Annotated in this window: 53 protein-coding genes, 1 tRNA gene, 1 pseudogene and 1 riboswitch (1 of these 56 running past the window's edge); of the genes and pseudogenes, 11 read left to right on the forward strand and 44 right to left on the reverse strand. The window is 65.4% G+C overall.

All coding sequences use genetic code 11. From position 1 onward, the window contains the following. Positions 1-543 precede the first annotated feature (543 nt). On the forward strand, positions 544-747 hold the full coding sequence (locus tag C7411_RS33745) for a cold-shock protein (protein ID WP_027797379.1): 204 nt from the start codon (positions 544-546) through the stop codon (positions 745-747). A gap of 158 nt (positions 748-905) precedes the next feature. On the opposite strand, the gene C7411_RS33750 is transcribed toward C7411_RS33745, so the two are convergent. The 3 genes from C7411_RS33750 to C7411_RS33760 all read right to left on the reverse strand — a co-directional run bounded on the left by C7411_RS33750 (position 906) and on the right by C7411_RS33760 (position 4406). Beyond that, positions 906-2165: an Hsp70 family protein gene (locus C7411_RS33750; protein ID WP_110388501.1), complete on the reverse strand. Its 1260-nt coding sequence runs from the start codon at positions 2163-2165 to the stop codon at positions 906-908. A gap of 190 nt (positions 2166-2355) precedes the next feature. Further along, positions 2356-2958 carry a nitroreductase family protein gene (locus C7411_RS33755; RefSeq protein WP_042272172.1) on the reverse strand — a complete coding sequence of 201 codons (603 nt, stop codon included), beginning with the start codon at positions 2956-2958 and terminating at the stop codon, positions 2356-2358. A 164-nt stretch (positions 2959-3122) separates the two neighbouring features. Beyond that, positions 3123-4406: an MFS transporter gene (locus C7411_RS33760; protein ID WP_110388446.1), complete on the reverse strand. Its 1284-nt coding sequence runs from the start codon at positions 4404-4406 to the stop codon at positions 3123-3125. Positions 4407-4580: 174 nt separating this feature from the next. On the opposite strand from C7411_RS33760, the gene C7411_RS33765 reads away from it, so the two are divergent. Further along, on the forward strand, positions 4581-5222 hold the full coding sequence (locus C7411_RS33765; RefSeq protein WP_110388447.1) for a TetR/AcrR family transcriptional regulator: 642 nt from the start codon (positions 4581-4583) through the stop codon (positions 5220-5222). A 19-nt stretch (positions 5223-5241) separates the two neighbouring features. Next, positions 5242-5811, forward strand: coding sequence for a DUF1415 domain-containing protein (locus C7411_RS33770; protein ID WP_110388448.1), 570 nt, complete (start codon positions 5242-5244; stop codon positions 5809-5811). Positions 5812-5830: 19 nt separating this feature from the next. Here C7411_RS33770 and C7411_RS33775 read toward each other — a convergent pair whose 3' ends face one another. After that, positions 5831-6694 carry a class I SAM-dependent methyltransferase gene (locus C7411_RS33775; RefSeq protein ID WP_110388449.1) on the reverse strand — a complete coding sequence of 288 codons (864 nt, stop codon included), beginning with the start codon at positions 6692-6694 and terminating at the stop codon, positions 5831-5833. Between the two features lie 373 nt (positions 6695-7067). Between C7411_RS33775 and C7411_RS33780 the strand changes: the two genes are divergently transcribed. Beyond that, a complete protein-coding gene (locus tag C7411_RS33780; RefSeq protein ID WP_028206633.1) occupies positions 7068-7388 on the forward strand; it encodes a type II toxin-antitoxin system HicA family toxin in 321 nt (106 codons plus the stop codon). Between the two features lie 135 nt (positions 7389-7523). Here C7411_RS33780 and C7411_RS33785 read toward each other — a convergent pair whose 3' ends face one another. Then, positions 7524-8672 carry a methyltransferase gene (locus C7411_RS33785; protein WP_110388450.1) on the reverse strand — a complete coding sequence of 383 codons (1149 nt, stop codon included), beginning with the start codon at positions 8670-8672 and terminating at the stop codon, positions 7524-7526. 244 nt (positions 8673-8916) lie between these two features. Between C7411_RS33785 and C7411_RS33795 the strand changes: the two genes are divergently transcribed. After that, positions 8917-11790, forward strand: a complete 2874-nt coding sequence (locus C7411_RS33795) for a type IIG restriction enzyme/methyltransferase (RefSeq protein WP_165822951.1) — start codon at positions 8917-8919, stop codon at positions 11788-11790. Between the two features lie 30 nt (positions 11791-11820). Beyond that, a complete protein-coding gene (locus tag C7411_RS33800; protein WP_110388453.1) occupies positions 11821-12771 on the forward strand; it encodes a cation diffusion facilitator family transporter in 951 nt (316 codons plus the stop codon). A gap of 81 nt (positions 12772-12852) precedes the next feature. Here C7411_RS33800 and C7411_RS33805 read toward each other — a convergent pair. From C7411_RS33805 to C7411_RS33835, 7 genes are all read right to left on the reverse strand, one after another. After that, positions 12853-12928: transfer RNA gene (locus tag C7411_RS33805), tRNA-Thr, on the reverse strand. An 18-nt stretch (positions 12929-12946) separates the two neighbouring features. Next, complete coding sequence (locus tag C7411_RS33810) at positions 12947-13462, reverse strand: ClpXP protease specificity-enhancing factor (protein WP_110388454.1); 516 nt, start codon at positions 13460-13462, stop codon at positions 12947-12949. Positions 13463-13565: 103 nt separating this feature from the next. Beyond that, the gene (locus C7411_RS33815; RefSeq protein ID WP_027797364.1) at positions 13566-14177 is read right to left on the reverse strand and encodes a glutathione S-transferase N-terminal domain-containing protein; all 612 of its coding nucleotides are present in this window, start codon (positions 14175-14177) and stop codon (positions 13566-13568) included. Positions 14178-14291: 114 nt separating this feature from the next. Further along, positions 14292-15092 (reverse strand): cytochrome c1, encoded by an 801-nt coding sequence (locus C7411_RS33820; protein ID WP_110388455.1) that lies wholly within the window; start codon positions 15090-15092, stop codon positions 14292-14294. Positions 15093-15110: 18 nt separating this feature from the next. Next, positions 15111-16499, reverse strand: coding sequence for a cytochrome b (locus C7411_RS33825; RefSeq protein WP_110388456.1), 1389 nt, complete (start codon positions 16497-16499; stop codon positions 15111-15113). After that, positions 16499-17119: a ubiquinol-cytochrome c reductase iron-sulfur subunit gene (gene petA, locus C7411_RS33830; protein WP_110388457.1), complete on the reverse strand. Its 621-nt coding sequence runs from the start codon at positions 17117-17119 to the stop codon at positions 16499-16501. Before petA ends, C7411_RS33825 begins: the two co-directional genes overlap by 1 nt. Before the next feature lie 237 nt (positions 17120-17356). Then, positions 17357-18103, reverse strand: coding sequence for a Nif3-like dinuclear metal center hexameric protein (locus C7411_RS33835; protein ID WP_110388458.1), 747 nt, complete (start codon positions 18101-18103; stop codon positions 17357-17359). Positions 18104-18122: 19 nt separating this feature from the next. On the opposite strand from C7411_RS33835, the gene C7411_RS33840 reads away from it, so the two are divergent. After that, entirely contained in the window at positions 18123-19340 is a 1218-nt protein-coding gene (locus C7411_RS33840) for a Do family serine endopeptidase (RefSeq protein ID WP_110388459.1), read from the forward strand. Between the two features lie 107 nt (positions 19341-19447). On the opposite strand, the gene tatC is transcribed toward C7411_RS33840, so the two are convergent. The 28 genes from tatC to C7411_RS33980 form a co-directional block, all read right to left on the reverse strand. Then, positions 19448-20230: a twin-arginine translocase subunit TatC gene (tatC, locus tag C7411_RS33845; protein ID WP_110388460.1), complete on the reverse strand. Its 783-nt coding sequence runs from the start codon at positions 20228-20230 to the stop codon at positions 19448-19450. A 45-nt stretch (positions 20231-20275) separates the two neighbouring features. After that, entirely contained in the window at positions 20276-20836 is a 561-nt protein-coding gene (gene tatB / locus C7411_RS33850) for a Sec-independent protein translocase protein TatB (protein WP_110388461.1), read from the reverse strand. Between the two features lie 97 nt (positions 20837-20933). Then, positions 20934-21176 (reverse strand): Sec-independent protein translocase subunit TatA, encoded by a 243-nt coding sequence (gene tatA, locus C7411_RS33855; RefSeq protein ID WP_110388462.1) that lies wholly within the window; start codon positions 21174-21176, stop codon positions 20934-20936. A 160-nt stretch (positions 21177-21336) separates the two neighbouring features. Further along, positions 21337-21705, reverse strand: a complete 369-nt coding sequence (locus tag C7411_RS33860) for a histidine triad nucleotide-binding protein (RefSeq protein WP_110388463.1) — start codon at positions 21703-21705, stop codon at positions 21337-21339. Between the two features lie 40 nt (positions 21706-21745). After that, the gene (locus C7411_RS33865; protein ID WP_042269760.1) at positions 21746-22138 is read right to left on the reverse strand and encodes a DUF4870 family protein; all 393 of its coding nucleotides are present in this window, start codon (positions 22136-22138) and stop codon (positions 21746-21748) included. Between the two features lie 44 nt (positions 22139-22182). Further along, positions 22183-22551, reverse strand: coding sequence for a phosphoribosyl-ATP diphosphatase (locus C7411_RS33870; protein ID WP_110388464.1), 369 nt, complete (start codon positions 22549-22551; stop codon positions 22183-22185). Beyond that, positions 22548-22973, reverse strand: coding sequence for a phosphoribosyl-AMP cyclohydrolase (gene hisI, locus C7411_RS33875; RefSeq protein ID WP_110388465.1), 426 nt, complete (start codon positions 22971-22973; stop codon positions 22548-22550). Before hisI ends, C7411_RS33870 begins: the two co-directional genes overlap by 4 nt. Positions 22974-22977: 4 nt before the next feature. Next, positions 22978-23751 carry an imidazole glycerol phosphate synthase subunit HisF gene (gene hisF / locus C7411_RS33880; RefSeq protein WP_110388502.1) on the reverse strand — a complete coding sequence of 258 codons (774 nt, stop codon included), beginning with the start codon at positions 23749-23751 and terminating at the stop codon, positions 22978-22980. Positions 23752-23974: 223 nt separating this feature from the next. Next, on the reverse strand, positions 23975-24727 hold the full coding sequence (hisA, locus tag C7411_RS33885) for a 1-(5-phosphoribosyl)-5-[(5-phosphoribosylamino)methylideneamino]imidazole-4-carboxamide isomerase (protein ID WP_042269654.1): 753 nt from the start codon (positions 24725-24727) through the stop codon (positions 23975-23977). Positions 24728-24901: 174 nt separating this feature from the next. Continuing rightward, complete coding sequence (gene hisH, locus C7411_RS33890; RefSeq protein ID WP_110388466.1) at positions 24902-25543, reverse strand: imidazole glycerol phosphate synthase subunit HisH; 642 nt, start codon at positions 25541-25543, stop codon at positions 24902-24904. Positions 25544-25800: 257 nt separating this feature from the next. Beyond that, a complete protein-coding gene (hisB, locus tag C7411_RS33895) occupies positions 25801-26388 on the reverse strand; it encodes an imidazoleglycerol-phosphate dehydratase HisB (RefSeq protein ID WP_028218451.1) in 588 nt (195 codons plus the stop codon). Between the two features lie 58 nt (positions 26389-26446). Next, a complete protein-coding gene (gene hisC / locus C7411_RS33900) occupies positions 26447-27523 on the reverse strand; it encodes a histidinol-phosphate transaminase (RefSeq protein WP_110388503.1) in 1077 nt (358 codons plus the stop codon). A 224-nt stretch (positions 27524-27747) separates the two neighbouring features. Continuing rightward, positions 27748-29067, reverse strand: coding sequence for a histidinol dehydrogenase (hisD, locus tag C7411_RS33905; protein ID WP_110388467.1), 1320 nt, complete (start codon positions 29065-29067; stop codon positions 27748-27750). A gap of 97 nt (positions 29068-29164) precedes the next feature. Continuing rightward, positions 29165-29863, reverse strand: a complete 699-nt coding sequence (gene hisG / locus C7411_RS33910) for an ATP phosphoribosyltransferase (protein ID WP_110388468.1) — start codon at positions 29861-29863, stop codon at positions 29165-29167. Next, positions 29860-31122, reverse strand: coding sequence for a UDP-N-acetylglucosamine 1-carboxyvinyltransferase (murA, locus tag C7411_RS33915; protein ID WP_110388469.1), 1263 nt, complete (start codon positions 31120-31122; stop codon positions 29860-29862). Before murA ends, hisG begins: the two co-directional genes overlap by 4 nt. A 108-nt stretch (positions 31123-31230) precedes the next feature. Next, positions 31231-31470, reverse strand: coding sequence for a BolA family protein (locus C7411_RS33920; RefSeq protein WP_028206568.1), 240 nt, complete (start codon positions 31468-31470; stop codon positions 31231-31233). 27 nt (positions 31471-31497) lie between these two features. Continuing rightward, positions 31498-32253 carry an ABC transporter permease gene (locus tag C7411_RS33925; protein WP_042269663.1) on the reverse strand — a complete coding sequence of 252 codons (756 nt, stop codon included), beginning with the start codon at positions 32251-32253 and terminating at the stop codon, positions 31498-31500. Beyond that, positions 32250-33176: an ABC transporter ATP-binding protein gene (locus C7411_RS33930; protein ID WP_110388470.1), complete on the reverse strand. Its 927-nt coding sequence runs from the start codon at positions 33174-33176 to the stop codon at positions 32250-32252. The genes C7411_RS33925 and C7411_RS33930 overlap by 4 nt, the downstream gene beginning before the upstream one ends. 278 nt (positions 33177-33454) lie before the next feature. Further along, positions 33455-33727 (reverse strand): STAS domain-containing protein, encoded by a 273-nt coding sequence (locus tag C7411_RS33935; RefSeq protein WP_110388471.1) that lies wholly within the window; start codon positions 33725-33727, stop codon positions 33455-33457. Beyond that, a complete protein-coding gene (locus tag C7411_RS33940; protein ID WP_110388472.1) occupies positions 33724-34356 on the reverse strand; it encodes an MlaC/ttg2D family ABC transporter substrate-binding protein in 633 nt (210 codons plus the stop codon). The genes C7411_RS33935 and C7411_RS33940 overlap by 4 nt, the downstream gene beginning before the upstream one ends. 176 nt (positions 34357-34532) lie before the next feature. Further along, entirely contained in the window at positions 34533-35540 is a 1008-nt protein-coding gene (locus C7411_RS33945; protein WP_110388473.1) for an MlaA family lipoprotein, read from the reverse strand. Between the two features lie 14 nt (positions 35541-35554). After that, positions 35555-36100: an outer membrane lipid asymmetry maintenance protein MlaD gene (gene mlaD / locus C7411_RS33950; RefSeq protein ID WP_042269766.1), complete on the reverse strand. Its 546-nt coding sequence runs from the start codon at positions 36098-36100 to the stop codon at positions 35555-35557. Between the two features lie 86 nt (positions 36101-36186). Beyond that, positions 36187-36963 carry a lipid asymmetry maintenance ABC transporter permease subunit MlaE gene (gene mlaE / locus C7411_RS33955; RefSeq protein WP_110388474.1) on the reverse strand — a complete coding sequence of 259 codons (777 nt, stop codon included), beginning with the start codon at positions 36961-36963 and terminating at the stop codon, positions 36187-36189. Next, positions 36960-37781 carry an ABC transporter ATP-binding protein gene (locus C7411_RS33960; RefSeq protein ID WP_110388475.1) on the reverse strand — a complete coding sequence of 274 codons (822 nt, stop codon included), beginning with the start codon at positions 37779-37781 and terminating at the stop codon, positions 36960-36962. Before C7411_RS33960 ends, mlaE begins: the two co-directional genes overlap by 4 nt. Before the next feature lie 169 nt (positions 37782-37950). After that, entirely contained in the window at positions 37951-39063 is a 1113-nt protein-coding gene (gene thiE, locus C7411_RS33965; protein WP_110388476.1) for a thiamine phosphate synthase, read from the reverse strand. Then, the gene (locus C7411_RS33970; RefSeq protein WP_110388477.1) at positions 39060-39875 is read right to left on the reverse strand and encodes a thiazole synthase; all 816 of its coding nucleotides are present in this window, start codon (positions 39873-39875) and stop codon (positions 39060-39062) included. The genes thiE and C7411_RS33970 overlap by 4 nt, the downstream gene beginning before the upstream one ends. An 80-nt stretch (positions 39876-39955) precedes the next feature. Further along, positions 39956-40153, reverse strand: a complete 198-nt coding sequence (gene thiS / locus C7411_RS33975; RefSeq protein WP_028206558.1) for a sulfur carrier protein ThiS — start codon at positions 40151-40153, stop codon at positions 39956-39958. 42 nt (positions 40154-40195) lie between these two features. After that, the gene (locus tag C7411_RS33980) at positions 40196-41344 is read right to left on the reverse strand and encodes an FAD-dependent oxidoreductase (RefSeq protein ID WP_110388478.1); all 1149 of its coding nucleotides are present in this window, start codon (positions 41342-41344) and stop codon (positions 40196-40198) included. 259 nt (positions 41345-41603) lie between these two features. Then, a riboswitch (TPP riboswitch) is annotated at positions 41604-41718 on the reverse strand. 299 nt (positions 41719-42017) lie between these two features. On the opposite strand from C7411_RS33980, the gene C7411_RS33985 reads away from it, so the two are divergent. From C7411_RS33985 to C7411_RS34000, 4 genes are all read left to right on the forward strand, one after another. Then, complete coding sequence (locus C7411_RS33985) at positions 42018-43775, forward strand: ABC transporter ATP-binding protein/permease (RefSeq protein ID WP_110388479.1); 1758 nt, start codon at positions 42018-42020, stop codon at positions 43773-43775. Then, positions 43772-44539 carry an SDR family NAD(P)-dependent oxidoreductase gene (locus tag C7411_RS33990; RefSeq protein ID WP_110388480.1) on the forward strand — a complete coding sequence of 256 codons (768 nt, stop codon included), beginning with the start codon at positions 43772-43774 and terminating at the stop codon, positions 44537-44539. The genes C7411_RS33985 and C7411_RS33990 overlap by 4 nt, the downstream gene beginning before the upstream one ends. A 281-nt stretch (positions 44540-44820) precedes the next feature. Then, a complete protein-coding gene (locus C7411_RS33995) occupies positions 44821-46116 on the forward strand; it encodes an MFS transporter (protein ID WP_110388481.1) in 1296 nt (431 codons plus the stop codon). A 49-nt stretch (positions 46117-46165) separates the two neighbouring features. Beyond that, a complete protein-coding gene (locus C7411_RS34000; RefSeq protein WP_110388482.1) occupies positions 46166-47530 on the forward strand; it encodes a D-amino acid dehydrogenase in 1365 nt (454 codons plus the stop codon). Between the two features lie 33 nt (positions 47531-47563). Here the strand turns inward: C7411_RS34000 and thpR are convergent, their stop codons facing one another. The 4 genes and pseudogenes from thpR to C7411_RS34020 form a co-directional block, all read right to left on the reverse strand. Then, entirely contained in the window at positions 47564-48124 is a 561-nt protein-coding gene (gene thpR, locus C7411_RS34005) for an RNA 2',3'-cyclic phosphodiesterase (protein ID WP_110388483.1), read from the reverse strand. Between the two features lie 405 nt (positions 48125-48529). Next, on the reverse strand, positions 48530-49996 hold the full coding sequence (locus C7411_RS34010) for a glutamate synthase subunit beta (RefSeq protein WP_110388484.1): 1467 nt from the start codon (positions 49994-49996) through the stop codon (positions 48530-48532). Between the two features lie 119 nt (positions 49997-50115). After that, a complete protein-coding gene (locus C7411_RS34015; protein ID WP_110388485.1) occupies positions 50116-54816 on the reverse strand; it encodes a glutamate synthase-related protein in 4701 nt (1566 codons plus the stop codon). Between the two features lie 646 nt (positions 54817-55462). Then, positions 55463-55820 (reverse strand): annotated as a pseudogene (locus C7411_RS34020) (transposase); its annotated part runs 332 nt beyond the window's last position; the annotation flags it as partial.

A 55820-nucleotide genomic window follows, 5' to 3' on the forward strand; every position in this document is an offset into this window, starting at 1 on the left:
ATTTTCGCCGCCTTCCACGCGCCGAACAGCCAGCCCGAACCGATGATCGACCCGAGGCCGGTGAACATCAGCGCGAACGGGCCGATGTTCCGTTGAATAGAACTTTTCACGTCTTCTCCTGTTTCGAGAGCAGCTCGACACCGCGTTTATCCCGTCTGTTGTGCGGGCGGGTTTCCCGCGGTTGTCGTACCTCCACACGAACGATTGCGCCTGCAGGCGCAACTTCCGCGCGGCGCGTAGTTTAACCGGTTGCACCACGGAAGGGCGGCGAAAACGACCGCCTAATACAAAAAAGTCATTTGCTTATCAAGCTTTGTAAGGGTTGGTTTCGACCCTGTAGCAAAAAAATACGAACTTTCCCGGGGACCGGGTTGACCTTCCGGGCATTTAGCCGTATAAAGTTCGGGCAGGATTTCAAGCGGCGAGTGTGAATTGGTCTTTCGTAGTTCGCCCATCAACGGTACTCCGGCTGGTCCCATACCCCTTCCTTGATTTTCGTGCACCTCTCGGGCTTCGGCCTTCATTCATTTTTAGGAAAGTAATATGGAAACCGGTACCGTCAAGTGGTTCAATGACGCTAAGGGCTTTGGCTTTATCACTCCGGACGGCGGCGGCGAAGATCTGTTCGCGCACTTCTCGGAAATCAAGGTTGACGGCTTCAAGACGCTGCAAGAGAACCAAAAGGTTCAATTCGAAGTCCGCACGGGCCCGAAGGGCAAGCAAGCTGCCAACATCAAGCCGGTCTAAGTACTGCGCTCATTGGTCTGCTACGGCTTTCAGGATCTGAATGCAGCTTCTGCGCAGTCCCTGACTAGCAAGCTTACCGAAAAACCCCACTCTTCTTCTCGAAGGTGGGGTTTTTTATCGTCTGGCGATTTTCAACGGGGCTGGGGCGCCCCGCGCGTTCAGCCGAACAGGCGCTGCGCGTGAATGCCAAGGCCCGTCGCCACACTGGCAAGGCGGTCGCCGAATACGGCCTGCGACTGCGGAAACGCCTCCGCCAGCGCCTGCGTCAAGAACAAAAGGCCGGTCGAGCCGCCCGTGAAGTACAGCGCGCTCACCTGAGCCGGCGCGATACCCGCCGCCTGCACCGTTTCACGCGCGGCCTGCACGATGCGGCGCGTCTCCTCGCGGCCCGCCTCGACGAGCTGTGCGTCGCCGAACGCGAGACGCAGGTCCGCTTCGACCGCTTCGAGGTCGATCATCGTCTCCCCGCCCGCCGAAACGCCGATCTTCGCCTCCTCGGCGCGCGCCGTGAGCGCGTGCCCCAGGCGCTCGTCGACCACGCGCATCAGCCGGTCGTGATGGCGCGTGTTGGGGTACAGATGGCGCATGAGCTTCAGCTCGGTCGCGCGCTTGGGCGTGTAGATCGTGTTGATGAGGTGCCAGGTCGCCAGATCGAAATAAATGCGGTTCGGCACCTCGCGGCCTTCGGGGTCGAGCGACTGGTAGCCCAGTTCGCGCAGGATGGTCGCGAGTTCGACGCGGCGGTCGAAGTCGGTGCCCGCCACGTGCACGCCGTGATGCGCGAGCACGTCTTCCTTGCGATCGAGCCGCGTCATGCGATCGGGCCCCACGCGCACGAGCGAGAAGTCCGACGTACCGCCGCCAATGTCGGCGACGAGCACGAGCCCTTCTTCCGCCAGGCGCGACTCGTAGTCGAACGCCGCCGCGATCGGCTCGTACTGGAACTCGATCTCGCGAAAGCCCACCCGGCGCGCCGCGGCTTCGAGCTGGTCCTGGGCGAGCTGGTCGGCGCGCGGGTCGTCATCGACGAAGAACACCGGACGGCCCAGCACCGCGCGCGTGATCGGCGTACCCGAGCAACGCTCGGCGCTGCGCTTCAGGTGCTCCAGAAAGATCGCGATGATCTCGGTATAGGGCATCGCGCTGCCGTCGCCGAGGTCGGTCGTGCTCTCGGCGAGCGGCGAGCCGAGGATGCTCTTCATCGAGCGCATCAGCCGGCCGTCGAAGCCGTCGATATAGGACGCCAGCGCCGCACGGCCGAATTCGCGGGTGTGTTCGTCGACGTTGAAGAACACCGCCGTGGGCAAGGTCGTGTGAGCACCCTCCACCGGCGCGAGGCGCATCGCACCGCCGGCCGCTGCCGGGAGCGCCACCGCCGAATTGGAGGTTCCGAAGTCAATCGCGCAGAAGCTGGTCATGGCAAGAGCGCGCCGCAGCGAATGCGCGCGCAGGAGAGGAAAGGTCGGGGGATCGGCTTTGTAGCACGAAAGCGCGGCGCGGGGCAACCGCAGGCCCATGATGCGGCCCCGCAAGAAAAAAACGCGCGGGCCGTGCCGCGCGTTTTCGCTGAAGTTCGCGCACCCTCACGGGCGCGGGACATCTCTTGAATCAGCCCTTGAACGGCTGCTTCCAGGCGTTCGCGTAAGCGATCTCGCCCACCGCCGAACGCGTGCGCTCCGCCTTTTCGCGGTCGCGCAGCACCGGTTCCAGCTTCTCGGCTTCCCCGTAGTGGCCGATCGAGATGATCGACAACGGCTCCACGTCGTTCGGCAGCGCGAATTCCTTGCGGAACGCCTGCACGTCGAAACCGCTCATCTGGTGCGCGGCGAGACCCAGTGCATGCGCCTGGAGCACGAGCGACATGGCCGCGGCGCCCGCATCGTACTGCGCCGTGCGATTCACTTCTCCCTTTGCATTGAGCGTGTGTGCCGTCACCGCGATCAGCACCGACGCCGGCGCGTTCCATTGCTGGTTGAACGGCACGAGCGTGGCGAACGCGCGCTTGAACGCGATTTCGTCTGCGCTGCGGTCGAACACGATAAAGCGCCACGGCTGCAGGTTGTAGCCCGACGGCGCCCAGCGCGCCGCCTCGATCACCGCGTGCAGCGCCTCGCGGCTCACCGGCTCGCTCGAATAGGCGCGCGGGCTCCAGCGGCCGGCGATGAGTTCGTGTATGGGCACGGCTGTCGGTGCGGGTTTGTGCTTCGTCATGCCTTGTGTGTCCTTGGGGTGGCGGGCGGCTTGCCCGGGGGTCACTAGAATAACCGCAGCGCGTGAAATACGCTCAAACGCAACGGGCGACGCTCATGCGTCGCCCATCGGGACGTGCCGAAGCACGAATCGGCGCTTTGAAGTTGCGGTGCGCGAACGCCGTGTCAGGCCGTTTGCACACCCACGGCGCGCGGCCCGCGGTTGATGCGCAGCACGAGGAACGATGCCACGAGACACAGGCCGCCCGAAATCATCGACGCCACCGTGTAGGTGCCGAGGCTCGCGCGCAACAGGCCCGCGCCGAACGCCGCAAACGCCGCACCGAGCTGATGGCCCGCCACGACCCAGCCGAACACGATCGGCGCGCGCTCCTTGCCGAAGACGTCGGTGGCGAGACGCACGGTCGGCGGCACCGTCGCGATCCAGTCGAGCCCGTAGAACACCGCGAAAATCGGCAGCCCGAAAAAGTCGATGCCGAACGCGTGCGGCAGATAGATCAACGAAAGTCCGCGCAGCCCGTAGTACCAGAACAGCAGCACGCGGCTGTTGAAGCGGTCCGAGAGCCAGCCCGAGAGCGTCGTGCCAAACAGGTCGAAAATGCCCATCGTGGCGAGCAGCGAGGCGCCCTGCACCTCGGTCATGCCGTAGTCGCCGCACATCGCGATGAGGTGCGTGCCCACATAGCCGTTCGTGCTCGCGCCACAAATGAAGAAGCTAAAGAAGAGCAGCCAGAAGTCGCGCGTGCGGCTCGCCATGAAGAGCGCGTCGAACGCGATCTTCAGCGGATTCTGATGCGGCGCGGGCGGGGCGACCGGGGTGCTCTCGTCCTCGCCGAACGGACGCAGGTTCACGCTCGCGGGCCGCTCGGGCAGCAGGAACAGCACGAGCGGCAGCACCGCGGCAGCCGCCACCGCGACCACGAGCACCACCGACTGCCAGCCGTGCTTCTCCACGATCGCCGCGAGGAGCGGCAGAAACACGAGCTGGCCCGTGGCCGAACTCGCGGTGAGAATGCCCATGGCAAGCCCGCGGTGCGAGTGGAACCAGCGCGTAACGACGGTGGCCGAGAGCGAGAGCGCCGCGACGCCGGTGGCGCCGCCCACCATCACGCCCCAGATCAGGATCATCTGCCACGGATGCGTCATCAGCGCGGAAAGCGCCACGCCCGCCGCCATCGTGCCGAGCGCCGCGAGCAGCGTGGGCCGCACGCCGAATCGCTGCATGGCCGCCGCCGCAAACGGCCCCATCAGCCCATAGAGCGCGATGTTCACCGAGATGGCGAGCGAGATCGTCGCCCGGCTCCAGCCGAACTGCTGCTCGAGCGGCACCATCATCACGCTGGGCGTGGCGCGCGTGCCGGCCGCCGCCAGCAGTACCAGAAACACCACCGCCACGACGAGCCATCCGTAGTGGAAACGCCCGCCTATTCGTCTTGCTGCCCAGTTCATCGGTGCTCCTGTCACGGCGCGCCGGTTTCGACACGCCGATGTTTTCATTGGTATGACCGCTCGCTGCGACGATTCGTCATCGCTCGATTGTTACCGATCGGTCACAAGTGTGTTGCGATAGTAGTTACCGCTCGGTAACATGTCAAGCAATCACCCTGATCGCGAGATGCCCTCATGAAACACGAAGGCCACGACGAAACCGCTACCGCCGCTGCCCGCACGCCCCGCCCCCGCGCGCAAACGGCTGGGGCGCGCGCGCACGAGCACCTGCTGCGCGCCGCTGACGAGCTGTTCTATCGCGAAGGCGTGCGCGCGGTCGGCATCGAGGCCGTGGTCGAGCGCGCCGGCGTCAACAAGATGAGCCTTTACCGGCAGTTTTCGTCGAAGGACGATCTCGTCGTCGCCTACCTGCAGCGCTGCGACGTGCGCTTTTTCGAGCGCTTCGACGAAAGTCTCGCGAAGCACCCCGGCGAGCCGGCAAAGCAGTTGGTGCAGTATTTCGAGGATCTCGTGCGCCGCGCCTCGGTGGCGGACTATCGCGGCTGTCCGTTCGTCAACGTCGCGACCGAATTTCCCGACGCCACCCACCCCGCACGGCGCAGCGTCGACAACAACAAGACGCGCCTCATGGCACGGCTCACCGCGCTCGCGCAGGAAGCAGGCGCCAACGATCCAGTCGCGCTTGCGGAGGAACTCGCGCTGCTGGTCGAAGGCATCTATGCCGCAAGCCAGACTTACGGCCCCGGCTGCGGCCCGATTCTCGCGGCGCCGCGCATGGCAAAGCTGTTGATCGAGGCGGCATGCCCCCGGCGCTAGCCGCCCGTAAAATGGCACGATGAACGAAACCGTTGCTCTGTCCCCCGAACACGCCGCCATTCTCGAAGCGACGCGCCACTGGCTCACGCGCGCCGTGATTGGCCTGAACCTCTGCCCGTTCGCGAAAAGCGTGCACGTGAAGAACCAGATTCGCTACGTGATCAGCGAGGCGACCGACCTGGAAGGTGTCCTCACTGATCTCGAACGCGAGTTGCAAACACTGGCAGAGGCCGATGCCGCGGACATCGACACGACGCTCCTGATCCTGCCCCGCGCGCTGGCCGACTTCGCCGATTTCAACGACGCGGCCTGGTTTGCCGAGCGCCTCGTACAGCAGTTGCGCCTCGAAGGCACGCTCCAGGTCGCGAGCTTTCACCCGCAATTCCAGTTCGAGGGCACCGAGCCCGACGACATCGAGAACTACACGAACCGCGCGCCGTATCCGATCCTGCATCTGCTGCGGGAGGCCAGCATCGAGCGCGCGGTCGAGGCATTCCCCGACGCCGCCGACATCTACGAACGCAACCAGGAAACGCTGCGCAGGCTCGGCTTCGAAGGTTGGCAAGACTGGATGAGCAAGCGCGCCTGACACCGCGCCGCCCACGAGTTCAGCCTTCGGTTGCCGCTTCGGAAGCCGCCTCGCCCTCGTCGGCGAAAAAGCGCTCGCGCAGGTCCGCCAGCCCGAAAGTCTCGAGAATCTCGGCCAGCCGCGCCGCCGGACGGCGTCGCGGCAAATCCTTGTACTGGGCGATGATGAGTTCGTTCTTCATCGAGTGCTCCCAGCCCACCAGTTCCGTCACGCTCACCTGATAGCCGTGCGCCTCGAGTTGCAGACAGCGCAGCACGTTGGTGATCTGGCTGCCGAATTCGCGCGTATGCAGCGGATGACGCCAGATCTCCGTGAGCGCCTGGCCGAGCGACTTGCCCTTGTTGCGTCGCAGCACACCCGCCACCTCGGCCTGGCAGCACGGCACGACCACGATGTAGCGCGCGTGCTTCTTGAGTCCGAAACGCAGGGCGTCGTCGGTGGCGGTGTCGCAGGCATGCAGCGCGGTCACGATATCGACGGTCGGCGGGAGTTGCGGCGAGGTGATCGAATCGGCTACCGACAGGTTCAGGAACGACATCCCGCCAAAGCCCAGCCGTTTGGCCAGCGCCTGCGAATGCTGCACAAGCTCGTCGCGCGTCTCGATGCCATAAATATGTGACCTGTCGCGCTGATCCTTGAAGAACAGGTCGTAGAGAATAAAGCCCAGATAGGACTTGCCCGCACCGTGATCGACGAGGGTCACGTCGCGGCCATCCTGCTTGAGGTCCTTGAGCAGCGGCTCGATGAACTGGAACAGGTGATAGACCTGCTTCAGCTTGCGGCGGCTGTCCTGGTTCATCTTGCCGTCGCGCGTCAGGATGTGGAGTTCCTTGAGGAGTTCGACAGACTGGTTCGGACGGACTTCGTAAGTCTTGCTGGACATCGGCGTGGTCAGATGAAAGGCGTGGTATGTCGCGAAACGTGCGACAGGCGACAGAAGGGTCGCCGTATTTCTGTCATTTTACGGAAAAAGCTGATCAAGGCTGCCGAACCCATAAGAGCAGCGAGTGTCGGAATAGCGTCCAGGCACGCTGACCCACGTGCGGACAGGAGGGAAGGGGTTGAATAGAAGAGACACGAGGATTTTGTCCCCGATGCCCAAAAAGGACCAAAACGCAGCGCGACCGGACGGCAACGAATCGACAGGCGCGCATTGGGAGGTCGCACCGGGAGTGCCGGTTGCGATGAATCAGGCTGGCGCAGTCCTCGCTGCGCGAAGAGCGCGCGACGCTGTACGGCCTTGCATGGGGCATGCAATGAATACGATACCTGACGGAAACGCAGAGCAAAAATTCCAGGAACTGCTTACGAAACTCGTCACGGTTCCCGACTGGACGGAAAAGCAGCAACTGGAGCTGGAAATGGCGCGCGACATCTCGGTGGAGATGCTGCGGGTCGCCGAGAGCATGCGCGACGGCCCTTCGGATCTCGAGACCTGCCTGATTCTGCTGAAGTACGCGAAGGTGCTCGATTTCGTGATGTCGGCGCTGGCGTCGCGCCGCGATATCAAGCCACAAACGCTGCGCGTGATTTTCAAGCTGGCAGGCCTGAAGGTCGACGAAGCCTATCCGGGGTGAAGCCGATGTCAGTCTGACGCGCACCCGGCGCGGCAGCCAGGCCGCCGACGCCGATACTCGACACCCCCACGGGCCGCATGGATTGTTCACGGCCCGGCTTTTTCTTTATTGACAACGCTTTTTCCCGCCGCCGGCTCACTCTGCGCGCACCTTGAGGCGCCATAGCGACGTCAGCTCGGCCGCTCGCGCACGATAGAGCGGATCGTCAGGATCCGAAGCTTTCGGGTGGCGCGGGCGAATGTCCTCGCGCCCGGCTACTTCGAGTCCCGCCTGCACGATCATCTCGATGAGCGATTCGCGCGTGCGCAGCCCGAGATGCTCCGCGAAGTCCGACAGAATCAACCACCCCTCGCCGCCCGGCTCGAGATGATCCTTGAGGCCGCCGAGAAAGCCGCGCAGCATGCGGCTCTCGGGATCGAACACGGCGTACTCGATGGGCGACGCGGGACGCGCCGGCACCCACGGTGGATTGCAGACAATGAGCGGCGCGCGCCCCGGCGGGAACAGATCCGCCTCGACGACCTCGACCTGCGCGGCGTAGCCGAGGCGAGCCAGGTTCTCGTTCGCGCAAGCCAGCGCGCGGGCGTCCTGATCGGTTGCGACCACGCGCTTCATGCCGCGCGAGGCGAGCACGGCTGCGAGCACGCCCGTGCCCGTGCCGATGTCGAAGGCCTTTTCGAGCGACGGCAGCGCGGTGCGCGCAACGAGATCGACGTATTCGCCGCGCACCGGCGAGAACACGCCGTAGTACGGATGAATCCGCGCCCCGTTCAGCGCGGCGATCTCGACGCCCTTCTTGCGCCATTCGTGCGCGCCGACCAGACCGAGGATTTCACGCAGCGACACCGCAGACGCTTCGCCATCGGGCGCACCCCACGCCTCTTCGCACGCGAGCCGGACGTCGGGCGCGCGGCGCAGGTTGATGCCGTAATCGCCTTCGAGCGGAATCAGCACCATGCCGAGCGTGCGGGCGCGCTGTGCCTGCGCCTGACGATGCAGATGAAACGCCTCGAGCGGCGAAGCGGGCGCCTTGGGCGGCGCAGCCTTGCGCGGCTTGCGCTCGGCACGGCGCCCCATGGCCTGCAGCAGTTGACGCGCGTTCTGATAGTCGCCGCGCCACAGCAGCGCGGTGCCTTCGCTGGCAAGGCGGTAAGCGGCGTCCGCAGTCGTGCGGTCGTCGGCGATGACCACGCGTTTGGGCGCCGGCACGCCAGCCTCGGAGCGCCAGCGCACCGTGCGCGGGCCTTCGGTGTCGGGCCAGGTGAGAGTGGGATATTCGGTCATAGGTCGGATATTCGGTGCGGCGGGCCAGTTCGTCGATTCGTTCCTGGCCCGCAGGTGAGCGCCGCGGGGCGCCATCATATAGCAGAGCGATGCGGCACGTTCCGCCGCATCGCCATCGCAACGATGATCGCTCAGACGGGCGGACGCGTCGACTCGGCCAGACGGCGTAGGACGAAACGCGCGCGCCCGGCAGTAAAATGTGCGCCGACCGCGCCCCGCCAGGCCACGCCCACCCGCCGAGACCATGCCAGAAACCGCCCAGCAGACACGCCGCGCGCGCAAACCGCGCAAGCGCCGCGCCGGCGCCGCTGGTGGGCTCGACGAAGGCTTTTACGCCGAACTGCTGCATATCGTGGGGTTGCGGGAGAGCGTTTCCGGAGCAAGGCGCACCGTCGCGCGACTCGCGCCGCAAGAGCGTCTGCCCGGTGCCCTGATCGAACTCGCGCTGTCGCGCCTCGCCGCCGGCAATGGCAATGGCAATGGCAATGGCAATGGCAATGGCAAGGGCAAGGGCAAGGGCAAGGGCGAGAGCCAGAGCGAGCGGCCGGCTGCCGACTCCTTCGAACTCGCGCTTCGGCTTTGCATCGTATGGATCAGCCGCCTCGTTTTTCTCAAGGTGCTCGAAACGCGTTTGCTGACGCTTCATGACGGCGATTCGACCTACGCGTTCCTGAACACACAGCGCATCGGCTCGTTCAGCGATCTCGATGCGTTGTGCGACGCCGTATTCGGCACCGGTGACGACACGCCGCCGGCTCGCTTCGCTCACCTTCCCCGCTTCGACGGTTCGCTTTTCGAGCCGCAAGACCTGGACCGAAGCCAGCTCGACATGAGCGCGCTCGACGATCGCGCCACAATTGCGCTTTTCCCGGCGACCGTACTGCCTCATGCGAGCGGCGAGCGGCACGTGCTTGCGTATCTGCTCGATTTTCTCGCCGCGTTCGACTTCTGCGCCGGTCTGGTCGCGCGAGAGCCAACCGCGGCAAACAGGCGTTGCCTCGACGCCTCGGCGCTCGGGCTCGTCTTCGAAAAGCTCAACGGTTACCGCGACGGCGCCTGGTACACGCCGGGTAGCGTCGCGATGCAGCTCGCCCGTCCCGCCATCACGCAAGCGGCGCTGAATCGCTTGCATCGAGCCAAAGGTTGGCGCTGCGCAAACATCGATCAGCTATCCGAAGTGATCGGCAAATCGAGCGAAAACCGCGATGCAGCTCGCGCGATTCTGGACTCGCTGCGCATCTGCGATCCCGCCGTGGGCTCGGGGCATCTGCTCGTTTCGGCACTCAACGAGTTGCTGGCGCTGAAAGTGCGCCTCGGCTTGCTGGACACGCGCGAGCGCGAAGCGCTTGGCGCTTGCCGCATCGACGTGACAGCGGACCGGCTTTGCGTCACGCACGCGAATGGCGAGCCGCTCACCCGCGAGCGCGATGGCACGGCCATCCGCAAGATCGAAGCCGCGCTCTTTCGCGTCAAGCGGGACATCGTCGAGCACTCGCTTTTCGGAGTGGATATCAATGCGGATTCGGTCGGCATGGCGCGCCTGCGGCTGTGGATCGAACTGCTCGAACACGCGGATTTCACCGCTGCGCTGCCGAACCTCGAGACCAACCTCAAGGCAGGCAACGCGACGCTCAGCCGTTTCGACTTCGATACGCCGCTGCGCGGCCACGTTGAACCCGTGGCGAACTATCGCGCGAGCGCGGCAAGACTGCGGGCGACAGCCACGCCCGCCGCACGGCGCGCCGAAATCGTCCGGTTCGCACAACTGCGCGACGCGTTGCGCCACACCCTCTCGACCAACCTGGCCGAAACGCCGCCCGAGGAAACCACGGCGTTCGAATGGCGCATCGAATTCGCAGACCTGCTCACTGACCACGGCGACTTCGAGCGCTTCGACGCCGTCATCGCGAACCCGCCCTATATCGACTCCGAGCGCATGATCAACCAGGGCCAGCGTGCGCTGCGCGAGCGGCTGGCGCGACGCTGGCCGAGCGCGAGGGGCAACTGGGATCTCTACATCGTGTTCATGGAGCTGGGCCTCGCGCTCCTGAGACCGGGCGGCGCGATGGCGTATCTCACGCCAGACAAGTGGCTCTCGAAGCCCTTCGGCAACGCGTTGCGCGCACGGCATATCGGCAAGATCGAACGCATCGTCAGGCTCGGGCGCGACGTGTTCGAGCAGGCGCGCGTGGATTCGATCATCACGTTCTTTCGCGAGTCCGGCACGCCCGCCATCGCGACCGCGCGCATCGACGGCGAAACGTTCACCGAGCTTGCGCAAACCGACAAAGGCACGCTCGAGTCGCCATGGCCGCTCGACGCGTTGTTCTCGCCGCACGTCGCGTTCGTGCAGCGATTCGCCCGCGCGCACGCCACACTCGGTTCGCTGTTGCCCTGCGAGAATGCATGCGCGACGTCGGACGCCTACCGGCTCGCGCCTCTCGTCGAAGCGGGCGACGGCCGCTTCCGGCCGGACCATCACTACCGCGTGGTGAACACTGGCACGCTCGGGCGCTACGTCTCGCGCTGGGCCAGCAAACCGATGACCTATCTCGGGCGACGCTACGCGGCGCCCGTGGTCGAGCGCGAGCGCTTCGCGTCGACGTTCGCGAACGGCTACGGCGCGAAAGCCAGGGCGAAAAAGGTGATCGTGAAAGGCCTCACACGACTCGACGCGACACTCGATCTCGCAGGCGACACGATCCCTGGCAAGACCACGTTGATCCTGCGCTCGGACGACGAGAACCTGCTGAAGTTCGCGGCGGCGTTGCTCAATTGCCCGCTCTCGGTGTTCCTGATCCGCGCGAAGTATGGCGCGTCGAGCTACAACGGCGGCGTGGCGTTCACGACAGCGATGATCGACGCCTTGCCCGTGCCGGGCGGCGCTGCGGTGCGCAGCGAGATCGCCGACTGCGTGACCCGGTTGCTGCACGCCGGGCAGTCCGGATGCGGCTCGCCGGCAGTGGACGACATCGCGCGCGAGATCGATCGGCGCCTCTACGCGGCATTTGGCCTGTCACCACAGGAGATCGACCTCGTGGAAGGCCGCGCCGGCTCGACGGCACGCGAGGCAAGCCGACCGCGCAGCGCGGCGACGGCGTCCCGGCGAGTCGGCTAGTCTTGCTCATCCTCGCGCAGGGCAGACATCATGGAACGGCTTCGCTTCTTCAGTGCTTCCGACGAGAGCAGCGTGCTGACGCTATCGATCGCCACGACGTTGGTGATCGCCCTCATCGGCATTCTGTTCGGGCTGATCTCCGGCTCGTTTTCCATCGTGTTCGACGGCGTTTATTCGCTCGTCGACGCGAGCATGAGCGCGCTCGCCCTCGCCGTCGTGCGCCTGATCACCTCCTACGCGGTCAATGTCGACCTGCCGCGCAAATGGCGCGATCGCTTCACCATGGGCTTCTGGCATCTCGAACCCATGGTGCTCGGCCTGAACGGCACGCTGCTCGTGGGCGTGGCCGTCTACGCGCTGATCAACGGCGTCAGCAACCTGCTCTCCGGAGGCCACGAGCTGCACTTCGGTCCTGCGCTCGTCTATGCCGTGCTCACCGTAAGCGCCTGCGTGGCGATGGCGGTATTCGAATCGCGCGCGAACCGCCGGATCCACTCGGATTTCGTGCGCCTCGACATCAAGTCGTGGATCATGTCCGCGGGGATCACCGCAGCGCTGCTGATCGCCTTCAGCGTCGGCTATGCGATTCACGGAACGGCGTGGGAGCGCCTCACGCCCTACGTCGACCCGGCGGCGCTCGTCGCGGTGTGCGCCGTGATCATTCCGATTCCGCTCGCGGAAATTCGCCAGGCCTTGCTGGACGTGTTACTCGTGGCACCCGCGGATCTCAAGCAGCATGTCGATGCCGTCGCGAAACGCTTCGTCGAGCGCTACGCCTTCGAGTACTACCGCGCTTATGTCGCGAAAGTGGGCCGCTCCCGCGAAATCGAGCTGTATTTCGTCGTGCCGCCCGACATGCCGGCGAAGCGCATCGCCGAATGGGATGCGATCCGCGACGAGATTGGCCGTGCCATAGGCGGGGACGAATCGCATCGCTGGCTCACGATCATGTTCACGAGCGATCCGGATTGGGCGGAGTGAGGGTTTTGGCGGTTTTGGCGAGTAGGGGCGCAGAAGGCACAAAGGGTTACGTGAATATCACGTAACCCTTTGTCTTGAATGTGGTGCCGGCTGCAGGACTCGAACCCGCCACCTGATGATTACAAATCAACTGCTCTACCAGATGAGCTAAGCCGGCGTAGCCCGCCATTCTACTTCATTTCACGATCTTGAGGTGGCTCTTGCCGCCCTTGTTGCCGCCTTCGTCATCTTTGTCGGCGGCACGCGTCGCAACCGGGGCAAGAGGCGCGAGCGGCGCAGCAGGTTCCTCGGCAGGCTCGTCGCGCACTGCGTGCGCCTCATGCGCTTCGGCTTCTTCGTGATCCTCGGAGGACAGCACGTCGTCGGCGTCGCCGGCCGGCGACTCGACCGGGAACGCCATTCCCTGGCCGTTCTCGCGCGCGTAGATCGCGAGCACGTTCGACACCGGTACCTCGATCTTGTGCGACTTGCCCGAGAAGCGCGCGTGGAACTCGATCATCTCGTTGCCCATCTGCAGCTGGCTCGTCGCCTCGAAGCTGATGTTCAGCACGATCTCGCCGTCACGCACGAACTGGCGCGGCACGCGCGTGCGGTTATCGACCCGCACCGCGATATGCGGCGTGAAGCCGTTGTCGGTGCACCACTCGTACAGCGCGCGCAGCAAATACGGCTTGGTGGAAATCTCTTGCATCAACAATCCTTTCACGAGGCGGCATCCACACCCACGCCGTGCACGCCGCCTCTGTTACCTGCAACCGCCAGGATACTGCCCAACTGCGTGCCCAACTGCGTGCTTAACGACGCATGACCTTTTCAGACGGCGTCAGCGCTTCGATGTACGCGGGACGGCTGAAAATGCGCTCGGCATACTTCATGAGCGGCGCGGCATTCTTCGACAGTTCGATGCCGTAGTGGTCGAGGCGCCACAAGAGCGGCGCAATGGCGACGTCGAGCATCGAGAACTCTTCGCCCAGCATGTACTTGTTCTTCAGGAAGATCGGCGCGAGCTGCGTAAGGCGGTCGCGGATCGCGAGGCGCGCCTTCTCGTGGTTCTTCTCGGCGGCCTTGCCCTTCTCGTTTTCGAGCGTGCTCACATGCACGAACAGTTCCTTCTCGAAGTTGAGCAGGAACAGACGTGCGCGGGCGCGCTGGACCGGGTCGGCCGGCATCAGCTGCGGATGCGGGAAGCGCTCGTCGATGTACTCGTTGATGATGTTCGACTCGTACAGAATCAGGTCGCGCTCGACCAGAATCGGCACCTGACCGTACGGATTCATCACGGCGATGTCTTCCGGTTTGTTGAACAGGTCGACGTCGCGGATTTCGAAGTCCATGCCCTTTTCGAACAACACCAGCCGGCAGCGCTGGGAGAACGGGCAGGTAGTGCCGGAGTACAGAACCATCATGATTTACATTTCCTCAATAAACCCAAAAGGCCAGCGGGCGAAAAAACCGTCCGACGGTCCCTGAACCGTCAGACGGCATCTCGTCGCACCGGCCCCACGTCGGTCAGGACGTGCCTATTTGATATCTTTCCAGTACGCGGCGTTCAATCGCCACGCGAAAAAGCTCAACACGCCGAGGAACAGGAGCACCCACACGCCAAGCTGCCTGCGAGTTTTCTGCTCGGGTTCGGCCATCCAGCCGAGGTAGGCCACCAGGTCGGCCACGTCGGCATCATAATCCACCGGCGAGAGCGTTCCGGGCGTGACCTGCTGGAACCCGGCAAAACGACGGACCTTTTCCCCGGTTTCCTCGTCCGTCGTGTCCTCGAACTTCGCCGTGCGGATGCCCTGCAACTGCCACAACACGTGCGGCATGCTCACGTTTTCGAACACCAGATTGTTCCAGCCGGTCGGCCGCGTGTCGTCGCGGTAGAAGCTGCGCAGATACGTGTACAGCCAGTCGCGCCCTTTCGCCCGCGCTTCCACGGAGAGGTCCGGCGGCGCCACGCCGAACCACGCCTTCGCGTCGTCCGGACGCATCGCGATGGACATCGTGTTGCCGACCTTGTCGGTCGTAAACAACAGATTATCTTCGATTTGCTTCTGCGGAATGCCGAGATCCTGCAACCGGCTGTAGCGCATCAAATTCGCACTATGGCAATTCAGACAATAGTTTACAAACAATTTGGCGCCGTGTTGCAGCGAAGCAAGATTTTCGCCGTTATCGGGTGCGCGGTCGAGCGGAATGTTTTCCTGCGCCGCGACAGACCCGACCCCAAATACGCATGAGAGCGCCAGCGCGGTCAAGCCGGCCCGGACGCCGGCAGCCCGTATGCCCACCTTCGCGAGCGTCGAAAAAAGAGATCTTTTCGTCATATCTTCCTCGCTCGTCAATTAATGGGGCTTGAACCGCACGCGCTCGGGTGGCTGCTTGAAGGTGCCAAGCGGCGTCCAGAACGGCATGCCGAGGAAGAAAGCGAAATAGACGAGCGCGCAGATCTGGGCGATCAGCGTGGCCGCCGGCGATGGCGGTTTCGTGCCGAGGAACGCGAGCGTCAGGAACGCCAGCACGAAGATGCCAAGAAACACCTTATGGAAGAACGGCCGGTAGCGGATCGACTTCACCGGCGAGCGGTCGAGCCACGGCAGGAAGAACAGCGAGATCACCGCCGTGCCCATCACCACCACGCCCCAGAACTTCGACTCGGTGAAATACATGGCGAGGATCACGAGCACCGCCAGCACCGGCAGACCGGCGCGCCATTTGCCGCGGGCGCGCACGAGCGCGAGCAGGCCGAGCAGCGCGATCACGATCATCAGCACGATCTTGAACGGGTCGGTGGTGGCGCGCAACATCGCGTAGAACGCCGTGAAGTACCAGACCGGCGCGATTTCGGGCGGCGTCTGCAGCGGGTTGGCCGGCACGAAGTTGTTCGCCTCCAGGAAGTAGCCGCCCATTTCCGGCGCGAAGAACACGATCGCCGCGAAGATCATCAGGAAGATGCACACGCCCATGAAGTCGTGCACCGAGTAGTACGGATGGAACGGAATGCCGTCGAGCGGCACGCCGTTCGCGTCCTTCTTCTCCTTGATCTCGATGCCGTCCGGGTTGTTCGAGCCCACTTCGTGCAGCGCGATGATGTGACAGATCACGAGTCCGACCAGCACGAGCGGAATGGCGATCACGTGGAACGCGAAGAAGCGATTCAGCGTGACGTCCGACACCACGTAGTCGCCGCGAATCCACAGCGAGAGGTCCGGGCCGATGAAGGGAATCGCCGAGAACAGGTTCACGATCACCTGCGCCCCCCAGAACGACATCTGCCCCCAGGGCAACAGGTAGCCGAAAAACGCCTCGGCCATCAGGCACAGGAAGATCGCGCAGCCGAAGATCCACACGAGCTCGCGCGGCTTGCGATACGAGCCGTACAGCAGCCCGCGGAACATGTGCAGATACACGACCACGAAGAACATCGACGCGCCCGTGGAGTGCATGTAGCGAATCAGCCAGCCCCACGGCACCTCGCGCATGATGTACTCGACCGATGCGAACGCGAGCGTCGCATCGGGTTTGTAGTTCATGGTGAGGAAAATGCCGGTGACGATCTGGTTCACCAGCACGAGCAGCGCGAGCGAGCCGAAGAAGTACCAAAAGTTGAAGTTCTTCGGCGCGTAGTATTCGGAAGCATGAGCGCGCCAGCTCGCCGTCATCGGGAAACGCTTGTCGATCCAGCCTTGCAGCCCGGTCGTTTCCCCCACATCCTTTTCGGTTCCCGTCGCCATCACGCTTCTCCTTTTTCGTCCCGGCCGATCACGATCTGCGTCGGGGACGCGAACATGTAGCGGGGAATGTCGAGGTTTTGCGGCGCCGGCTTGTTCTTGAACACGCGGCCGGAGAGATCGTAGGTGGAGCCGTGGCACGGGCACAGGAAGCCGCCCGGCCAGCTGTCGGGCAAATTCGGCTGCGGGCCTTCCTGGAAGCGCGGCGTCGGCGTGCAGCCCAGATGGGTGCAGACGGCCACCGCCACGAGAATGTTCTGATGCTCGGTGCGCGAGCGGAATTCGTTCATGCAGTACTCCGGCATCGGCATCGAGAACGGGTGCTCGGAGTTCGGGTCGGCCAGATCGGGATCGGCTTTCTTCACGTCGGCCATCATGCGATCCGTGCGGTTCAGGATCCACACGGGCTTGCCGCGCCAGGCCACGGTCATGAGCGAGCCGGGCTGCAGATTCGTGATGTCGACTTCGACAGGCGCGCCGGCGGCGCGGGCTTTTTCGGATGGTGCAAAGGAACCTACGAAGGGTACGACAGTGGCCACGCCTCCAATGCCACCTGCTACGGACGTCGCAATCAGCCAGGTTCGGCGGCTGCCATCGACGCGGTCATTCTCGTTGTCTCGCATCACATCGCCCCACTTCTGAGTTGGATTTTTCCGTCACGCCAGCTTACCCGCGGTGCTGCCGAACGCTAGTTTGCTCGAATGGAGTTGGCATTTACAAGGGGCGCCCTCCAAAAAGCTTCGGAAGTCCTTGATATCTCGGGGTTTTCCCGCAGAAAAGAGGGCCACTTTCTTTTCGGTTTGTAAATGCCTGATGAATAAAACGATGTTGCATCACGACAATTTGCGCCGAATGCCCAATCAAACGGGATTGTCGATGTCGATGAAAAGATGCTCGATATTGAAGGCTTCCGAGAGGTGCGCGCCCACCGCCTGCACACCGAAGCGCTCGGTAGCGTGGTGGCCCGCGGCGAGGAACGCCACGCCGCTTTCCGCGGAGGTGTGCGTGGTGGGCTCGGAGATCTCGCCGGTGAGGAAGACGTCGGCGCCGGCCTCGATCGCGGCGTCGAAGAGACTTTGCGCCGCACCGGTACACCAGGCCACGCGGCGCAGTTGCCAGTCGGGGTCGCCGAGCACGAGCGGCGTGCGGCCGAGCGTCTGCGCAACCTCGGCAGTAAAGTGCGCGAGCGTGATCGGCATGGGCAGCGTGGCCATCCAGCCGAGATCCTGGTCGCCGAAGCGTTGTTCGCCGATCCAGCCGAACCGTGCGCCCAACTGCGCGTTATTGCCCAGCTCAGGATGGCTGTCGAGCGGCAGATGGTAGGCGAACAGGTTGATATCGTTGGCGAGCAGCGTCTTCAGGCGCCGGTACTTGCGGCCCGTTATTTGCGGCGCTTCGTTCTTCCAGAAGTAGCCGTGATGCACGAGCACGGCGTCGGCGCCCCACTCGAGGGCGGCTTCGAGGAAGGCGAGCGATGCGGTCACGCCGGTGGCGATCTTCTCCACGCGCCGCCGCCCTTCGACCTGCAGGCCATTGGGGCAGTAGTCCTTGAACCGCGCGGATTCCAGAAGATTGTTCAGATACAATTCCAGTTCGATCCGATCCATATAATCCTCTAATCTTCAGATGCTTAGACGCTTTTGGCTGTTCTTCGCCCAGGCGGTGACTGTCCTGCTGGCGTTGATGTTCATCATCGCCACGCTCAAACCGCAGTGGCTGCAGCACCAGGGGCAGTTCGGCAAACAGCTTGCCGAACCGATCGTCGCACTGCGGGAGGTGGCGCCAGGCATCGGTGGAGGCGCCGCCGCCCAAGGCTCCTATGCGGACGCCGCCCAGAAGGCCATGCCCGCGGTCGTCAACGTGTTCTCGAGCAAGGATGGGTCGCTGCCGCCCGATCCCCGCCAGAACGATCCGCTATTTCGCTACTTCTTCGGCGATCGCAACAAAAACCAGAAGCAGCAGGAGCAGCCTGCCGCCAACCTCGGTTCGGGCGTCATTGTCAGTCCGGACGGTTACATTCTAACGAACCAGCACGTAATCGACGGCGCGGACCAGATCGAAATCGCGCTTTCCGACGGCCGCACCACCAACGCCAAGGTGATCGGCATCGACCCGGAAACCGATCTCGCGGTGCTCAAGATCAATCTGCCGAACCTGCCCACCATCACGCTCGGCCGCATGGACCAGACGCGCGTGGGCGACGTCGTGCTCGCCATCGGCAACCCGTTCGGCGTGGGCCAGACGGTCACCATGGGCATCATCAGCGCGCTGGGCCGCAATCACCTCGGCATCAACACGTTCGAGAATTTCATTCAAACCGATGCGCCGATCAATCCGGGCAACTCCGGCGGCGCGCTCGTCGACGTGAACGGCAACCTGCTCGGCATCAACACGGCCATCTATTCGCGCTCGGGCGGCTCGCTCGGCATCGGCTTCGCGATTCCCGTCTCCACGGCGCGCAGCGTGCTGGAGAGCATCATCACCTCGGGTTCGGTCACGCGCGGCTGGATCGGCGTAGAGCCACAGGACGTGACGCCGGAGATCGCCGACTCGTTCGGGCTGAAGGAGAAGTCGGGCGCGATCGTCGCGGGCGTGCTGCAGGGCGGCCCCGCCGACAAGGCCGGCATCAAGCCGGGCGACGTCCTGACCTCGGTGAACGGGGAGGCCATCACCGACACCACGCGCCTTTTGAACGTCATCGCGCAGATCAAGCCGGGCACCGACGCGAAGATCCACCTCGTGCGCAAGAACAAGGACATGGATCTCGACGTACTGATCGGCAAGCGCCCGCCGCCGCCGAAGCAGCCGGCTCAGGAAGACGGCGAAGGCGACGACGGCGGTTGATGCGCCGCGCAGGCAGGGCATCGCGCCCTGCCCGCAAGCGGGAAAGCAAAAGGCCGCGAACCTGACTGGGTTCGCGGCCTTTGCTTTCCTGCGCCGAACCAGCGGGGCTAGCTCGCCGCCTGACTCTCGTCCGCTGGCTTCTTCTCGCCTGTGCCGATGAAGATACGCGCCGCGATGATCCCGGCCTCATAGAGGAGGATGAGCGGCAGCGCGAGAATGAGTTGCGAGAACACGTCCGGCGGCGTCACCACGGCCGCGACAATGAACGCGCCGACGATCACATAGGGCCGGATCTGCTTGAGCTTTTTCACGGTGACCACGCCCATGCGCACGAGCAGCACGACGATGATCGGCACCTCGAAGGTCACGCCGAACGCTATGAACATGGTGAGCACGAAGCTCAGGTAATTGTCGATGTCGGTCGTCATCTCCGCGCCGAGCGGCGCGTTGTAGTGCGCCATCACGCGAAAAATGGTCGGGAACACCACGAAATACGCGAACGCCATGCCGCACAGGAAGAGCGTATAGCTGCTCGCCACGAGCGGTGCGACGAGCTTCTTTTCGTGCTGGTAGAGGCCTGGGGCGACGAACGCCCAGATCTGGTAGAGCACGACCGGCAGCGCGATCACGAAGGCCACGAGCATCGTGACCTTCATGGGCACGAAGAACGAGCCGGTCACGTCGGTGACGATCATCTTGCCGTCGCGCGGCAGGTTCTGCATGAGCGGGCGCGCAAGCAGACGGAATATGTCGGGCGCCCAGTAGACGAGCCCGACGAACACGACGATCACGGCAATGCCTGCGCGAATGATGCGGTCGCGCAGTTCGACGAGATGGGAAATGAAGGTCTCTTCGGAACCTTCTTCCAGTTTTTGCTGGGGGTCGCTCACACCGGCCCTCTGTTGGAAATGGTCGTGCGCAAAGGCGGATCCGCGTCAGAAGAACCGGGTGGGCCGGCGCAGGCTCGCCGGCGTGTGCTGCGCCACGCGCGCAGCGCCCGATTGCACCCGCGTGCGGCGCAGCGTGGCGCGTTTGTACCAGACCGGCGCGGCGCTCTGCTTGACGCGCCAGTTCTTGCGCCTGGCAACGCTCGCGCCCGCCTGGCCGGTGCGCCATCCCGATTGCGTGGCGACGCCCTCTACGGCATTGGCGGCGGCGCCGTCCAGGCTGGCGGGATCCGCGCCGCCTGCGATGCTCGGCGACACCGACGTGCCCGCGTTCCACGCGTCGTTCAACTCGGTTTCATGCTTGTGCAGATTCTCCTGAACGTTCTTCTCGACGTTCTGCGCCGCCGCTTCGAACTCGGTCTTCATGCGGCGCAACTCGTCGAGTTCGATCTCGCGCGTGACTTCCGCCTTGACGTCGTTGATATAGCGCTGCGCGCGCCCGAACAGCGCGCCTGCCGTGCGTGCGACCCGCGGCAGCCGCTCCGGCCCGAGAACGACCAGCGCGACGACGCCGATCAGCGCCATCTTGGTTAAACCGAGATCGAGCATGAATGGAGTTTTCCGTCAGCCTTGGCTGCCTTAGTGGAAACAAGCTGGAAACAAGCGGAAAAACCCGTGGCGGCGAGAACAACGGCCACCACGCGTTTTAGCGGTAGTCGTTCGAGCGCTGTGTCTTGTCCTTGGCTTCGACGTCGACTGCACCGCCGTCGGCCGGCAGTTCGCGCTTTTGCGCGTCGGCACCGGCGCCTTCGCTCTCGCGCATGCCTTCCTTGAAACCCTTCACTGCGCCGCCCAGATCGCTACCGATATTGCGCAGCTTCTTGGTGCCGAAGACGAGCGCAACGATCAACAAGACGATCAGCCAGTGCCAAATGCTCAACGAACCCATGATTGACTCTCTCCTTAACCCCGCCGCCGCGCGGCCTGCACGGCGCGATAAATTGTGCCTGTTCGATGTTGCATGGACGTGGCGTGCGACCCTTTAGCCCTACGCTTCAGTGAGCCCCACGCCATCCGTCATTTATACCGATTTTCACCGCCGCCGGCGCTCAGCCCATGCGGTGCCACGGACGCGGCCCGGCCAGCAAATGCGCGTGCAGATGATAGACCTCCTGCCCGCCGCCCGGTCCCGTATTCACCACGGTGCGAAACCCGGTTTCGCCGCCCGTGTAGGAGACGCCCAGCTCTTTGGCGAGCCGTGCGACCAATACAAACATTCTACCAAGCAGCGGGGCGTCGTTTTCACCGCAATCGGCAAGGGTGGGAATATGCTGGCGCGGAATCACAAGGACGTGGGTTGCGGCTGCAGGCCGGATGTCGCGGAAGGCGACGAACTCGTCGTCCTCGTACACCCGCGTGCTGGGGATATGGCCATCGGCGATCTTGCAGAAGAGACAGGTGCTGCGGTCGTGACTCATGGTGCTCCTGGTGAGCAAAGCTGCGCGCCCCCGGAAGCCCTCAGAACCAGGCGCGCGGGTTGTGCAGCGGCTTGTTGTCGTACAAGTACAGCCAGCCTTTGATGATACGGTACAACGTCCAGATTGCGACAGCCCACAAAATTGGAATGCCGACCAGCACGAAGATGAGCACGCCGCCGATCAGATGACCGGCCAGCCCGAGCCAGAACGTGCGGATTTGCCACGTGAAGTGCTGCTCATAGGGCGTGCCGAGCGCTTCGTCGCGTTTGAGGTAATTCAGGATGATGGCCACCAGCACCGAAATGCCGCCGGTCAGCCAGTACACCGCATAGAGCGCGTACAGCACGTGCGTGAAGGTCCGCAGGCTGCGCAACCGGTCCGCGTCAGCGCCGTTGCGGTACGAAGGGGGCGGGTAGTCGCCAGACGTGGACATGTCGTTCATCTCCCTCTGTGGAGCGCTGTGCGCGGCGTAGCGCCTCAGTCGCCGTTCTCTTCGCGCTCGCGGCTTTTGCGCAGCGCTTTTTCCTCGAGCCCCGAAAGGCCTTCGCGGCGTTCGAGTTCCGCGAGCACGTCGGCGGGACTCAGATCGAAGTGCGAGAGCGTGACGAGGCAATGGAACCACAGGTCGGCCATCTCGCCGACCAGCGCCTTCGGTGCGCCGCCCTGGCGCACGTCCTTGGCGGCCAGCACGACTTCGGTCGCCTCTTCGCCGACCTTCTTGAGCACCGCGTCGTCGCCCTTGTGAAAAAGGCGCGCGACGTAGGAGGCGTCCGGATCGCCGCCCTTGCGGCTGTCGATCACCGCCGCGAGGCGCAGCAGGGTGTCGTTGGTGTTCAGTTGCGTCATTTGTAGATGTGTTCGGGGTCTTTCAGCACCGGGTCGACGGCGGCCCAGCGGCCTTCGTCGACGGTGCCTTCGAATTGCTGGAAAAAGCACGAGTGGCGGCCCGTGTGGCACGCGATGCCCGAGACCTGCTCGACCTTGAGCAGCACGACGTCTTCGTCGCAGTCGAGGCGGATGTCGCGCACGTGCTGCACGTGGCCCGACTCCTCGCCCTTGAACCACAGGCGCTGGCGCGAGCGCGAAAAGTACACGGCGCGGCGCAGTTCCACCGTCTTCGCGAGCGCTTCGCGATTCATCCACGCGAACATCAGCACGTCGCCGGTGGTGGCTTCCTGTGCGATCACCGGCACGAGGCCGTTGGCGTCCCAGTTGACCTTGTCGAGCCAGTTGGCGTTGGCGAGGTCGTTGGCTTGTGTGTGGCTCATTGCGTCACATCCTCACCGAAATGCCCTGGTCGGCCATGAAGCGCTTCGCCTCGCCCACCGTGTGCTCGCCATAGTGGAAGATGCTCGCCGCCAGCACGGCGTCGGCATGGCCCTTGACGATGCCATCCGCAAGATCCTGCAGGCCGCCCACGCCGCCCGAGGCGATCACGGGAATCGGCACCGCGTCGGACACCGCGCACGTGAGGTCGAGGTCGAAGCCGCTTTTCGTGCCGTCGCGGTCCATGCTCGTGAGCAGAATTTCGCCCGCGCCCAGCTCCGCCATCTTGCGCGCCCATTCCACGGCGTCGATGCCCGTGGCCTTGCGCCCGCCGTGCGTGAACACCTCCCAGCGCGCGGGTTCGCCCGGCGCCGACGTGCGCTTCGCGTCGATGGCGACGACGATGCACTGCGAGCCGTATTTGTCGGCGGAATCGCGCACGAGCTGCGGATTGGCGACCGCCGACGAATTCATGCTGACCTTGTCGGCGCCGGCGTTGAGCAGGCGCCGCACGTCCGCCACTGCGCGCACGCCGCCGCCCACGGTGAGCGGAATGAAAACCTGCGAAGCCACTGCCTCGATGATCGGCAGGATCAGGTCGCGCTGGTCGGAGGTCGCGGTGATATCGAGGAACGTGAGCTCGTCGGCGCCCTGGTCGTCGTAGCGGCGCGCGATTTCGACGGGGTCGCCCGCGTCGCGCAGTTCGACGAAATTGACGCCCTTGACGACGCGCCCGGCGGTCACGTCGAGGCAGGGGATGATGCGTTTGGGTAGAGCCATGATCTTGCCGAAGTTGCCAGTCGGTGTATGTGCGGCGAGCACCTTTCGCGAGAAGGCTGCCGAACCCGGTTCGGGCGTGGCGCGCAGCCCATTGTCGCGCGCTTTGCGCCTTGCCTTGTGCCCTGAGGCGAAAATATCCGGCGCGAGCGCCAGTCTCCATGGAGATGGCGGCGCAGCGCCAAAAACAAAAGGCCTCCCGTGACGGAGGCCGGCATACGGCGCCTTAGGCGTCGTCCGATTCGCGCAGGCTGTCTGCGCGCGTTTGCGCGGCGGCGAAATCGAGGTCGCCCGAATAGATCGCGCGGCCGCAGATCACGCCTTCCACGCCTTCGTCCTCGACTTCGCACAGTGCGTCGATATCGGCGAGGTTGGAAAGCCCGCCGCTCGCGATGATCGGAATCTTCACCGCGCGCGCCAGGCGCACCGTCGCCTCGATATTGATGCCCTGAAGCATGCCGTCCCGGCCGATGTCGGTGTAGATGATCGACTCGACGCCGTAGTCCTCGAACTTGCGCGCGAGGTCCGCGACTTCGTGACCCGTGAGCTTGCTCCAGCCGTCGGTCGCGACCTTGCCGTCTTTCGCGTCGAGGCCCACGATGATATGACCCCCGAATGCCGTGCAGGCTTCCTGGAGGAAGCCCGGATTCTTCACGGCGGCGGTGCCGATGATCACATAGGACAGGCCGTCGTCGAGATAGCGCTCGATCGTGTCGAGGTCGCGGATCCCGCCGCCGAGCTGCACGGGGATCTCGTCGCCGACTTCGCGGATGATCTCGCGAATCGCGTCTTCGTTCTTCGGCTTGCCGGCGAACGCGCCGTTGAGGTCGACGAGATGCAGGCGCCGCGCGCCGCGCTCGACCCAGTGTCGGGCCATAGCCGCCGGTTCCTCGGAGAAAATCGTCGCCTGGTCCATATCGCCTTGTTTGAGGCGCACGCAGTGACCGTCTTTGAGATCGATGGCCGGAATCAGCAGCATAGCTTCGGGTGTATCTGGGAATGAGGTTGAAGTCTGCAGCGCCGGCGGAAAAAAGGCCCGATCCGACGCCGTTTCGCTAGTTTAGTACAACTCTTTCGGCGGCCTTGCTGACGCAAATCTAATGCCGCGGCGCTCGTGCGCGAAGGCGGCTGCGAGCGTGAGCGCCGCACGGAATCAGGGGTTCCAGTGGACGAAGTTGCGATAGACGCGCAAGCCCGCAGCGGCGCTCTTTTCCGGGTGGAATTGGGTGGCGAAGATGTTATCCCGCGCCACTGCCGAGGTAAAGGCCGCGCCGTACGGCGTTTCGCCCACGGTGTGCGCCGCCTCCGCCGGAACCACATAGTAGCTGTGCACGAAGTAGAAGAAGCTTTCGTCGGGCACACCGGCCCACAGGGCGTGCGCGCGCGCCTGGCGCACGCGGTTCCAGCCCATTTGCGGGACCTTGAAGCGCGAGCCGTCGTCCTGCAACTGGCCTTCCAGATCGAAGCGCACGACCTTGCCGGGCAACAGGCCCAGGCCCTTCGTGTCGCCTTCCGCGCTCCAGTCGAACAGCATTTGCTCGCCCACGCACACGCCCATGAGCGGCTTCGTGCGCGAGGCTTCGAGCACGGCGTCCTGCAGGCCCGACTCGGCGAGGCTGCGCATGCAGTCGGGCATCGCGCCCTGCCCCGGCAGCACCACGCGGTCGGCGGCACGGATCGCCTCGGGACGCTCGACGATGGCCACGTCGGCTTCCGGCGCGGCCTGCCTCAGCGCCTGGGCCACCGAACGCAGGTTGCCCATTCCATAATCAACAATCGCAATTGAAGTTTTCATCTCGCATCCGGCCTGCTCAAAAGGCCTTGCCCTTGGCTGTGTGGGCGCATGTGCGCCGCGATGTGCCCTGATCTGCCTTCGAAGCCGTCAATGTACGCCAGTCGGCGCGTGCAAGCCCATAAGCCAAATGGCAAATGTGGCGCGCATGCCGCATGTGGGCGACAGCCCCGGCGCGGCGCGCTCGAAGTCCTGCCGCGGCACGCCCCGGCACTGTCGTGCGCAGCGCGGGCCGCCTTCTGGTCGGTAAAAGGCGTCGCTTAGAGGCTGCCCTTCGTCGACGGGATCTTGCCCGCCTGACGTTCGTCCAGTTCGGCGGCCTGGCGCAGCGCGCGGCCGAATGCCTTGAACACGGTTTCCATCTGGTGATGCGCGTTGAGGCCGCGCAGATTGTCGATATGCAGCGTCACGCCGGCATGGTTCACAAAGCCGCGGAAGAATTCGATCGACAGGTCGACGTCGAACGTGCCGATGCGCGCGCGCGTGAACGGCACGTGGAATTCGAGGCCCGGACGGCCCGAGAAGTCGATCACGACGCGCGAGAGCGCTTCGTCGAGCGGCACGTAGGCGTGGCCGTAGCGGCGAATGCCCTTCTTGTCGCCAATGGCCTGCGCCACCGCCTGGCCGAGCGTGATGCCGACGTCTTCCACCGTATGGTGGTCGTCGATATGCGTGTCGCCATGCGCCTCGACTTCCAGATCGATCAGACCGTGTCGTGCGATCTGGTCGAGCATGTGATCGAGAAACGGCACGCCGGTCGCGAGCTTTTGCTCGCCGGTGCCGTCCAGATTCAGTTTCACGCGGATTTGCGTTTCGCTGGTGTTGCGAACGACTTGCGCGACGCGCATGGCAATTTCCTTCAAACAGCCCGTAACAGGAGAGTGGGAGAACGAAGCATTCGGCGTGCTACTTGAGCACGAGCTTCAGGGCAGCGAGCAATTGCGCGTTTTCGTCGGGGGTGCCAACGGTCAGGCGCACGCAGTTCGCAAGCAATGGGTGCATTTTACCCACGTTTTTGATCAGGATCCGGGCGGACAGCAGCGTGTCGAAAACCGCCGCCGCGTCGGGCACGCGCACGAGCAGGAAATTGCCCGCGCTTTCGAACACCTGGGCGCCCGGCAGCTTCGCCACTTCCGCGGCCAGTGCCGCGCGTTGCGCGCGCAGCTGCGCGGCCTGCGCATCGAGCACGTCGACATGGTCGAGCAGCAGATCGGCCGCAGCCTGCGTGAGCACGTTCACGTTGTAGGGCGGCCGCACCTTGTCGAACTCGTTGAGCCACGACGCACGTCCGGCCAGATAGCCGAGGCGGATGCCCGCGAGCCCGAGCTTCGACATCGTGCGCATCACGACCACGTTGTCGAACTCGCCCGCGCGCGGCATCCAGCTTTGCATCGCGAACGGCTGGTAGGCCTCGTCGATCACCACGAGGCCCTTCGCCTGCGCAGCCGCCGCGATTACGCGCTCGATGTCGGCGTCGTCGAACAGCGTGCCCGTGGGGTTGTTCGGGTACGCCAGCCAGATCACGGCTGGCGTATGCTCCGCGATGGCCGCAAGCAGCGCCTCGAGGTCGAGCGTGAAGTCGCGCTTGAGCGGCACGCCGACGAACTCCACCTGCGCGAACTTCGCCGACATCGCGTACATGACGAAGCCCGGCACCGGCGCGAGCACCTTCGCGCCCGGCTTCGCGCACGCCATGGTGATCATGCTGATGATCTCGTCCGAGCCGTTGCCGAGCAGCACGTCGCAGTCGGCGGGCACGCGCATCGCGTGCTTGAGCTTCGCGATCAGCGCTTCGGGGCGCGGCGCGGGATAGCGGTTGAGCGCGACCGCCGCAAGGCGTTCGCCCAGTTTTGCGGCCAGGTCGGCGGGCAGGGCAAACGGGTTCTCCATGGCGTCGAGCTTCACGAAACCGGAAGCGTCGGGCACGGGGTAACTCGTCATCGCGAGCACGTCGCGACGGATGATGTCTTGTGGTGTCGTCATGTCGAAAGGCGGCTCGCGAAAAAGCGGGGCCGCCGGCACGGGCGGCTCGGCGAGGCGGCCGCCCTGGTTATCGTCGTGATCTCTGCTGCGTGTGGGGCAAACGACAGGTCAAACTGCGAATCCAGCTCCATGCGCCCGCGCACTGACGGAGCCCGCCGCCGCGCAGCGTCTCCATGCTGCGCGGCGGCTCATGCAACCGGTTTCCGCCAGTTGCCGGGCGCGCCTTACCCCTGCTTCATGCGGAATTCGGCACTGCGCGCGTGGGCCTGCAGGCCTTCGCCGTAGGCCAGCTCGGCAGCGATCTCGCCAAGCGTCTGCGCGCCTTCCGCGCTCACCTCGATGAGGCTCGAGCGCTTGATGAAATCATAGACGCCAAGCGGCGACGAGAAACGTGCGGTACGAGACGTAGGCAGCACATGATTCGGCCCCGCGCAGTAGTCGCCGAGGCTCTCGCTCGTGTAGCGGCCAAGGAAGATCGCGCCCGCGTGGCGGATTTCGGCGCCCCACTTCTGCGGCTCCAGCGCCGAAATTTCGAGGTGCTCCGGCGCGATCTCGTTGGCGATGGCGCAGGCCTCGGCCATGTCGCGCACCTTCACGAGCGCGCCGCGGTTCGTCAGCGACGTGGCGATGACTTCGGCGCGAGGCATGGCGGGCAGGAGTTCGTCGATGGCCTCTTCCACGCGCTTGATGAAGCCTTCGTCCGGGCACAGCAGGATGGACTGCGCGAGCTCGTCGTGCTCGGCCTGCGAGAACAGGTCCATGGCCACCCAGCGCGGATCGGTCGTGCCGTCGCAAATCACGAGGATTTCCGAGGGACCCGCGATCATGTCGATGCCGACCGTGCCGAACACGCGGCGCTTGGCCGAAGCGACATAGGCGTTGCCCGGTCCGCAGATCTTGTCGACGGCCGGAATCGTATCCGTGCCGTACGCGAGCGCCGCCACGGCCTGCGCACCGCCGATCGTGAACACGCGGTCGACGCCGCCGAGCAGCGCCGCCGCCAGCACGAGCGGGTTCTTCACGCCGTCGGGCGTGGGCACGACCATGATGATTTCGCGCACGCCCGCCACTCGCGCGGGAATGGCGTTCATCAGCACGGACGACGGATACGCGGCCTTGCCGCCGGGCACGTAAAGGCCCACGCGATCGAGCGGCGTGACCTTCTGGCCGAGCACCGTGCCGTCGGCTTCGGTGTATTGCCAGCTATGCGAGCCGCACTCGATGCGCTGCTTCTCGTGGTAGCCGCGCACGCGCGCGGCCGCCGCTTCGAGCGCCGCGCGCTGCTTGGGCTCGAGGCTCTCCAGCGCCGCTTCGAGTTCGCCGAATGGCAGTTCGAGCGCCGCGACGCTCGCCGCACCCAGGCGGTCGAAGCGGTTCGTGTAGTCGAGCACGGCAGCGTCGCCGCGCGCCTTCACGTCGGCCAGAATCTGCGCGACGGAGCGCTCGATGGCCTCGTCCTCGCTCGCCTCGAAGGCGAGCACCGCATGCAGCGCCCGCTTGAAGCCTTCGGCACTGGAATCGAGTTTGCGCATCGTGATAGCCATGCTGGTATCCATCCGTTACGTTGTGCGCGCCGCGCCTTTTGAGATGCGTGGCGCGCGAGGCGGCGCGTCATTGCGCCTGCCCTCTGCTCCTGCTCAGTCAGCTCGCCTGCGTGCCGCGGGACGCGCGTTCGAACGCGTCGATGATGGGCCGCAGCGCGGCGCGCTTGAGCTTGAGCGCCGCCTGATTCACGACGAGGCGCGACGAGATCTCCATGATCTCTTCCACCTCGACCAGATTGTTCGCGCGCAGCGTGCCGCCCGTGCTGACGAGGTCGACAATCGCGTCGGCAAGGCCGACGAGCGGCGCGAGCTCCATCGAGCCGTACAGCTTGATGAGGTCGACGTGCACGCCCTTGGCCGCGAAGTGCTGGCGCGCGGCTTCCGTGTACTTGGTCGCCACGCGCAGGCGCGCACCCTGGCGCACCGCATTCGCGTAATCGAAGCCGCCCTTCACGGCCACCGAGAGACGGCAGCGCGCGATGTCGAGATCGACCGGCTGATAGAGGCCGCCGCCGCCGTGCTCGTTGAGCACGTCCTTGCCCGCCACGCCGAAATCGGCCGCGCCGTACTCCACGTAGGTCGGCACGTCGGTCGCGCGCACGATGATCACGCGCAGGTTCGGGTCGGTGGTCGGCAGGATCAGCTTGCGCGAGGTTTCCGGGTCTTCGGTCACATGCACGCCGGCCGCGGCGAGCAGCGGCATCGTCTCCTCGAAGATGCGGCCCTTCGAGAGCGCAAGCGTGAGCGGCGCGCTGGCCGCGGCCGCCGGCGTGGGCCTGGACTCGACGGTGCTCATTGCGCGCTCCCCTTGATCCGCTTCACGTTCGCGCCGATCTTCGTGAGCTTCTCTTCCATGCGGTCGTAGCCGCGGTCGAGGTGATAGATGCGGTCGATCAGGGTTTCGCCGTCGGCGCACAGGCCCGCGATCACGAGGCTCGCCGAGGCGCGCAGGTCCGTTGCCATCACCTTCGCGCCAGAGAGCTTCTCGACGCCGGCGACGAGCGCCGTCTTGCCGTCGATCGTGATGTGGGCGCCCAGGCGATTGAGTTCCTGCACGTGCATGAAGCGGTTTTCGAAGATGGTTTCGACCACCTGCGAAGTGCCGTCCGCGATCGCGTTGAGCGCCATGAACTGCGCCTGCATGTCGGTCGGGAACGCGGGGTATTCGGAGGTGCGCACGTTCACGGCGCGCGCGCGCTCGTGCATGCGCACGCGCATCCAGTCGTCGCCCTCTTCGATCGTCACGCCCGCTTCGCGCAGCTTGTCGGTGACGGCATCGAGAATATGCGGACGCACGTGACGCAGCGTGACGTCGCCGCCCGCGGCTGCAACCGCGCACAGGAACGTGCCCGCTTCGATCCGGTCCGGAATGACGGTGTGGTGCGCGCCGTGGAGCTTGTCCACGCCCTGAATGACGAGGCGGTCCGTGCCGATGCCTTCGATCTGCGCGCCCATCGCCACGAGCAGGTGCGCGAGGTCGCCCACTTCGGGCTCGCGCGCGGCGTTCTCGATCACCGTTTCCCCATCGGCCAGCACGGCGGCCATCAGCAGGTTCTCCGTGCCGGTGACCGTGATCATGTCGGTGACGATGCGCGCGCCCTTCAGGCGCTTCGCGCGCGCCTCGATGAAGCCGTGCTCGATGTTGATCTCGGCGCCCATCGCCTGCAGACCCTTGATGTGCTGATCCACGGGGCGCGCGCCGATCGCGCAGCCGCCCGGCAGCGACACCTTCGCCTCGCCGAAGCGCGCGACGAGCGGCCCGAGCACGAGGATCGACGCGCGCATGGTCTTCACGAGCTCATACGGCGCGACGAGGTTGTTCACCTTCGAGGCGTCGAGCTGCACGCGCGCGCCGTGCTGTTCGGTGCGCACGCCCATCTGGCCAAGCAGCTTGAGCGTGGTGCGCACGTCCTGGAGGTCGGGCACGTTGTCGAGATGAACGGGTTCCGCGCTCAGAAGGCCTGCGCAGAGAATGGGCAGCGCCGCATTCTTTGCACCGGAAACAGCCACTTCCCCTGCGAGCTTCTGCCCGCCGACGATGACGAGTTTATCCATGCCTGAGGTTTCCTGATCGGTGCGGCCGGCTTGCGGGGTCGCTTGATGTTGAGCTGCGCCGCTCGCGGCGGCGTCTTTGTCCTGGGTGATTCGCACTGAGATTCCAGATTATGCGTTCTGCCATTCGGCGGGCGTGAGCGTCTTCATGCTGAGCGCGTGGATTTCCTCGCGCATGCGGTCGCCGAGCGCCGCGTAGACGAGCTGATGGCGCTGGATCAAGCGCTTGCCGTCGAATGCTGAGGAGACGATCGTCGCGAAAAAGTGCTGGCCGTCGCCTTCGACTTCGAGGTGCTCGCACGCGAGCCCTGCCGAGATGTACTGCTTGATCTGTTCCGGAGTCGGCAACATGAGTATGGCTCCTGCCTGATAGTGCACTTAGTGACGCAGCTTGTACCCGCTCGCGAGCAAACGCATGGCGAGCGTGGCGAGCGCCACGAAAAACACGAAAACGATCGACAGGCTCACGAGCGGGTTGATGTCGGACAGGCCGAAGAACCCGAAGCGGAAGCCATCGATCATGTAGAAGAACGGATTGAGCCGCGACACTTCGCGCCACAGGGGCGGCAGCGTGTGCGTCGAATAGAACACGCCCGAAAGGAACGTGAGCGGCATGATGAGAAAGTTCTGAAACGCCGCGAGCTGGTCGAACTTCTCCGCCCAGATCCCGGCGATCAGGCCGAGCGTGCCGAGGATCGCCGAGCCGAGCACCGCAAAAGCGAGGATATAGAACGGCGCGGCAAAGCTCATCGGAATGAACCAGATCGTCACGACGAACACGCCCGCGCCGACGGCGAGGCCGCGCACGATCGAAGCGAGCACGTAGGCTCCGAACATCTCCCACGCAGCGAGCGGCGGCAAGAGCACGAATACGAGATTGCCCGTGATCTTCGACTGGATCAACGACGACGAGCTGTTCGCAAAGGCATTCTGCAGCACGCTCATCATCACGAGGCCGGGAATCAGGAAGCTCGTGTACTCCACACCCGGATACACCTCGACGTGGCCGCGCAGCGCGTGACCGAAGATCGTGAGATAGAGCAGCGCGGTAATGACGGGCGCGAGTACGGTCTGGAAAGCGACCTTCCAGAAACGCAGCACTTCCTTGTAGAACAGCGTACGGAAACCGCTCATGCGAGACCCTCGACCACTTCAGGACCGTTCATCACCTGCACGAAGACATCCTCCAGATCGGCCTTGCGCACTTCCACTTCCTCGAGCTTGCAGCCGTTCGCACGGCACTTCGCGAGAATGCGCTCCACGTCGTCGTAGCTCGCGAGGCGCAGCAGATGCTGATGTACGCTGGCATTGGACGGATCGACTTCGAGCGCGCGCAGCTCGCCCGGCAACACGCCTTCCGAGAAGCGCAGGAACAGTTGCGTGCCGGCGAAGCGCTGCAGCAGCGCACTCGTGCGCTCGAGCGCGACCATCTCGCCGCGCCGGAGCATGGCGATGCGGTCGCACAATTGCTCGGCTTCTTCGAGATAGTGCGTGGTGAGCACGATGGTGTGCCCTTCGCGGTTCAGGCGCGCGATGAACTTCCAGAGCGTCTGGCGCAGTTCCACGTCCACGCCGGCGGTGGGTTCGTCGAGCACGATCACGGGCGGCCGGTGCACGAGCGCTTGCGCCACGAGCACGCGGCGCTTCATGCCGCCCGACAGCGCGCGCATGTTCACGTCGGCCTTCTCGGTGAGATCGAGATTGGCCATGACTTCATCGATCCACGCGTCGTTATTGCGCAGACCGAAGTAGCCGGACTGGATGCGCAGCGTCTCGCGCACGGTGAAGAACGGATCGAACACCAGTTCCTGCGGCACGACGCCGAGGTTGCGGCGCGCGTTGCGGTAGTCGGCGACCACATCGTGGCCGCGCACGGCAATCGAGCCCTCGTCCGCGCGCGCGAGGCCGGCAAGAATGCTGATGAGCGTCGTCTTGCCCGCCCCGTTCGGGCCGAGCAGCCCGAAGAACTCGCCGTCTTCGACCGTGAAGCTGACGCCCTTGAGCGCCTGAACCGACTTGTAGCGCTTCTTGACGTTACGGATTTCTATGGCTGGCATGACTAATACGCCGCCCGTTTGCGAACGGCGCGGCTCAAGAGTGCATCAATGCTGCGGGGAAGACCGGAATTGGGGACGGCTTGCGAGGCCGGCTTTGCTGTCTCAGTGCACGCTTTTCATCTAGCAAGCGATGCTTTTTGCGCCGAGGCAGCGCCCAAAAAACGGTTGATTATAGGCCAAGTCGGAGAGCGCGGCCTGGCCTTGGAGGAGGAACGGCGTCGGCCCGGCTGTGCGGCGTTGTGCCGCTCGAACGCAATCGTCCGGCCAGGCGACGCGGGTCAATGTCGCTCGTTGAGAAGCGAATCGACGCCGTAGGCGCGCGCGAGAGAGGCGAGCGCGGGGGGCAAATTGAGCACGGCGAGGGAGGCGCCGCGCTCACGCGCGGCACGCTGCCAGGCGATCAGCACGGCGAGCGCCGACGAATCGAACTGGGTGAGCGCGGCGCAGTCCACGGCGGTGGCGCCCGCCGAGATCTGCGCGAACCCGGCCGAGAGCGCGGCCTTTGCACTCTCGTGGGTCAGGTTGGCGCCGGTGGCGAAACGTTCGCTCACGAGGTCGCCTTGCCCGATGCGAGTTGCTGGTTACGCTGCGTGAGGAACTGGATCAGGCCGTCCACGCCGCCTTGCTGGATCTTTTCCTGGAACTGCTGCTGGTACGCCTGGATGAGCCACGCGCCGAGCACGTTGATGTCATACACGCGCCAGCCTTGTGGCGTCTTGTAGAGGCGATAGTCGAGCTCGATCGGCTGGCCGCCGTTCATGACTGTCGAACGGACCACGACGTCGGTGTCGTCCGGGTTCGCGCGGAACGGCTTGTACTGGATCTGCTGGTCGCGCACCTGGGCGAGCGCGCCCGAGTACGTGCGGATGAGCAGCGTCTTGAACTGCTCGATGACCTGTTGCTGCTGCTCCGGCGTGGCCGTGCGCCAGTTGCGTCCCATCGCGAGCTGCGTGGTGCGGCGGAAGTCGGTGTACGGCAGGATCTTTTCGTTCACGAGCTGCGTGATCTTGCTGATGTCGCCGGACTGGATGGACTTGTCACCCTTGATCTGGCTCATGACCTGCTGCGTGACCGTCTGGACCATCGCGTCGGGATTGCTGGTGTCTACCGTCTGGGCGAACGCACTGCCGGCAAACGAAAGAAACATGGCGAAAAACGGGTACAGAAGGAATTTTTTCATATCGAGTCCTGCTAGTTGGGGGACATCGCCCCGTTAGAGCCAACGATATCACGCAAGATCTATCTCGCTGTGTCGAAAACTGCCAGCAAAGTGCGACAAGCGTTTCTGCTTGTTACTCACCCATATATGTCAGACGAAAGCTCCGGCGAGGCTTTCACCACGCCGGAGCGCGACGCTCAGTGCAGCCGCAGCATGCTCGGGAAGCCGATGCGCGCGGGCGGGATCATCTGGTCGCCCGGCACCGTGGTTGCCGATGCGCCCCCGGGCGCCGCGGCGCCAGCCGGGCCTTCCAGCGTGGCCGGAGCGGGGGTTGCGCCATTGGGGGTTGCAGGCACCGTGCTGGCCGCATTCGGCGTGGCCGCAGGCGCAGTGCCCGAAGCCGGCGCCGCCGCACCGGCAGCCGCACCCGAAGCGGGCGCCGCCGCGCCCTCGTCGGTGTCGTCGTACTTCGGCAGCGGCGCGCCATCGCCGTAATCCGGCAGGTTGCTGCCAGACGACGCGCGGCCGTCCGAAAGCAGGTAGCGGCGGCGCTGCAGATAGGCGTTGCGGATGAACGAGTACTTGTCGATCGCCGCGCCTTCGAGCAGGTCGCTCGCGCCAAGCAGGTTGGCGCGCGTGCTCACCACGTTCAGGCCGTAAAGGCCCCACGACAGCGCGGCCGGATCCACATAGGTGAGCGGATTGATGAAGTAGTTGGGCACGAGGCCCACGCCGTCACGCACGGTGCTCGGGCCGAACAGCGGCAGCACGAGGTACGGGCCGGGCGGCACGCCATAGTGACCGAGCGTGAGACCGAAGTCCTGGTTGTGCTTGGGCAGCTTCGCGAGCGTCGCGACGTCGAACAGGCCACCCACGCCGAAGACCGTGTTGATCACGATTCGCATGATGTCCTCGACACCATCGGTGATCTTCAGCTGCAGGAAGTTGTTCGCGGCGTTGTACACGTCGCCGATGTTCGCGAAGAAGTTCGTCACGCTGTCGCGCACGGGCTGCGGCGTCACCTTCACGTAGCCCTGCGCCACCGGCTTGAGCGCGTACGTGTCGACCTTGTCGTTGAACGTGTACACCGTGCGGTTGAAACCTTCCCATGGATCTTCCTTCGACGGCGTCTGCACCGTCGAACAGCCCCCGAGTGCAAGCGCCGCGACGCCAAGCGTAATAGCGCGCATGCGTATGGTCGTCATTCTTTTTCTCCTTCCTATTGGGCCGCCGAAGCAGCCGGTGCGGGCGCGGGTGCTGCGGCAGGCGCCGCATCCGTGCTCGCGCCGCTGGACGGCTTCGCGGCGCCCGAATCGGCCGCCTTGCTATAGAGGAACTGGCCGATGAGGTTCTCGAGCACGATGGCCGATTGCGTCATCGAAATGGTGTCGCCCGCCTTGAGCATTTCCGAATCGCCGCCCGGCTCGAGGCCGATGTACTGCTCACCGAGCAGGCCCGACGTCAGGATCTTCGCCGACGTGTCTTTCGGAAACTGATACTGCTGGTCGATGTTGATCGTCACCAGCGCCTGATAGGTGTTGGAGTCGAAGCCTATCGAAGCCACGCGGCCCACGGTCACGCCCGCGCTCTTCACCGGCGCGCGCGGCTTGAGGCCGCCGATATTGTCGAACTTGAGCTTCACCGGGTAGGTGGACTGGAACGACAGCGAACTCATGTTGCCGGCCTTCAACGCGAGAAACAGCAGCGCGATAAAGCCCAGCACCACAAACAGGCCGACCCAGAAGTCGAGAGCATTCTTTTTCATCGTCATCCCAATGAGAATCCGTTGCAGCAGCGCTCATATACGCGCCGCGCGGCCGGGTCGCTGCCCGGCGTCTTTAGCTGAACCGTTTAGCTGAACATCAGCGCGGTGAGCAGGAAGTCGAGGCCGAGCACCGCAAGCGACGCGTACACGACCGTTTTGGTGGTCGCGCGCGACACGCCCTCGGGCGTGGGCTTCGCCTCGTAGCCCTGATAGAGCGCGGTGAACGTCACGGCGAAGCCGAACACAATGCTCTTCATCACGCCGTTGCCCACGTCGGCCCAGACGTCCACGCCGCCCTGCATTTGCGACCAGAAGGCGCCGGCGTCCACGCCGATCAGCAGCACGCCCACCACGTAGCCACCCAGAATGCCGACCGCGCTGAAGATGGCCGCGAGGATCGGCATGGCCACCACGCCCGCCCACATGCGCGGCGCGACGACCACGCGCACGGGGTCCACCGCCATCATCTCCATGGCCGTGAGTTGCTCGCCCGCCTTCATGAGGCCGATCTCGGCCGTGAGCGAGGTGCCCGCGCGGCCCGCGAACAGCAGCGCGGTGACGACGGGCCCGAGCTCGCGCACGAGCGAGAGCGCGACCAGCAGCCCGAGCGCCTGCTCGGAGCCGTAGCGGTTGAGCGTGTAATACCCCTGCAGCCCGAGCACGAAGCCCACGAACAGGCCCGACACGGCAATGATCAACAGCGAATAATTGCCGACGAAGTGGATCTGCTTCGTGACAAGACGCGGCCGGCGCAGCAGCGGGAAGAATTCGAGGACGAGGCGCACGAAAAAGCGCGTGGCATGCCCCGCGCGTGCGATCGTTGCGAGCACGGTGCGCCCGATCGAACTGATGGCGCCGATCATGAGCGGCCTCCGCCAATGCCGAAGTCCGCTTCGAGCGGCAGGTTCGACGGGTAATGGAACCGGAACGGGCCGTCCGGCGCGCCGTCGATGAACTGGCGCACGATCGGGTCGGTCGAGGCGCGCAGTTCGTCGGGCGTGCCCTGCGCCTGCACCCGGCCGTTCGCCATGAAGTACACGTAGTCGGCGATGGCGAACGACTCGGGCACGTCGTGCGTGACGAGGATCGAGGTTGCGCCGAGCGCGTCGTTGAGCGTGCGGATGAGGTTCGCGGTAATGCCGAGCGAAATCGGGTCGAGACCCGCGAACGGCTCGTCGTACATCATCAGTTCGGGGTCGAGCGCGATGGCGCGCGCGAGCGCCACGCGCCGCGCCATGCCGCCGGAAATTTCCGAAGGCGCGAGGTCGCGCGCGCCACGCAGGCCGACGGCGTTGAGCTTCATGAGCACGAGGTCGCGGATCAGCGCTTCAGGCAGATCGGTGTGCTCGCGCAGGGCGAAGGCGACGTTCTCGAACACCGACATGTCGGTAAAGAGCGCGCCGAACTGGAAGAGCATGCCCATCTTGCGGCGCAGGGCGTAGAGGCCATCGCGCGATTGCGCGCCGACGTCCTGGCCGCCGAACAGCACTTGGCCGCGCTGTGCGCGAACGAGGCCGCCGATCAGACGCAGCACTGTCGTTTTTCCGCCACCGGAGCCGCCCATGACTGCCACCACTTGACCGCGCGGGAAGCGCATGTTCAGGCCGGACAGGACGAGCCGGTCGCTGTAGCCGAAGTCGACGTCGCGCAGCTCCAGTAGGGTCTCAGAGGTTGAGGGCACGTGGCTGACAGTCCATTTACACGAAGGCGGGATTATAGGGCCATCGTGGAAAACCTGCCGTGACGCCACTGGACCCGTTGATGTAAGCCGCAAGCGCCCGCTGCTGCGGGTTGCGGCCCCCTCGGCCCCGGGTCGCGCACGCGGCGCAGCCCGAAGCCAGGGCGGACCATTATTGCGTAAACGCGTTGCGCAGTGCAGCAACCGCGGCAACCGGGTCGGGCGCCTCGGTCACCGCGCGCACCACCGCCGCGCTGCCTGCGCCAGTCGCAAGGACCTCGGGCAGCACGTTGCCGTCGATGCCGCCGATCGCCACCATCGGCACGACGCCGTCCAGCAGCTTCACGTAGCGGGCGAGACGCGCGAGGCCCTGGGGCGCCGTGGGCATCGCCTTGGTCGTGGTGGCGAAGACGGCGCCGCACGCGAGGTAGCTCGGGCGGAAATGAAGCGCCGTGAGCATCTCGAAGTAGCCGTGCGTCGAGAGGCCGAGACGCACGCCAGCCGAGGCGATCGCCCCGAGGTCGGCTTCGCGCAGGTCTTCCTGGCCGAGGTGCACGCCATAAGCGCCGGCCGCGACGGCCTCCTGCCAGTGATCGTTGATGAAAAGCTGCGCGTCGTGCCTGCGGCCCGCCGCGACGCAGCGCTCGATTTCGTTCGCGAGCGCCGCGGACTTCGGCTGCTTGCTGCGCAACTGCACCGTCTTGACGCCGTAGTCGAGCACGCGCTCGACCCACTCGGCCGTGGGCAGCACCGGATACAGGCCGAGCTTCGCGGGGCAGGGCGCGAACGGCTGCGCGGGCGCGGCAGGCAGGCCCAGCACGCGCGGAAAGCGCTTGATGTCGACGGGCCAGGCGTCGGCCTGCTGCTCGTCGCCGTCGCGCCAGGCGAGCGCGAGCGCGAGCGCATCGTGCGGATCGAACCCGCAGTCGAGGAACGCCGCCAGCGCCGGGATCCAGTCTTCCGCCAGCTCGCCTTCGAGCGCGTAACGCTCGCCGCCCAGATGCAGCGTGGCGCGCGCCGCCTTCGGGTGTTCGCCCGCGGCTTCGATCACGCCCGCGCCGTCGGTCATCCAGCGTGCGATGCTGGCCAGATGCGGCGCCGCGTCGGTCACGATGATCAGATCGCCGCCGTTGGGCGCGTCGGGCGGCGTGAGACAGATGCGCCACGGCGCATGCGTGGGCTGCCAGTCGCCCAGGCGCGCACGGATGCGCTCCGCCGTTTCGGTAAGTTCGTCGGCGGGCGGCCAGAACAGCTCGCGGTCCTGCAGTCGCAGCGTCTCAGTCATCGCTTGTCTCCGTCCTGGTGCCAGAAAGGCATGCCGACCACGGGCGTGCTCGCGACCGCCGCTTCGCGCTCGGCCATCGGTCCGGCGAGATACGCGGCGCGCCCCGCCTCGACGCCCAGCGCGAACGCGCGCGCCATCGCCTCGGGGTGCGTGGCCTGCGAAACGGCCGTGTTGAGGAGCACGCCGTCGAAGCCCCACTCCATCACCTGGCACGCGTGCGAAGGCACGCCGAGGCCCGCATCGACGATGAGCGGTACATCGGGCAGGCGCTCGCGCAGCACGCGCAAGCCGTAGGGGTTGATCACGCCCTTGCCGGTGCCGATCGGCGCGCCCCACGGCATCAGCGCCTCGCAACCGGCGTCGAGCAGACGCCGGCCGATCACGAGATCCTCGGTGCAATACGGCAGCACCTTGAAGCCGTCCTTGACGAGACGCGACGCGGCCTCGATCAGACCCACCGGGTCGGGCTGCAGCGTGTAGTCGTCGCCGATCAGCTCGAGCTTGATCCAGTCGGTTTCGAAGACTTCGCGCGCCATGTGCGCCGTCGTCACCGCCTCGTTGACGGTGAGGCAGCCGGCCGTGTTCGGCAGGAGCGGCACGCCGTGGCGCTTGAGCAGGTCGAAAAAGCCGGCCTCGGCGGTGCCGTCGTTCATCTGGCGGCGCAGCGCGACGGTGATCATGCCGGGGCGCGCGGCGGCCATCGAATCGGCGAGCGACTGCAGCGACGGATAGCGCGACGTGCCGAGCAGCACGCGGCTCGCGAAGGTTTCGCCGTAGAGCGTGAGCGCGTCGGCGGTGGATGGGGTGGTCATGGGTTGGAATCCTTGGCGGTGTCGTGAAGGCGCTCGCGATGCATGCGATGCGCGCGGCCGGGGGCCGGGGCGAGCGAGGCTCAGCCGCCGGCCACGGGGCTCACGACGTCGAGGCGGTCGCCCGCCTGGAGCGAGCGCGCGCCGTGCTGGGTGCGCGCCACGAAATCGCCGTTCAGGGCCACGGCGAACGGCGGACGCGCGCCAAATGCGGCGAGCGCATCGGCGACAGTCGCGCCCTCGGGCAGCGTGATCGGCTTCTGGTTGATATGAATGTCCATGGCAAATACGTTCTCAAACGGCGGATTGTTTCTGGTGAGGCTTCAGGCCGGCTCGTGCGCGCCCTGCACGTGCAGCATGGCGCCCCAGCGCGACGCGCGGCGCAGCGACTCGAAGGAATCGGCATCGCTCACGCGGGCGTCGAGCAGCGCCTGGGCGAAGCGCGCGGCTTCGTCGGCAACCTCCGGCGCGATCATGAAGCCGTGCCGATAGAGGCCGTTCACGCGCAGCGTGGTCTTGCCGTCCCAAATGAGCGCCGGGCGATGGTCGGGCAGCGTCGGGCGGCACTGCGTGTTCAACTCGAGGATGCGCGCCTCGCCGAACGCCGGATGCACCGCAAACGCCGCGCTCAGCAGTTCGAGCGCCGAGCGCACGCTCACGGGCGAACGGTCCTCGCCTTCGATCTCGGTCGCACCGATCACGAACACATCGTGTTCCTTGGGCGCGATATAGAGCGGATAGCGCGGATGCAGCAGCCGCACCGGGCGCGTGAGCGTAATGCCCGGCGCATGCACGCGCGCGACTTCGCCGCGAATGCCGCGCAAACCCGGCAGCGCAGGTTTGGCGCCCAGCCCGCGGCAGTCGATCGTCACGCGCGCAGGCGGCAGATTGGCCTCGTCGACCGTGGTGTGCCAGTGAGCGTCCACGCCGCGCGCGGCGAGCCCCGCCGCCAGCGCGGCCAGGGCCTGGCGATTGTCGAGCTGGCCCTCGCCTTCGAGCAGCCAGCCGCGCGCGAAGCGTCCGGCGAGCGCCGGTTCGGCCGCGTCGAGCTGGGCACCGGCGAGCGCGACGAAGTTTGCATCGGCGAGAGAACGCGGCGCGTTGGCGCGCACGCGTCGCTCGAAGAGCGGCGCTTCGGTGCGATCCGCGGTATGCCAGACCACGAGCGTGCCGTTGCGCTGGAAGAACACGGGTTCCGGCAACTCGGCCAGAATGCGCGGCCAGGATTCAAGCGACGCGACGCCAAGCTCGGTAATGAGCAGTTCGGCGACGGCAGCCTCCGCGAGCGGCGCGAGCATGGCCGCCGCGACCCAGGCTGCAGCCTCGCCGCCTTCGGGGCCGCCGCGCTCGTAAAGCGCGACGCGATGGCCCTCGCCGGCCAGACGCCATGCGACGAGCCGGCCGCTCAGGCCGCCGCCGAGCACGGCGAAGTCGGGCACGCTGGCCACGCTGTGATTACGGGCGGGGCTCATGACGACACTCCGTCACGCAAGGCGAACGCGACAAGAAACGCGATAAGAATCGGGGAACAAAGAGAATAGGCGGTCATCGTATCCTTTCCGTACGGCAGCAGCAGACGTACCCAAGGACGAAACCGGCTGGCAAGGCCGACCGTGGAGGCTATGCGGCGCAGACGGCTCGTCCGTCCCGATAAGGAATTCGTACGAACCCATGCGCCCAAAGCGCAGCCCGGCGGGAATCCTGGCGCCCCTGCAAAGGCTGGGCGCCGGCCAAGACTTTCTGGAAACTTCCCGCGCCGGTATTACCCGGATCGGGTGCGAAGGGTCTCTCTCAGCCTCACTGGCGGCATGCCCGGCATACCGGTGAAGCACCCCTGTTTCGTCAAGGTCGATTAGACCACAAAACGCGCGCGGCCCGCAAACCTCGGCGGAACCGGGGGGCCTGGTCTGGCACAATGCCCTGAACCCGCCGCTTTCGCCTCGCAAGCCCGCGCGGTGAGACAATGGGCGCCACGCTACGGCGGCGCCGGCGTGCGCTTTTGTCTCCATGCCTTGCGCCGGTTTTGACTGCACTTGCAACCCATTAAGACTCACTTAAGCGCCCGACGACAGAATCGCTGCAACGTTGCCGCCGTGCGGCGCACGGCGCTCGCCCCCAGCGGGCCGCCACACCTTCAGGACGCACATGACCAACCAACCTGCCCGCGCCACGCCCGATCAGAACGAGCACCAGAAGATCACCGCGTGGAGCCTGATCAAGCCCTACTGGGTCTCCGAGGAACGATGGATCGCCTGGGGCCTGCTCGTCGCGATCATCGTGATGAACCTGCTCGTCGTGTGGATCAACGTGCGCCTGAACGGCTGGAGCGCCGAGTTCTACAACGCGTTGCAGGCCAAGGACGTCAAGCGCTTCCCTGCGCTGTTGATGACCTTCACTGAACTGGCCTTCGGCTTCATCATCCTCGCGGTGTATGGCCGCTATCTGCGCCAGATGCTCGGCTTCCGCTGGCGCCAATGGCTCACCAACCGCTTCCTGAACGAGTGGCTCGGCAAGGGCGCGTTCTACCGCATCGAGCGCGACCGCCTCGCCGACAACCCCGACCAGCGGATCAGCGACGACCTCCAGTCGTTCGCCACGACCACGCTTTCGCTCACGCTCGACCTGCTCTCCACGGTCGTCACCCTGATCTCGTTCATCACGATCCTGTGGACGCTCGCGGGCGCGCTCACCGTCACGCTGGGCGGCCAACCGCTCGCGATTCCGGGCTACATGGTCTGGGCCGCCGCGCTCTATGCCGTGTTCGGCTCGCTCGTGATCCAGAAGGTCGGCCACCCGCTCGTGTCGATCAACTATCAACAACAAAAGGTGGAGGCGGACTTCCGCTTCGGCCTGATCCGCCTGCGCGAAAACGCCGAGCAGATCGCCCTCTACGACGGCATGGACACCGAGCGCGGCAACGCGCAAGGCCTCTTCGCGCACATCAAGGACAACTGGTGGCGCGTGATGAAGTACACCAAGCGCCTCACCTTCGTGCTGAGCTTCTACGGCCAGATCGCCATCATCTTCCCGCTCGTGGTGGCGGCGCCGCGCTACTTCGCGGGCGCCTTCACGTTCGGCGTGCTGATGCAGATCTCGCAGGCGTTCGGTACCGTGAGCGACTCGTTCTCGTGGTTCATCAACAGTTACTCCACGCTGGTCGAATGGCGCGCTACCGTGAATCGTCTGCGCGAATTCGTGCGTGTGGTGCACTCGCCGCGCCTGAAGGAATCGGTCTCGCCCGCCACCGAGCACGGCGGCATCAATCTGCACTTCATCGACAACAACGAGCTCGCCACCGAACATCTCAAGCTCTCGCTGCCCAACGGCATGCCGCTCTCGGAAGTGCGCGACATCGCCATCAAGCCGGGCTCGCGCTGGCTCGTGCGCGGGCCTTCGGGCGCGGGCAAGAGCACGCTGATGCGCGCGCTCGCGGGCCTCTGGCCGTTCGGCGAAGGCTCGATCGACGCGCCTGTGGATGCGCGCATGATGTTCATCCCGCAGCAGAGCTATCTGCCCATCGGCACGCTCAAGGCGGCGCTCACCTACCCCTCGCCCGCCGACGACTACAGCGACGATGACTGCCGCGAAGCGCTGCGCGCCTGCCGCCTCGAAGAGTACGTGGATCGTCTCGCCGAATCGGCGCACTGGTCGCGCGTGCTCTCGCCTGGCGAGCAGCAACGCCTTGCAGGCGCACGCGTGCTGCTGCACAAGCCCGACTATCTGTTCCTCGACGAAGCGACGAGCGCGCTCGACCCCGACAACGAAAGCCGTCTCTACAAGCTGTTCATGGAGCGCCTGCCCAAGGCGGCGATCGTGAGCGTCGCGCACCGCGAGTCGCTTGCGGCCTACCATCACGAAACGCTCGAGATCGAGCGCATGCCCGAAGAGCGGGTTGCCGCGTGAGCGCAAGCGCGGCGCGCGTCGTGCTGATCACGGGCGCGGGCTCGGGGATCGGCGCGGCGCTCGCGCGTCGCATCGCGGCGCCTCGCGTGGCGTTGATGCTGCACGCGCGCGGTGCGGATGAAGCGGCGCGCGCCCGGCTCGCCGCCGTGGCCGCCGAGTGCGAACAGCGCGGCTCGACCTGCGCCACCGCATACGGCAATCTCGCGCAGGCCGGCGAGGCGAGCGCCCTCGTGGACGCCACGCTCGCGCACTTCGGCGCACTCGACCAGCTCGTCGCCAACGCCGGGCATGCGCAGCGCCAGACACTCGCCGCGCTCGACGCCGCCTCGCTCGAAGGCGCATTCGCCGCCATGCCCGCCGCGTTCGCCGCGCTCGTGCAACGCGCGCAACCGGCGCTGGAACGCTCGGCGCGCGCCCGCGTGGTCGCGCTGAGTTCGTTCGTCGCACACCGCTACCGTGCCGGCGCGCCGTTCGCGGCCACGGCCGCCGCGAAGGCCGCGCTCGAATCGCTGGCGAAAACCGCCGCGGCGGAGCTGGCGCCGCACGGCGTGACCGTGAACTGCGTCGCACCCGGCTATACGCGCAAGGACAAGGGCCCCACGCCGGAAAACGCGCCGGCGTGGGAGCGTGCGGCGCAGGAAACGCCGCTCGGCCACGTGGCCGACCCCGCCGACGTCGCCGAACTCATCGCCTTCCTGCTCTCGGACGCCGCGCGCCACATCACCGGCCAGGTGATTCATGTCGATGGCGGGCTCACGCTCTAGCGCCGTGCGGTTGTCACCGCGCGTCATCGTTCGCTCGCCATCGAACTAAATACCGGAATACAACGCTAGCGCTAGCGGGCCCCCAAATTGCCCCTCGCCTCAGCGCGGTTTCGCACCGTAAAATACCCCTCCAGCACACCGGAGACGGGCGGCGGCGCACCGCGCAGCCCGTCAGCGTCAAGCGCACACGCCACCCAACGCGTGCGGCGCCAGCCGGGTCGCAAGCGCCGCGCGCGCCCGCCCGGTTCGTTGCGCGCACAACAATATGGGGAAGACACGCGATGGGCTACTTTCACTGGTTCACCGAGTTGAACGCGCGCGAGCGGCGCACGCTCTACGCGGGGTTCGGCGGCTACGCCGTCGACGCGTTCGACTTCATGATCTACTCGTTCCTGATCCCGACGCTCATCGCGGCCTGGGGCATGACCAGGAGCGAGGCCGGCATGATCGCGACCAGTTCGCTGATTTCGTCGGCGATCGGCGGCTGGCTCGCCGGCATCCTCGCCGACCGCTACGGCCGCGTGCGCGTGCTGCAGTGGACCATCGCCACCTTCGCGCTCTTCACCTGCCTCTCCGGCTTCACGCATTCGTTCTGGCAACTGCTCGCCACGCGCACGCTGCAGGGCATCGGCTTTGGCGGCGAATGGACGGTCGTCACGATGATGATGGCCGAAACGATCCGCTCGCCCCAGCATCGCGCGAAGGCCGTGGGCACGGTACAGAGCAGCTGGTCGTTCGGCTGGGGCGCGGCCGCGATCCTCTACTGGGCCTTCTTCGCCCTGCTGCCCGAGGAATACGCATGGCGCGCGTGCTTCTGGATCGGCATCGCGCCTGCGCTCTGGATTCTCTATGTGCGCCGCAACGTGAGCGACCCCGACGTGTTCGTCGCCACCCGCCGCGCGCGCGAAAGCGGCGCGATGCAAAGCCACTTCATGCAGATCTTCGCGCCCGCCCATCTGGCCACCACCCTGCTCGGCAGCGCGCTGTGCACCGGCATGCTCGGCGGCTACTACGCCATCACCACCTGGCTGCCCACCTATCTCAAGACGGTGCGCCATCTCTCGGTGTTCAACACGAGCGGCTATCTGATCGTGCTGATCGTCGGCTCGTTCACGGGCTATATCGTCGGCGCGATCCTGTGCGACAAGATCGGCCGGCGCGCCTCGTTCATCCTGTTCGCCATCGGCTCGTTCGCGCTCGGCATGGCCTACACGATGCTGCCCATCACCGACACCGCCATGCTCCTGCTCGGCTTTCCGCTCGGCATCGTCGTGCAGGGCATTTTCGCGGGCGTGGGCGCGTATCTCTCGGAGCTCTATCCGAACGCGATTCGCGGCTCGGGCCAGGGCTTCTGCTACAACCTCGGGCGCGGTCTCGGCTCGTTCTTCCCGATTCTCGTGGGCACGTTCGCGCAAACCACCTCGCTTGTGAAAGCGATCGGCGCGGTGGCGGGCGCAGGCTACCTGCTCGTGATCGTCGCGGCGCTATGCCTGCCGGAAACAAAGGGCAAGGTGCTGACCGAAGAAACGCACGACGAGGCAGCCGAACGCCCGTCTGCTCGATCCGCTGCACGATGAGCACGAACGTGCTGCAATACCCACCGTCCCTTCCCGTTGTACTCCCGGCATGAAAACGATCGTCCTCGGCGCCGGTGTGATCGGCGTCGCCACTGCGTACTATCTGAGCGAACGAGGCTGCGACGTCACGGTCGTCGAACGGGAACCGGGCGTCGCGCTCGGCACGAGCTTCGGCAATGCCGGTGTCATCGCGCCCGGCTATGTCACGCCATGGGCCGCGCCCGGCATGCCCGCGAAGCTGATCAAGTACCTGCTCAAGCCTGCTTCGCCCCTCATCTTCCGGCCCACGCTCGACGTCGCGCAGTGGCGCTGGATCGCGCGCTGGCTGCGCGAATGCGATCTCGCGCGCTTTCGCGTGAACAAGCAGCGCATGCAGCGCATTGCCTATTACAGCCGCGAATGCCTGCATGCGTTTCGCGCCACGCACGCGTTCGAGTACGGGCGTAGCCAGGGGTATCTCCAGCTCTTTCGCAGCGACTACGACCTCGAACTCGCGCAGCCGGCGCTCGGCGTGCTGCGCGACGCGGGCATCGCCTATCGCGAGCTCGATTCCGCCGCCTGCGCGCAGGTCGAGCCAGGCCTCGCCTGGTCTCGCGCGAAGCCGGTGGCCGGCGTGTATCTGCCCGACGACGAGGCCGGCGACTGTGCACGCTTCACGCGCGAACTGCGCGCCGTGTGCGAGGCGAAAGGCGTGACGTTCCGGTTCGATACCGAAGTGCTCGCGCTCGAAGCCGCGGGCGGCAAAGTAAGCGGCGTGCGCGTGCGTGCCGTGCCCGGCCGCGGCAAGGCGAACAACCGCAAGGACCGGCGCGAGCAACGCCGCGCGCCGGCGGAAGTGCTGCGCCCGGCCGAGCGCAGCGAGCCCTCCGACGACACGCCCCACACGCTCGCCGCCGACGCCGTGGTGGTCGCACTGGGCGTGGAGAGCGCGGCGCTCGTCGCGCCGCTCGGCGTGCGCGTGCCGCTGTATCCGGTGAAAGGCTATTCGGCCACGCTGCCCGTGGTCGACGAGCAGAAGGCTCCGCGCGCCGCGCTCATGGACGAGTCGCTCAAGACGGCGATCACGCGCTTCGGCCCGTATCTGCGTGTGGCGGGCACGGCGGAACTGGGCGACCACCGCGCGACGCTGCGCGAGCAGGCGCTGCAGACGCTCATGAAGGTGCTCGACGACTGGTTCCCGCACGCCGCGACGCCTTCGTCGGCGCAATTCTGGGTGGGGCGCCGGCCGATGGTGCCGGACGGCGCGCCGCTGCTCGGCACGTCGGGCGTGGATGGCCTGTGGCTGAACGTCGGGCACGGCTCGACGGGCTGGGCGATGTCGATGGGCTCGGGCCGCGTGCTCGCGGACCTCGTCACGCAGCGTTCGCCGGAAATCGATCTCGATGGGTTGACGCTGGCGCGGTATCGCCACTAAGCGGCGGCAGAGACCCCAACGCGCGACGAAGCCTCAATCGAGCGCGACGCTCGCCAACGCCTCGTAGCGCGCGCCCTGCCTCGCCAGCGTGCTCGAATAGAGCACCAGCGACTCGAAATGCAACGGCGGCAACGCTTCCCAGCCGCCTGGCGCAGGCGCGCCCACGGCGTCGCGCGCGAAGCGCGCAAGCGTCACGTGCGGGCGGAAGGCTCGCGCGTCGAGCGGCAATCCCACGTCTCCCATGAGCGAGCGCACGCGCCAGTCGAGCGCAGTGAACGCATCCGACATCGCGAGCACGGCCACCATGAGGCGCGGATGCGCGCGTCCCGGCCAGCATTCGATATGCGTGACTTGCGCGGGCGGGATGCGCGGCGCGTGCTCGGCGAGCCGCCGCGAGAGCGCGCGCCCCTGGTCGAACGACATCGCGCCGATGAATGTCACTGTCAGATGGAGTTGCGCATAGGGCACGCGCCGCGCGTTGGGCGGCACGTCGAGCGCGGCGAGCGCATCGCGCGACGCCGCAGTGGGCGAAAGCGCGATGAAGCAGCGCCGCCATTGCTGCGTGTCGCGATCGGTCTCGCGGGCTTCGGACATGATCGGCGGGCCTCGTTCGGTCGGGCAATCGCGTCATGGTAACCCTGTCTGTCAGCCTGAGTGGGACGCACGTAAAAAAGCCGGGTCACCCTTGCGGGTGCCCGGCTTCGCTCGTTGCGTCTCCTGCCGTCTCCCATGTACCCCGTCTATTGCGGGACACACCGGATTTAACGCGGCAACTCCGAACTGCCCATCAGATACGCATCGACGGAACGTGCGCACTGACGACCTTCGCGTGTCGAACAGAGTTAGCGCTTTAGCGCTTACTCTGGTCCCAATCCGCGGTTTAACGCGGCAACTCCGAACTGCCCATCAGATACGCATCGACGGAACGTGCGCACTGACGACCTTCGCGTGTCGACCAGAGTTAGCGCTTTAGCGCTTACTCTGGTCCCAATCCGCGGTTTAACGCGGCAACTCCGAGCTGCCCATCAGATACGCATCGACGGAACGTGCGCACTGACGACCTTCGCGGATCGCCCACACCACGAGCGACTGGCCGCGGCGCATGTCGCCGGCAGTGAAGACCTTGTCGACCGACGTGTAGTACGCCTTTTCGCCTTCAGTCGAGGCTCGCACGTTGCCGCGCGCATCCTTCTCGACGCCGAATGCTTCGAGCACCGGCGAAACCGGCTGCGTGAAGCCCATGGCGAGCAGCACGAGATCGGCCTTCATTTCGAATTCCGAGCCCGGCACTTCGACCATCTTGCCGTCCTTCCACTCCACGCGCGCGGCGATCAGCTTCTCGACCTTGCCGTTCTTGCCTTCGAGGCGCTTGGTCGCGACCGACCAGTCGCGCGAGCAGCCTTCGTCGTGCGACGACGACGTGCGCAGCTTGATCGGCCAGTACGGCCACACGAGCGGCTTGTTCTCCTCCTCGGGCGGCTGCGGCAGCAGTTCGAACTGCGTAACGCTCTTCGCGCCGTGACGGTTCGAGGTGCCCACGCAGTCGGAGCCGGTATCGCCGCCGCCGATCACGACCACGTGCTTGCCCTTGGCGAGCAGCTGGTTCGGCAGCTTGTCGCCGGCGTTGACCTTGTTCTGCTGCGGCAGGAACTCCATGGCGTAGTAGATGCCTTCGAGTTCGCGGCCCGGCACAGGCAGATCACGCGGCGTTTCCGAACCGCCTGCGATCACCACGGCGTCGAACTGTTCCTTCAGTTCTTCCGGCGAGACCGTTTCCTTCGCCGTGTTGCCGATGTAGGCCGGCAGTTCGCCACGTCCGATGAACACGTTGGTGCGGAACGTCACGCCTTCGGCTTCCATCTGGCGCATGCGGCGGTCGATCAGCCACTTCTCGAGCTTGAAGTCGGGGATGCCGTAGCGCAGCAGACCACCGATACGGTCGTTCTTCTCGAACACCGTCACGTCGTGGCCGGCGCGCGCAAGCTGCTGTGCGGCGGCGAGGCCCGCGGGCCCCGAACCGACCACGGCAACCTTCTTGCCCGTCTTGTGCTTCGCGACTTGCGGCGAGACCCAGCCTTCGGTCCAGGCCTTGTCGATGATCGCGTGCTCGATCGACTTGATGCCGACCGGATCGTTGTTGATGCCGAGCGTGCACGCCGCTTCGCAGGGCGCCGGGCAGATGCGGCCCGTGAACTCGGGAAAATTGTTCGTGGAATGCAGGACGTCGATCGCGCTCTTCCAGTCCTGGCGGAACACGAGGTCGTTGAAGTCCGGAATGATGTTGTTGACCGGGCAGCCGTTGTTGCAGAACGGGATGCCGCAGTCCATGCAGCGTGCGCCCTGGATCTTCGCGTCGGCGTCGGAGAGCGCCGCGACGAATTCCTTGTAGTGCTTCACGCGCGTGAGCGGTGCTTCGTACGCCTCGTGCTGGCGCTCGAACTCGAGAAAGCCGGTTGCCTTACCCATAGGGTTCTCGTCTATCTATCTATTCAGTGAGGGGGACCGCGCCTGCCAGCCGCGCCGGGTTGTCGTAACCCGCATCGCGCGGCAGGCGCATCGTCGTGTTCAGTTCGTCGCCGCGGGAATCAGGCGGCCAGTTCTTCCTGGTTCGCCTTCTTCGCGCCGAGTTCGCCCAGCGCGCGCTTGTATTCCGTCGGGAACACCTTCACGAACTGGCGGCGCGCCGCATCCCAGTTTTCGAGCAGCGCCTTGGCGCGCGGCGAGCCCGTGAACTGGAAGTGGCGCTCGACGAGTCCCTTGAGCAGCGCTTCGTCGGTCTGGCCTGCGTGCCACAGTGCGCGGTCCACGGTGCGCTCCTGTTCGGCCTGTTGCAGGACCGGGTCGAGCGCGACCATCGACTTGTTGCACTTGCCGGCAAACGTGCCTTCCGGGTCGTACACGTAGGCGATACCGCCCGACATGCCCGCCGCGAAGTTACGGCCCGTTTCGCCGAGCACGACCACCGTGCCGCCCGTCATGTATTCGCAGCCGTGGTCGCCCGTGCCTTCGACAATCGCCGTCGCGCCCGAGTTACGCACCGCGAAACGCTCGCCCGCCACGCCGCGCAGGAAGGCCTCGCCTTCGAGTGCGCCGTACAGCACCGTGTTGCCGCAGATGATGTTCTCTTCGGACTTGCCGCGGAAGTCGTTGGTCGGGCGGATGATGATGCGCCCGCCCGAGAGGCCCTTGCCGACGTAGTCGTTGCCGTCGCCAACGAGATCCAGCGTGATGCCGCGTGCGAGGAACGCGCCGAAGCTCTGACCCGCCGTGCCCTTGAGCTGGATGTGGATCGTGTCTTCCGGCAGACCGTCGTGGCCGTACTTCTTCGCGACGACGCCCGAGAGCATCGCGCCGACCGTGCGGTTCACGTTGCGCACCGGCTGGATGAACGAGACGTGCTCGCCCGTTTCGATCGCGGCCTTCGCCTTCTCGATCAGCGTGTGATCGAGCGCGCGGTCGAGACCGTGATCCTGCGTGTCCACGTGCTTCTTCGCGACTTCGGCGCCAACCGGCGGCTGATAGAACACGCGCGAGAAGTCGAGACCCTTCGCCTTCCAGTGCTCCACGCCACGGCGCGTATCGAGCAGATCCGCGCGGCCGACCAGATCGTCGAACTTGCGGATGCCCAGTTGCGCCATGATTTCGCGCACTTCTTCAGCGATGAAGAAGAAGAAGTTGACGACGTGCTCGGGCTGGCCCGAGAACTTCGCGCGCAGCACCGGATCTTGCGTCGCAACGCCGACCGGGCAGGTGTTCAGGTGGCACTTGCGCATCATGATGCAGCCCTGGACAACGAGCGGCGCCGTCGCAAAGCCGAATTCGTCCGCGCCGAGCAGCGCGCCGATCACCACGTCGCGCCCCGTCTTCATCTGGCCGTCGGCCTGCACGCGAATGCGGCCGCGCAGCTGGTTCAGCACCAGGGTCTGCTGCGTTTCCGCCAGACCGAGTTCCCACGGCGTGCCGGCGTGCTTGAGCGACGAGAGCGGCGAGGCGCCCGTGCCGCCGTCGTGACCGGCGATCACGACGTGGTCGGCCTTGGCCTTCGCCACGCCGGCTGCCACCGTGCCCACGCCCACTTCCGACACCAGCTTCACCGAGATCGACGAAACCGGGTTCACGTTCTTCAGATCGTGAATCAGCTGCGCCAGGTCTTCGATCGAATAGATGTCGTGGTGCGGCGGCGGCGAAATGAGGCCCACGCCCGGCACCGAATAACGCAGCTTGCCGATGTATTCCGAAACCTTGTGGCCCGGCAGCTGACCGCCTTCGCCCGGCTTCGCGCCCTGCGCCATCTTGATCTGGATCTGGTCAGCCGACGACAGGTACTCCGCCGACACGCCGAAGCGGCCCGACGCCACCTGCTTGATCTTCGAGCGCAGCGAGTCGCCATCCTTCAGCGGGATGTCCTTGATGACTTCATCGCCGATGATCGAACGCATCGTGTCGCCGTTCCTGATCGGAATGCCGCGCAGTTCGTTGCGGTAGCGCTTCTCGTCTTCCCCGCCTTCACCCGTGTTCGACTTGCCGCCGATGCGGTTCATCGCGACCGCGAGCGTGGCGTGCGCTTCGGTCGAGATCGAGCCGAGCGACATCGCGCCGGTGGCGAAACGCTTGACGATTTCCTTGGCCGGCTCGACGTCGTCGATCGAGATCGCACGCGCCGGGTCGAGGCGGAATTCGAACAGACCGCGGAAGGTCATGTGGCGCTTCGTCTGATCGTTGATCAGATGGGCGTATTCCTTGTACGTCTGGTACGAGTTGCTGCGCGCCGAGTGCTGGAGCTTGGCGATCGCGTCCGGCGTCCACATGTGATCTTCGCCGCGCACGCGGTAGGCGTATTCGCCGCCTGCGTCGAGCATGCTGGCGAGCACCGGGTTGTCGCCGAATGCGTCGCGGTGCAGACGGATCGCTTCTTCGGCCACTTCGAAGAGGCCGATGCCGCCCACCTTCGAGGCCGTACCCGTGAAGTACTTGGCGATGAGGTCGTCAGCCAGACCGACGGCTTCGAAAATCTGCGCGCCCGTGTACGACATGTAGGTGGAGATGCCCATCTTCGACATCACCTTGAGCAGGCCCTTGCCCACTGCCTTGGTGAAGTTGTAGACGGCCTTCTCGCCCGACAGGTCGCCCTTGAGGCCCTGCGCCATTTGCGCGAGCGTTTCCATCGCAAGGTACGGGTGCACGGCTTCCGCGCCGAAACCCGCGAGCAGCGCGAAGTGGTGCGTTTCGCGCGCCGAACCGGTTTCCACGACGAGACCCGTGCTCGTGCGCAGACCGTGCTGCACGAGGTGCGAGTGGATCGCCGAGGTGGCGAGCAGCGCCGGAATCGCGACGTTGTCGCGGTCCGCGCGGCGGTCCGAGACGATCAGGATGTTGTAGCCCGACTTGACTGCATCGACGGCTTCCGCGCACAGCGACGCGAGACGCGCTTCGATGCCTTCCTTGCCCCAGGCCACCGGGTAGCAGATGTTCAGCTCGTAGCTGCTGAACTTGCCGCCCGTGTACTGCTCGATCGCGCGGATCTTCGCGATGTCCTTGAAGTCGAGCACCGGCTGCGACACTTCGAGACGCATCGGCGGGTTGATATTGTTGGTGTCGAGCAGGTTCGGCTTCGGGCCGATGAACGACACGAGCGACATCACCAGGTTTTCGCGGATCGGGTCGATCGGCGGGTTCGTGACCTGCGCGAACAGCTGCTTGAAGTAGTTGTAGAGCGTCTTGTTCTTGTTGGACATGACCGCCAGCGGCGAGTCGTTGCCCATCGAACCGACAGCCTCCTCGCCCGACATCGCCATCGGCGCCATCAGGAACTTGAGGTCTTCCTGCGTGTAGCCGAACGCCTGCTGACGGTCGAGCAGCGCGGCGGCTTCGGCGCGCGCGGTCGCGACGTCTTCCGCCTTCGGCTCGATCTCGTCGAGCTTGATGCGCACGGCGTCGATCCAGCTCTTGTACGGCTTGGCGTTGGCGAGGTTGTCCTTGAGTTCCTTGTCGTCGATGATGCGGCCGTGTTCCATGTCGATCAGGAACATCTTGCCCGGCTGCAGGCGCCACTTCTTGACGATCTTCGACTCGGGGATCGTCAGCGTGCCGGCTTCCGACGCCATGATGACCAGGTCGTCGTCCGTGACGATGTAGCGCGCCGGACGCAGACCGTTACGGTCGAGCGTCGCGCCGATCTGACGGCCGTCCGTGAACGCGATCGCGGCGGGGCCGTCCCACGGCTCCATCATCGCGGCGTGGTATTCGTAGAACGCCTTGCGGTTCTCGTCCATCAGCGTGTGCTGTTCCCAGGCTTCCGGGATCATCATCATCATCGCGTGGACGAGCGGGTAGCCTGCCATCACCAGCAGTTCGAGACAGTTGTCGAACGATGCCGTGTCGGACTGGCCCGGGTAGATCAGCGGCCAGAGCTTGGGCAGGTCGTCGCCGAGCACGTGCGAGGCGATCGCGCCGGTACGGGCGTTCAGCCAGTTCACGTTGCCCTTCACGGTGTTGATTTCACCGTTGTGGGCGATCATGCGGTACGGGTGAGCCAGTTCCCACGCCGGGAACGTGTTCGTCGAGAAGCGCTGGTGCACGAGCGCCAGTGCCGAGACCACGCGCTCGTCCTGCAGGTCGCGGTAGTACACGCCCACCTGGCCGGCCAGCAGCAGGCCCTTGTAGACGACCGTGCGCGCCGAGCACGACGGCACGAAGTATTCCTTGCCGTGCTTGAGCTTGAGCGCCTGAATGCGGTGGCTCGCGGTCTTGCGGATGATGTACAGCTTGCGCTCGAGCGCGTCCGTGACCATCACGTCCTTGCCGCGGCCGATGAAGATCTGGCGGATCAGCGGCTCGCTCGCCTTCACCGTGGGCGAAATCGGCATGGCGTGATCGACCGGCACGTCGCGCCAGCCCAGCACGACCTGGCCCTCGGCGCGCACTGTGCGCTCGAGCTCCTGCTCGCAGGCGAGACGCGAGGCGTGTTCCTTCGGCAGGAAGATCATGCCGACGCCGTATTCGCCGAACGGCGGCAGCGTCACGCCCTGCTTGGCCATCTCTTCGCGGTAGAACGCGTCCGGAATCTGGATCAGGATGCCCGCCCCGTCGCCCATCAGCGGATCGGCACCCACGGCGCCCCGGTGGTCGAGGTTCTCGAGAATCTTCAGGCCTTGCTGAATGATTTCGTGACTCTTCTTGCCCTTGATATGGGCGACGAAGCCGACGCCACAGGCGTCGTGTTCGTTTTGCGGGTCATACAGACCTTGCGCGGCGGGCACCGCGGCGCGCTGCTGGTGATCGTTCATGGGGACACCGTCAGAGTGGGGCTGTTGCCAGCCGTTGTGTTCTTTGATTCCCGCCGCTTGCGTGACCGCTGTACGGCGTTGCGCGGGGTATTACGTGCTTCCCGCGTTATGCGCCCAGGAGAGCCGAAAGGCGAATATACGCGACGAATCAAGGGGATGCAAATAAAACGTGATGATTGAACCCCTATTATCGAGTTGGTGCATTCGCACAATTTTTTATTGGGGACATATTAATTTGGGGCAAAAGAAAACGGCATCCGAAGATGCCGTTCATCTCGTAAGCAATTGATCCGAAAAGCAATCAGTGGGTGCCAGTGCCCGGCTTGCGCTCGTCGTGTTCCGAACCCGAACCGGAGGAGCCACCGCTGCCGGAACCCTGCGAACCGCCGGAATGGCCGCCCGCCCCTCCGGGATTTCCACCCGATGTTGTAGCTGAACCACTCCCGGCGTGACCGCCTCCATGCGTCGAGCCGGAGCCTGCCGGATTGGCGCCGGAGTGCGATGTTGAATGGGGGCCAGATTGAGTGGCGCCATGACCCGCCGGCTGACCGCCAGCCCCGCCTGATCCGCCCGCAGGCGCCGAAGCCGCGCTCGCCGTGGCCGTGGCGCCAATGCCGCCCGGTGTTGCCGCGGGCGTGCCGGGCGCTTCGCGCACCTTGCGCGGGCGTCCGCGCGGCAGCGGCGAGACGCGCCGGTTCGCCGTGCGCGACGCCCAATCGCGGTAAGTGTCGCTGCCGAGCACCCAGCCCTTGAGCGTGGCCTGCATGAGCTGCGTCGTTTCGCGTTCGTCGAGCACCTGCTCGCAGAGCTCGCGATACGCGCGCTGACGCTCGAACGGCGTATTGCCGAGCGCCCAGTAAAGCGGATGGTCGGTGATGAGGCTGTCGACGGTGAGACCGATGTGATGCCGGTAGCTCGACCATCGATAGTCTTCGGGCGCCGTCACGAGGTGGCTGCGCACCGGCGCGAGTTCGACGACGCGGCTCGCCAGCAGGAAGAAGCGC

The organism is Paraburkholderia silvatlantica (assembly GCF_003096715.1).
Classification (GTDB): Bacteria; Pseudomonadota; Gammaproteobacteria; order Burkholderiales; family Burkholderiaceae; genus Paraburkholderia; species Paraburkholderia silvatlantica.

Excerpts from the sequence above, each read along its gene's own strand:
- C7411_RS33745 (WP_027797379.1), top strand. The coding sequence starts at position 544 with ATGGAAACCGGTACCGTCAAGTGGTTCAATGACGCTAAGGGCTTTGGC.
- C7411_RS33750 (WP_110388501.1), bottom strand. The coding sequence starts at position 2,165 with ATGACCAGCTTCTGCGCGATTGACTTCGGAACCTCCAATTCGGCGGTG.
- C7411_RS33755 (WP_042272172.1), bottom strand. The coding sequence starts at position 2,958 with ATGACGAAGCACAAACCCGCACCGACAGCCGTGCCCATACACGAACTC.
- C7411_RS33760 (WP_110388446.1), bottom strand. The coding sequence starts at position 4,406 with ATGAACTGGGCAGCAAGACGAATAGGCGGGCGTTTCCACTACGGATGG.
- C7411_RS33765 (WP_110388447.1), top strand. The coding sequence starts at position 4,581 with ATGAAACACGAAGGCCACGACGAAACCGCTACCGCCGCTGCCCGCACG.
- C7411_RS33770 (WP_110388448.1), top strand. The coding sequence starts at position 5,242 with ATGAACGAAACCGTTGCTCTGTCCCCCGAACACGCCGCCATTCTCGAA.
- C7411_RS33775 (WP_110388449.1), bottom strand. The coding sequence starts at position 6,694 with ATGTCCAGCAAGACTTACGAAGTCCGTCCGAACCAGTCTGTCGAACTC.
- C7411_RS33780 (WP_028206633.1), top strand. The coding sequence starts at position 7,068 with ATGAATACGATACCTGACGGAAACGCAGAGCAAAAATTCCAGGAACTG.
- C7411_RS33785 (WP_110388450.1), bottom strand. The coding sequence starts at position 8,672 with ATGACCGAATATCCCACTCTCACCTGGCCCGACACCGAAGGCCCGCGC.
- C7411_RS33795 (WP_165822951.1), top strand. The coding sequence starts at position 8,917 with ATGCCAGAAACCGCCCAGCAGACACGCCGCGCGCGCAAACCGCGCAAG.
- C7411_RS33800 (WP_110388453.1), top strand. The coding sequence starts at position 11,821 with ATGGAACGGCTTCGCTTCTTCAGTGCTTCCGACGAGAGCAGCGTGCTG.
- C7411_RS33810 (WP_110388454.1), bottom strand. The coding sequence starts at position 13,462 with ATGCAAGAGATTTCCACCAAGCCGTATTTGCTGCGCGCGCTGTACGAG.
- C7411_RS33815 (WP_027797364.1), bottom strand. The coding sequence starts at position 14,177 with ATGATGGTTCTGTACTCCGGCACTACCTGCCCGTTCTCCCAGCGCTGC.
- C7411_RS33820 (WP_110388455.1), bottom strand. The coding sequence starts at position 15,092 with ATGACGAAAAGATCTCTTTTTTCGACGCTCGCGAAGGTGGGCATACGG.
- C7411_RS33825 (WP_110388456.1), bottom strand. The coding sequence starts at position 16,499 with ATGGCGACGGGAACCGAAAAGGATGTGGGGGAAACGACCGGGCTGCAA.
- petA (WP_110388457.1), bottom strand. The coding sequence starts at position 17,119 with ATGCGAGACAACGAGAATGACCGCGTCGATGGCAGCCGCCGAACCTGG.
- C7411_RS33835 (WP_110388458.1), bottom strand. The coding sequence starts at position 18,103 with ATGGATCGGATCGAACTGGAATTGTATCTGAACAATCTTCTGGAATCC.
- C7411_RS33840 (WP_110388459.1), top strand. The coding sequence starts at position 18,123 with ATGCTTAGACGCTTTTGGCTGTTCTTCGCCCAGGCGGTGACTGTCCTG.
- tatB (WP_110388461.1), bottom strand. The coding sequence starts at position 20,836 with ATGCTCGATCTCGGTTTAACCAAGATGGCGCTGATCGGCGTCGTCGCG.
- tatA (WP_110388462.1), bottom strand. The coding sequence starts at position 21,176 with ATGGGTTCGTTGAGCATTTGGCACTGGCTGATCGTCTTGTTGATCGTT.
- C7411_RS33860 (WP_110388463.1), bottom strand. The coding sequence starts at position 21,705 with ATGAGTCACGACCGCAGCACCTGTCTCTTCTGCAAGATCGCCGATGGC.
- C7411_RS33865 (WP_042269760.1), bottom strand. The coding sequence starts at position 22,138 with ATGTCCACGTCTGGCGACTACCCGCCCCCTTCGTACCGCAACGGCGCT.
- C7411_RS33870 (WP_110388464.1), bottom strand. The coding sequence starts at position 22,551 with ATGACGCAACTGAACACCAACGACACCCTGCTGCGCCTCGCGGCGGTG.
- hisI (WP_110388465.1), bottom strand. The coding sequence starts at position 22,973 with ATGAGCCACACACAAGCCAACGACCTCGCCAACGCCAACTGGCTCGAC.
- hisF (WP_110388502.1), bottom strand. The coding sequence starts at position 23,751 with ATGGCTCTACCCAAACGCATCATCCCCTGCCTCGACGTGACCGCCGGG.
- hisA (WP_042269654.1), bottom strand. The coding sequence starts at position 24,727 with ATGCTGCTGATTCCGGCCATCGATCTCAAAGACGGTCACTGCGTGCGC.
- hisH (WP_110388466.1), bottom strand. The coding sequence starts at position 25,543 with ATGAAAACTTCAATTGCGATTGTTGATTATGGAATGGGCAACCTGCGT.
- hisB (WP_028218451.1), bottom strand. The coding sequence starts at position 26,388 with ATGCGCGTCGCGCAAGTCGTTCGCAACACCAGCGAAACGCAAATCCGC.
- hisC (WP_110388503.1), bottom strand. The coding sequence starts at position 27,523 with ATGACGACACCACAAGACATCATCCGTCGCGACGTGCTCGCGATGACG.
- hisD (WP_110388467.1), bottom strand. The coding sequence starts at position 29,067 with ATGGCTATCACGATGCGCAAACTCGATTCCAGTGCCGAAGGCTTCAAG.
- hisG (WP_110388468.1), bottom strand. The coding sequence starts at position 29,863 with ATGAGCACCGTCGAGTCCAGGCCCACGCCGGCGGCCGCGGCCAGCGCG.
- murA (WP_110388469.1), bottom strand. The coding sequence starts at position 31,122 with ATGGATAAACTCGTCATCGTCGGCGGGCAGAAGCTCGCAGGGGAAGTG.
- C7411_RS33920 (WP_028206568.1), bottom strand. The coding sequence starts at position 31,470 with ATGTTGCCGACTCCGGAACAGATCAAGCAGTACATCTCGGCAGGGCTC.
- C7411_RS33925 (WP_042269663.1), bottom strand. The coding sequence starts at position 32,253 with ATGAGCGGTTTCCGTACGCTGTTCTACAAGGAAGTGCTGCGTTTCTGG.
- C7411_RS33930 (WP_110388470.1), bottom strand. The coding sequence starts at position 33,176 with ATGCCAGCCATAGAAATCCGTAACGTCAAGAAGCGCTACAAGTCGGTT.
- C7411_RS33940 (WP_110388472.1), bottom strand. The coding sequence starts at position 34,356 with ATGAAAAAATTCCTTCTGTACCCGTTTTTCGCCATGTTTCTTTCGTTT.
- C7411_RS33945 (WP_110388473.1), bottom strand. The coding sequence starts at position 35,540 with ATGACGACCATACGCATGCGCGCTATTACGCTTGGCGTCGCGGCGCTT.
- mlaD (WP_042269766.1), bottom strand. The coding sequence starts at position 36,100 with ATGAAAAAGAATGCTCTCGACTTCTGGGTCGGCCTGTTTGTGGTGCTG.
- mlaE (WP_110388474.1), bottom strand. The coding sequence starts at position 36,963 with ATGATCGGCGCCATCAGTTCGATCGGGCGCACCGTGCTCGCAACGATC.
- thiE (WP_110388476.1), bottom strand. The coding sequence starts at position 39,063 with ATGACTGAGACGCTGCGACTGCAGGACCGCGAGCTGTTCTGGCCGCCC.
- C7411_RS33970 (WP_110388477.1), bottom strand. The coding sequence starts at position 39,875 with ATGACCACCCCATCCACCGCCGACGCGCTCACGCTCTACGGCGAAACC.
- thiS (WP_028206558.1), bottom strand. The coding sequence starts at position 40,153 with ATGGACATTCATATCAACCAGAAGCCGATCACGCTGCCCGAGGGCGCG.
- C7411_RS33980 (WP_110388478.1), bottom strand. The coding sequence starts at position 41,344 with ATGAGCCCCGCCCGTAATCACAGCGTGGCCAGCGTGCCCGACTTCGCC.
- C7411_RS33985 (WP_110388479.1), top strand. The coding sequence starts at position 42,018 with ATGACCAACCAACCTGCCCGCGCCACGCCCGATCAGAACGAGCACCAG.
- C7411_RS33995 (WP_110388481.1), top strand. The coding sequence starts at position 44,821 with ATGGGCTACTTTCACTGGTTCACCGAGTTGAACGCGCGCGAGCGGCGC.
- C7411_RS34000 (WP_110388482.1), top strand. The coding sequence starts at position 46,166 with ATGAAAACGATCGTCCTCGGCGCCGGTGTGATCGGCGTCGCCACTGCG.
- thpR (WP_110388483.1), bottom strand. The coding sequence starts at position 48,124 with ATGTCCGAAGCCCGCGAGACCGATCGCGACACGCAGCAATGGCGGCGC.
- C7411_RS34010 (WP_110388484.1), bottom strand. The coding sequence starts at position 49,996 with ATGGGTAAGGCAACCGGCTTTCTCGAGTTCGAGCGCCAGCACGAGGCG.
- C7411_RS34015 (WP_110388485.1), bottom strand. The coding sequence starts at position 54,816 with ATGAACGATCACCAGCAGCGCGCCGCGGTGCCCGCCGCGCAAGGTCTG.